This is a genomic window from Pseudomonas sp. UBA5706, from assembly GCF_002419965.1.
In the GTDB taxonomy this organism is placed as follows: Bacteria; Pseudomonadota; Gammaproteobacteria; order Pseudomonadales; family Pseudomonadaceae; genus Aquipseudomonas.
This window is the reverse complement of the sequence record NZ_DIHC01000045.1, coordinates 1-57,671: the sequence shown is the minus strand read 5'-3', so window position 1 is coordinate 57,671 and position 57,671 is coordinate 1. Positions and strand designations below refer to the sequence as shown.

The 57,671-nt window shown below is 60.0% G+C and carries 45 protein-coding genes and 3 pseudogenes (1 of these 48 running past the window's edge); 17 read left to right on the top strand and 31 right to left on the bottom strand.

The genetic code is table 11. The features are described from left to right. The 4 genes from B3I26_RS23070 to B3I26_RS23055 all read left to right on the top strand — a co-directional run. Positions 1–1,198, top strand: the 3' portion of a protein-coding gene (locus tag B3I26_RS23070; protein ID WP_296261108.1) for a response regulator. Its footprint begins 743 nt before the window's first position; only the last 1,198 of its 1,941 coding nucleotides appear in the window; the start codon falls outside the window, past its left edge; the stop codon is at positions 1,196–1,198. A gap of 156 nt (positions 1,199–1,354) precedes the next feature. Further along, entirely contained in the window at positions 1,355–3,610 is a 2,256-nt protein-coding gene (locus tag B3I26_RS23065; protein ID WP_296261107.1) for an ATP-binding protein, read from the top strand. 19 nt (positions 3,611–3,629) lie between these two features. Next, positions 3,630–4,091 (top strand): response regulator, encoded by a 462-nt coding sequence (locus tag B3I26_RS23060; protein ID WP_296261106.1) that lies wholly within the window; start codon positions 3,630–3,632, stop codon positions 4,089–4,091. Positions 4,092–4,170: 79 nt separating this feature from the next. Continuing rightward, complete coding sequence (locus tag B3I26_RS23055; protein WP_296261104.1) at positions 4,171–6,564, top strand: response regulator; 2,394 nt, start codon at positions 4,171–4,173, stop codon at positions 6,562–6,564. Positions 6,565–6,703: 139 nt separating this feature from the next. On the opposite strand, the gene B3I26_RS23050 is transcribed toward B3I26_RS23055, so the two are convergent. The 3 genes from B3I26_RS23050 to B3I26_RS23040 all read right to left on the bottom strand — a co-directional run bounded on the left by B3I26_RS23050 (position 6,704) and on the right by B3I26_RS23040 (position 10,275). Then, positions 6,704–7,045, bottom strand: coding sequence for an FKBP-type peptidyl-prolyl cis-trans isomerase (locus B3I26_RS23050; RefSeq protein ID WP_296261103.1), 342 nt, complete (start codon positions 7,043–7,045; stop codon positions 6,704–6,706). Positions 7,046–7,190: 145 nt separating this feature from the next. Further along, positions 7,191–8,774: an aldehyde dehydrogenase (NADP(+)) gene (locus B3I26_RS23045; RefSeq protein WP_296261102.1), complete on the bottom strand. Its 1,584-nt coding sequence runs from the start codon at positions 8,772–8,774 to the stop codon at positions 7,191–7,193. A gap of 394 nt (positions 8,775–9,168) precedes the next feature. Then, complete coding sequence (locus B3I26_RS23040) at positions 9,169–10,275, bottom strand: Gfo/Idh/MocA family protein (protein ID WP_296261101.1); 1,107 nt, start codon at positions 10,273–10,275, stop codon at positions 9,169–9,171. A 207-nt stretch (positions 10,276–10,482) separates the two neighbouring features. Between B3I26_RS23040 and B3I26_RS23035 the strand changes: the two genes are divergently transcribed. The 5 genes from B3I26_RS23035 (at position 10,483) to mnmH (ending at position 17,060) form a co-directional block, all read left to right on the top strand. Further along, positions 10,483–11,130, top strand: a complete 648-nt coding sequence (locus B3I26_RS23035; protein WP_296261099.1) for a LysE family translocator — start codon at positions 10,483–10,485, stop codon at positions 11,128–11,130. A 144-nt stretch (positions 11,131–11,274) separates the two neighbouring features. Beyond that, entirely contained in the window at positions 11,275–13,344 is a 2,070-nt protein-coding gene (gene treS / locus B3I26_RS23030; RefSeq protein ID WP_296261141.1) for a maltose alpha-D-glucosyltransferase, read from the top strand. 313 nt (positions 13,345–13,657) lie between these two features. After that, positions 13,658–14,806, top strand: a complete 1,149-nt coding sequence (locus B3I26_RS23025; RefSeq protein ID WP_296261097.1) for an MFS transporter — start codon at positions 13,658–13,660, stop codon at positions 14,804–14,806. A 119-nt stretch (positions 14,807–14,925) separates the two neighbouring features. Then, on the top strand, positions 14,926–15,960 hold the full coding sequence (gene selD, locus B3I26_RS23020; protein WP_296261096.1) for a selenide, water dikinase SelD: 1,035 nt from the start codon (positions 14,926–14,928) through the stop codon (positions 15,958–15,960). Continuing rightward, complete coding sequence (mnmH, locus tag B3I26_RS23015; RefSeq protein WP_296261094.1) at positions 15,960–17,060, top strand: tRNA 2-selenouridine(34) synthase MnmH; 1,101 nt, start codon at positions 15,960–15,962, stop codon at positions 17,058–17,060. Before selD ends, mnmH begins: the two co-directional genes overlap by 1 nt. A 93-nt stretch (positions 17,061–17,153) precedes the next feature. On the opposite strand, the gene B3I26_RS23010 is transcribed toward mnmH, so the two are convergent. The 12 genes from B3I26_RS23010 to B3I26_RS22955 all read right to left on the bottom strand — a co-directional run bounded on the left by B3I26_RS23010 (position 17,154) and on the right by B3I26_RS22955 (position 32,784). After that, positions 17,154–18,209 carry a permease gene (locus B3I26_RS23010; protein WP_296261093.1) on the bottom strand — a complete coding sequence of 352 codons (1,056 nt, stop codon included), beginning with the start codon at positions 18,207–18,209 and terminating at the stop codon, positions 17,154–17,156. A gap of 121 nt (positions 18,210–18,330) precedes the next feature. Further along, positions 18,331–19,956, bottom strand: a complete 1,626-nt coding sequence (locus B3I26_RS23005; RefSeq protein WP_296261092.1) for an ABC transporter ATP-binding protein — start codon at positions 19,954–19,956, stop codon at positions 18,331–18,333. 9 nt (positions 19,957–19,965) lie between these two features. After that, complete coding sequence (locus B3I26_RS23000; protein ID WP_296261091.1) at positions 19,966–20,988, bottom strand: ABC transporter permease; 1,023 nt, start codon at positions 20,986–20,988, stop codon at positions 19,966–19,968. Continuing rightward, positions 20,988–22,058: a microcin C ABC transporter permease YejB gene (locus B3I26_RS22995; protein WP_296261089.1), complete on the bottom strand. Its 1,071-nt coding sequence runs from the start codon at positions 22,056–22,058 to the stop codon at positions 20,988–20,990. The genes B3I26_RS23000 and B3I26_RS22995 overlap by 1 nt, the downstream gene beginning before the upstream one ends. Position 22,059: 1 nt before the next feature. Next, entirely contained in the window at positions 22,060–24,003 is a 1,944-nt protein-coding gene (locus B3I26_RS22990) for an extracellular solute-binding protein (RefSeq protein WP_296261088.1), read from the bottom strand. A 149-nt stretch (positions 24,004–24,152) separates the two neighbouring features. After that, positions 24,153–26,888, bottom strand: coding sequence for a TonB-dependent receptor (locus tag B3I26_RS22985; RefSeq protein ID WP_296261086.1), 2,736 nt, complete (start codon positions 26,886–26,888; stop codon positions 24,153–24,155). Positions 26,889–27,082: 194 nt separating this feature from the next. Then, positions 27,083–27,484, bottom strand: coding sequence for an ExbD/TolR family protein (locus tag B3I26_RS22980; protein WP_296261084.1), 402 nt, complete (start codon positions 27,482–27,484; stop codon positions 27,083–27,085). After that, positions 27,484–28,191: a MotA/TolQ/ExbB proton channel family protein gene (locus tag B3I26_RS22975; protein WP_296261082.1), complete on the bottom strand. Its 708-nt coding sequence runs from the start codon at positions 28,189–28,191 to the stop codon at positions 27,484–27,486. The genes B3I26_RS22980 and B3I26_RS22975 overlap by 1 nt, the downstream gene beginning before the upstream one ends. A 48-nt stretch (positions 28,192–28,239) precedes the next feature. Then, positions 28,240–29,061, bottom strand: a complete 822-nt coding sequence (locus B3I26_RS22970) for an energy transducer TonB (protein ID WP_296261081.1) — start codon at positions 29,059–29,061, stop codon at positions 28,240–28,242. A gap of 1,277 nt (positions 29,062–30,338) precedes the next feature. Then, entirely contained in the window at positions 30,339–31,184 is an 846-nt protein-coding gene (locus tag B3I26_RS22965) for an NAD-dependent protein deacetylase (protein WP_296261140.1), read from the bottom strand. A 181-nt stretch (positions 31,185–31,365) separates the two neighbouring features. After that, positions 31,366–32,190 (bottom strand): HDOD domain-containing protein, encoded by an 825-nt coding sequence (locus B3I26_RS22960; protein WP_296261080.1) that lies wholly within the window; start codon positions 32,188–32,190, stop codon positions 31,366–31,368. A gap of 192 nt (positions 32,191–32,382) precedes the next feature. After that, entirely contained in the window at positions 32,383–32,784 is a 402-nt protein-coding gene (locus B3I26_RS22955; protein WP_296261079.1) for a VOC family protein, read from the bottom strand. Between the two features lie 349 nt (positions 32,785–33,133). On the opposite strand from B3I26_RS22955, the gene B3I26_RS22950 reads away from it, so the two are divergent. Both B3I26_RS22950 and B3I26_RS22945 read left to right on the top strand, forming a co-directional pair. Beyond that, positions 33,134–34,153 (top strand): branched-chain amino acid aminotransferase, encoded by a 1,020-nt coding sequence (locus B3I26_RS22950; RefSeq protein ID WP_296261078.1) that lies wholly within the window; start codon positions 33,134–33,136, stop codon positions 34,151–34,153. 432 nt (positions 34,154–34,585) lie between these two features. Further along, positions 34,586–35,839: a serine hydrolase domain-containing protein gene (locus B3I26_RS22945; RefSeq protein WP_296261076.1), complete on the top strand. Its 1,254-nt coding sequence runs from the start codon at positions 34,586–34,588 to the stop codon at positions 35,837–35,839. A 95-nt stretch (positions 35,840–35,934) separates the two neighbouring features. On the opposite strand, the gene B3I26_RS22940 is transcribed toward B3I26_RS22945, so the two are convergent. The 5 genes from B3I26_RS22940 to B3I26_RS22920 form a co-directional block, all read right to left on the bottom strand. Continuing rightward, a complete protein-coding gene (locus B3I26_RS22940) occupies positions 35,935–36,405 on the bottom strand; it encodes a DoxX family protein (RefSeq protein WP_296261075.1) in 471 nt (156 codons plus the stop codon). Positions 36,406–36,424: 19 nt separating this feature from the next. Then, positions 36,425–37,171 carry a DNA-binding domain-containing protein gene (locus B3I26_RS22935; RefSeq protein ID WP_296261074.1) on the bottom strand — a complete coding sequence of 249 codons (747 nt, stop codon included), beginning with the start codon at positions 37,169–37,171 and terminating at the stop codon, positions 36,425–36,427. After that, positions 37,168–37,998 (bottom strand): DUF692 domain-containing protein, encoded by an 831-nt coding sequence (locus B3I26_RS22930; protein ID WP_296261072.1) that lies wholly within the window; start codon positions 37,996–37,998, stop codon positions 37,168–37,170. The genes B3I26_RS22935 and B3I26_RS22930 overlap by 4 nt, the downstream gene beginning before the upstream one ends. Positions 37,999–38,050: 52 nt before the next feature. Continuing rightward, entirely contained in the window at positions 38,051–38,320 is a 270-nt protein-coding gene (locus B3I26_RS22925; RefSeq protein ID WP_296261070.1) for a DUF2282 domain-containing protein, read from the bottom strand. 251 nt (positions 38,321–38,571) lie between these two features. Beyond that, positions 38,572–39,477: a LysR family transcriptional regulator gene (locus B3I26_RS22920; RefSeq protein ID WP_296261069.1), complete on the bottom strand. Its 906-nt coding sequence runs from the start codon at positions 39,475–39,477 to the stop codon at positions 38,572–38,574. Between the two features lie 124 nt (positions 39,478–39,601). Here B3I26_RS22920 and B3I26_RS22915 point away from each other — a divergent pair, with 124 nt between their 5' ends. Next, positions 39,602–40,360 (top strand): SDR family NAD(P)-dependent oxidoreductase, encoded by a 759-nt coding sequence (locus tag B3I26_RS22915; RefSeq protein ID WP_296261068.1) that lies wholly within the window; start codon positions 39,602–39,604, stop codon positions 40,358–40,360. A gap of 93 nt (positions 40,361–40,453) precedes the next feature. On the opposite strand, the gene B3I26_RS22910 is transcribed toward B3I26_RS22915, so the two are convergent. The 4 genes from B3I26_RS22910 to B3I26_RS22895 all read right to left on the bottom strand — a co-directional run bounded on the left by B3I26_RS22910 (position 40,454) and on the right by B3I26_RS22895 (position 43,359). Continuing rightward, positions 40,454–41,383 (bottom strand): AEC family transporter, encoded by a 930-nt coding sequence (locus B3I26_RS22910; protein ID WP_296261067.1) that lies wholly within the window; start codon positions 41,381–41,383, stop codon positions 40,454–40,456. 243 nt (positions 41,384–41,626) lie between these two features. After that, the gene (locus B3I26_RS22905) at positions 41,627–41,938 is read right to left on the bottom strand and encodes an RcnB family protein (protein WP_296261065.1); all 312 of its coding nucleotides are present in this window, start codon (positions 41,936–41,938) and stop codon (positions 41,627–41,629) included. Positions 41,939–42,004: 66 nt separating this feature from the next. Next, a complete protein-coding gene (locus B3I26_RS22900) occupies positions 42,005–42,328 on the bottom strand; it encodes an RcnB family protein (RefSeq protein ID WP_296261063.1) in 324 nt (107 codons plus the stop codon). A gap of 173 nt (positions 42,329–42,501) precedes the next feature. After that, on the bottom strand, positions 42,502–43,359 hold the full coding sequence (locus B3I26_RS22895) for an SDR family oxidoreductase (protein ID WP_296261061.1): 858 nt from the start codon (positions 43,357–43,359) through the stop codon (positions 42,502–42,504). A gap of 86 nt (positions 43,360–43,445) precedes the next feature. Between B3I26_RS22895 and B3I26_RS22890 the strand changes: the two genes are divergently transcribed. Beyond that, positions 43,446–43,868, top strand: coding sequence for a winged helix-turn-helix transcriptional regulator (locus B3I26_RS22890; protein WP_296261059.1), 423 nt, complete (start codon positions 43,446–43,448; stop codon positions 43,866–43,868). Between the two features lie 173 nt (positions 43,869–44,041). On the opposite strand, the pseudogene B3I26_RS22885 reads toward B3I26_RS22890, so the two are convergent. After that, positions 44,042–44,739 (bottom strand): annotated as a pseudogene (locus B3I26_RS22885) (recombinase family protein); the annotation flags it as partial. Positions 44,740–44,944: 205 nt separating this feature from the next. On the opposite strand from B3I26_RS22885, the gene B3I26_RS22880 reads away from it, so the two are divergent. The 3 genes and pseudogenes from B3I26_RS22880 (at position 44,945) to B3I26_RS22870 (ending at position 47,820) form a co-directional block, all read left to right on the top strand. Next, entirely contained in the window at positions 44,945–45,169 is a 225-nt protein-coding gene (locus tag B3I26_RS22880) for a ribbon-helix-helix domain-containing protein (protein ID WP_296261057.1), read from the top strand. Positions 45,170–45,183: 14 nt separating this feature from the next. Further along, a complete protein-coding gene (locus B3I26_RS22875; protein ID WP_296261055.1) occupies positions 45,184–45,594 on the top strand; it encodes a putative toxin-antitoxin system toxin component, PIN family in 411 nt (136 codons plus the stop codon). Positions 45,595–45,597: 3 nt separating this feature from the next. Further along, positions 45,598–47,820, top strand: a pseudogene (locus tag B3I26_RS22870) (Tn3 family transposase). 385 nt (positions 47,821–48,205) lie between these two features. Here B3I26_RS22870 and B3I26_RS28980 read toward each other — a convergent pair. The 6 genes and pseudogenes from B3I26_RS28980 to B3I26_RS22840 all read right to left on the bottom strand — a co-directional run bounded on the left by B3I26_RS28980 (position 48,206) and on the right by B3I26_RS22840 (position 54,742). Next, positions 48,206–48,927, bottom strand: a pseudogene (locus B3I26_RS28980) (DUF4225 domain-containing protein). Beyond that, complete coding sequence (locus B3I26_RS22860) at positions 48,924–49,409, bottom strand: Hcp family type VI secretion system effector (protein ID WP_296261054.1); 486 nt, start codon at positions 49,407–49,409, stop codon at positions 48,924–48,926. The pseudogene B3I26_RS28980 and the gene B3I26_RS22860 overlap by 4 nt, the downstream one beginning before the upstream one ends. Positions 49,410–49,709: 300 nt before the next feature. Then, positions 49,710–50,828: an SMP-30/gluconolactonase/LRE family protein gene (locus tag B3I26_RS22855; protein ID WP_296261053.1), complete on the bottom strand. Its 1,119-nt coding sequence runs from the start codon at positions 50,826–50,828 to the stop codon at positions 49,710–49,712. A gap of 174 nt (positions 50,829–51,002) precedes the next feature. Beyond that, a complete protein-coding gene (locus tag B3I26_RS22850; RefSeq protein WP_296261051.1) occupies positions 51,003–52,229 on the bottom strand; it encodes a c-type cytochrome in 1,227 nt (408 codons plus the stop codon). After that, positions 52,226–53,989, bottom strand: coding sequence for a GMC family oxidoreductase (locus B3I26_RS22845; RefSeq protein WP_296261049.1), 1,764 nt, complete (start codon positions 53,987–53,989; stop codon positions 52,226–52,228). Before B3I26_RS22845 ends, B3I26_RS22850 begins: the two co-directional genes overlap by 4 nt. 6 nt (positions 53,990–53,995) lie before the next feature. Continuing rightward, the gene (locus tag B3I26_RS22840) at positions 53,996–54,742 is read right to left on the bottom strand and encodes a gluconate 2-dehydrogenase subunit 3 family protein (RefSeq protein ID WP_296261047.1); all 747 of its coding nucleotides are present in this window, start codon (positions 54,740–54,742) and stop codon (positions 53,996–53,998) included. Positions 54,743–55,430: 688 nt separating this feature from the next. Here B3I26_RS22840 and mrdA point away from each other — a divergent pair. Continuing rightward, positions 55,431–57,365 (top strand): penicillin-binding protein 2, encoded by a 1,935-nt coding sequence (gene mrdA, locus B3I26_RS22835; protein WP_296261046.1) that lies wholly within the window; start codon positions 55,431–55,433, stop codon positions 57,363–57,365. The last annotated feature ends 306 nt before the right edge of the window (positions 57,366–57,671 follow it).

Here is a 57,671-nt window from a genome sequence, read left to right as displayed (position 1 = left end):
GCATTTACAGCAACTGGACAGCGTCAACACGCAATTGGCCCACGAAGTCGCCGAGCGCGCGCGGACCGAGGCTCAACTGCTGCAGGCGCAGAAAATGGACGCTATCGGCAAGCTCACCGGCGGCATCGCGCATGACTTCAACAATCTGCTGACCGGCATCGTCACCGGGCTTGAACTGATCAAGAAGCGCACCGAGGACGGACGTACGGAGAAAGTCCTGACCTACGCCGATGCGGCGCTAGCCTCGGCCAAAAGCGCAGCAAGCCTGACCCATCGCTTGCTGGCTTTCGCGCGTCAGCAACCGCTGGATACCCGGCCTGCGGACGTCAGCCAATACGTGCGCTCGCTGGAGGATCTGCTGAGCCGGACCATCGGCAAGCGCATCGGTCTCACGCTTGAACTGCCTGCCCGCAGCGCCGTGGCGATGGTCGATGCCGGGCAACTGGAAAGCGCCGTCCTCAACCTGGTGATCAACGCCCGGGACGCGCTGCCTCAGGGCGGCCATATCTGGATCAGTACCTACGAGGCTTACTCGCAGGGCAATCCACGTTTGGCCGACGGCTTGTATATTGCGTTGACCGTGCGCGACGACGGGGTGGGCATCGAGCATCACCTGATCGACAAGGTGTTCGATCCATTTTTCACCACCAAACCCATCGGTGAGGGTACCGGGCTGGGGTTGTCAACCATCTACGGGTTCGCGCGGCAATCCGGCGGCGATGTACACATCCGTAGCGTCGTCGGCCACGGCACCGAGGTGACCTTAATGCTGCCTGCAGCAACGGATCAAACCGTCGCGCCGCCCCCGGTGCCGGAAACCGCCGAGCTGGGCGCCGGTGAGCATGTCCTGATCGTCGAGGATACGGCGTCGGTGCGCATGTTCGTCAATGAGATCCTGACCGACGCGGGGTATCGCTGCACCCAGGCCGCGGACGTCAATACCGCACTGTCACTGCTGGAGCACGATTTGTCGATCGATCTGCTGCTGACCGATGTGGGCATGCCACAGATGAACGGTCGCGAGCTGGCGCAGCGCATGCGCGATTGGCGTCCGAACGCGCCGGTGCTGTTCATGACCGGCTACGCGGAAAACGCGCTAAACCGGCAGCTGTTTCTGGGGGAGGGCATGGACATGATTACCAAGCCGTTTCAACTGACCGAGTTTTTGAATAAGGTCAGAACCATGCTGGATACCTGATCCCGGGGATTTTTCCAGCGATATCAGTGGGCAACGCGCCACGGCGGTACAAATTTTGTTAATGTTTACGCCAATTCAAATCAGTGCCAACCCTAGGGGCACGCACCGCTAACGAGCATTCGCGTTGAATGCGTTGGAGGTGAAGGAGATCCAGTTTTGACCCTCAGCCCGGAACTTCTCCAAAGCGCGATCGATAACTGCGCCCGCGAGCCGATCCAGATTCCCGGCAGTATCCAGCCGCAGGGATTCTTGCTGGTCTTCGACGAAACGACGATGACCATCGTCCAGGTCAGCGCCAACGTCCTCAGTTGGCTGGGCATGGAGCCGCAGACCCTTATCGGCGCCGAGCTGCCGCGTGTGTTCGACGATTGTCAGCGTTTGCTGGAACGTCTGGCGGCGCTGCCCGACGACGACCAGAACCCTTTCCACGTGGGCGATGTACGTTTCCTTGAGGGGACGCGCGCAGGCATGCCGATGGCGATGATGGTGCACCGCCATGATCAGGTCCTGATCGCCGAATTCGAGCCGGCCAGCGACATGAGTTCGGCATACGGCAACGTTTATCCGCTGATGCGTACGTTCATCAGCCAGATGGAAGAAACCGAGACCATCGAAGCGTTGAGCCAGCGGTCGGTGGCGGAGGTCAAGCGCATCACCGGGTTTGCACGGGTCAAGGCGTACCGTTTCGATGCCGACGGCAGCGGGCAGGTGTATGCCGAAGTGGCCGATGAGGGCTATCAGCGCTATGAGGGACTCAGCTTCCCTGCTGCCGATATTCCCGCACAGGCCAGGGCATTGTACCTGGCCAACCGCGTTCGTGTGATCGAGGATGCCAACTATCGCCCATCACCGCTGGTGCCGGCCAATAACCCGCTGACCGGTGCGCCCCTGGACCTGAGTTTCGCCACGCTGCGCAGCGTATCGCCGGTGCATCTGCAGTACATGCGCAACATGCAGACCTTGGCCTCGATGTCGATTTCCATCGTGGTGGGTGGTCAATTGTGGGGTCTCATATCCTGTCACCATGCTACGCCCCGCCCGGTGAGTTTCCAGACCCGCACGGCCTGCGAACTGTTGGGCAGCGTATTGTCCCTGCAGATCGAAACCAAGCAGGCCCAGATCAAGAGCCAGCGCATGCTCAGCCTGCGCCGCCAGATCGTGCAGATGCTCGCCTCGATGGCCGACCTGGACAGTGTCACCCGTGGCCTGCAGGCGATGCCGGAGGTACTGCTGGACTTCGTCCAGGCAAGCGGCGCCGCCGTGATCTCCGAAGCGACGCTGGATGTCTATGGCCAGACGCCGGAGCGCCAGCATATATACGACCTGACTCAGTGGCTGAGCGCGCGCGGCTCCCACGAGGTGTTTGCCTGTGACAACGTCGGTCGCGATATTCCCGAGCTGCCGCAGCTGAGCCAATCGGTCAGCGGCGTGTTGGCCATGGCGATCTCCGAGCTGCATTCCAATTACATTATCTGGTTCCGGCCCGAGTACGTCAGGGTGGTCAACTGGGCCGGCAAGCCGGAAAAAACCCTCAGCGAGAGCGGTTCGCTCAGCCCGCGCCACAGCTTTGCCCTCTGGCAGCAAACCATGCGCGGCTACTCGCGGCCGTGGGACGAACTGGACATCGAGGGCGTGGTGGAGCTGCGCGCGGCGGTGTTGGGCATTGTGCTGCGCAAGGCCGAGGAAATGGCCGCGCTGGCCGAAGAACTGAAAAAATCCAACAAGGAACTCGAAGCGTTTTCCTATAGCGTGTCCCACGACTTGCGTGCGCCTTTGCGTCACATCGCCGGCTACGCCGAACTGTTGAACGACATCGAAGGCGGCAAGCTGTCCGAGCGCGGGGTGCGTTTTTTGGACAACATCAGTGAATCGGCGCGTTTCGCTGGCACGCTGGTCGACAATCTACTGAGCTTCTCGCAGATGGGTCGTTCGGCCATGCGTTACTCGGAAGTGGACCTGAACGCGATGGTCGAATCCATCCGTCGGGAAATGCTCCCCGATTATGAAGGTCGCGACCTGCAGTGGCGTATCTCCGAACCCTTGCCGGTACTGATCGCCGATGCTGCGTTCCTGCATTTGGCCATGCGCAACTTGCTGTCCAATGCCATCAAGTACAGCCGCAATCAAAGCGCTGCGGTGATCGAGATCGGCAGTTACGAAGAAGACCGCAATGTGGTGGTGTACATCCGCGACAACGGTGTGGGTTTCGACATGCAATATGCCGGCAAGCTGTTCGGGGTGTTTCAGCGCTTGCACCGGATGGAAGAGTTTGAAGGCACCGGAATTGGCCTGGCCAGTGTGCGTCGGATCATCGAGCGCCATGATGGTTCGGTATGGGCCCAGAGCGAGTTGGGGCAAGGAGCCACCTTTTATTTTGCGCTACCCAAGCGCAGCCTCACTGTAACCCTTTGAGTGTCCGAGGAGACGCCCAGTGCTCAAACCCATTCTTCTGGTGGAAGATAATCCCAACGATCTGGAGCTGACCCTCGTCGCTTTGGAACGCAGCCAGCTGGCCAATGAAGTCATTGTGCTGAGGGACGGCGCCGAAGCGCTGGACTATCTGTTCCGCCGGGGCCAGCATCATGATCGTGTGGCGGGCAATCCGGCGGTGATGTTGCTGGATCTGAAGTTGCCCAAGCTTGATGGCCTGGAGGTTTTGAAAGCCATCCGCGAGGCCGAGGAATTGCGCAGTATTCCGGTGGTTATGCTGACGTCCTCTCGCGAGGAACCTGATTTGCAACGTGCGTATGCATTGGGGGTGAACGCTTACGTGGTCAAGCCGGTCGAATTCAAGGAATTCGTCTCGGCCATTTCTGATCTCGGGGTGTTCTGGGCCGTTCTCAACGAGCCGCCGCCTGGCTCGTTGCGGCTGGCACGCCGCCCTGGCTCCTGATTGGCCGGACTCCATGGCCTGAACCGTCCCGCGAACCGCGGCCGGCGAGGGCCTTTGCGCAATAAACGAACGACTAATCATGCCGCTAACGCTACTTAAACTGCTTCTGGTTGAAGACAGTCCGCATGACGCTGAACTGACCCTGCTCACGCTGGAGACCAGCGGGCTCAACATCGACGCCACCCTGGTCTACAACCATCAAGACGTGGAGCGAGAGTTATCGGCCGGACGTTTTCATCTGATTCTCAGCGATTACCTGCTGCCCGGTTCATCCGGGCCCGAGGTGCTTAACACCGCCCAGCGCCTAGCGCCGCAAACCCCGTTCATCTTCCTGTCAGGGATCTTTGGCGAGCAGCACGCGGTAGAGATGATGCGCATGGGCGCTATCGACTATGTGCTCAAGCAGAACCTGAAGATGCTGCCCAAGGCAGTGTTCCGTGCCGTTTCCGAAGTGCGTGAGCGGGAAAAGCGGCAGCACGCCGAAGCCACCCTGCAAGATGCCGAGGTGCGTGCGCATCTGGCGATCGAAGCGGCCGAAATGGGCGTATGGACGTATGATCCGCGCACTGAAACCCTGCTCTGGGACGAGCGCTGCAAGGCGCTGTACGGCGTGCCCGCGGACGCAGTAGTGAGCATGGCGTTTATGTTTGCCCGATGCCACCCGGACGACCGTGACCTGCTGCAAGACAAGGTCATCGCGGCGCTGGCGGCTGACACCGGGTTTCAGATCGAACATCGCCTGCTGACGGAAGGTGAAGGCGAGCGCTGGGTATTCTCCAATGGTCGTTCGTTATTCGAGGATGGCAAGTGCGTACGCTTTACCGGCGTCATGCAGGATATCAGCGAGCGCAAGCAGGCGACCCAGGCGCTGCATCAGCTCAACGAGATTCTCGGTGAGCGCGTGGTGCAGCGGACCCGCGAACGGGACCGTACCTGGGAGCTGTCGCGCGAACTGCTCGGCGTGCTGCGTTTCGACATGACCCCAATAGCCCTGAATCCGGCGTGGGAAAGCACACTGGGTTGGGCTCGTGCCGATTTTCATACACAGTCACTGGGGGAGCTGATCCACCTGGACGATCTGGAAGCGACGCTGCGCGAGACCGCCAGTGTGGCTCAGGGCAACGTGACCACGCGTTTCGTCAACCGGATGCGACATGCCGACGGCGGCTTCCGCTGGCTGTCCTGGACCATAGTGCCCGATGAAGGGCTGATGTACGCCGCTGTGCGCGACATCAGCAGCGAGCGCGCGGTGGTCGACGAACTGGCAGCGACCAATAAACGTTTGCGCGACCAGATTAAGGAGCGCGAGCGGGTGGAGGCAGCGCTGCAGCAGATGCAGCGCCTAGAAGTGGTCGGGCAGCTCACTGCGGGGGTGGCGCACGATTTCAATAACCTGCTGACGGTGATCCTCACCAGCGCCAACTTCCTCGCTCGGGACCTGGAGAAGGGCGTGTTCACCAAATCACCGCAGCGCTTGCAGAACATCCGCTCGGCCGGCGAACGCGGCGCCAAGCTGACCAGCCAGTTGCTGTCTTTCTCCCGACGGCAACGCCTGGAGCCGGTGGCCCTCAACCTCAACGACACCATCGGTGGTATGCGTGAGCTGCTCGGCCGGGCGTTGGGCGGCAGTGTCTGGGTGGAAACCGAGCTGGCCGATGATCTATGGAGTGCGCTGGTCGACCCGACGCAGACCGAGATGATCATTCTCAACCTGGCCATCAACGCGCGGGACGCCATGGCCCAGGGCGGTCAGCTGCGCCTGAGCACCTGGAACGAGATCGTCTATCGCTTGCCGCAACGCCCCGAAGACCCTGACCCAGGGGCCTATGTGGTGCTCTCGGTCAGCGACTCCGGTTGTGGCATGAGCGAGCAAGTGCTGGCCAAGGCGTTCGAGCCATTTTTTACCACCAAGGCCGTAGGCAAGGGCTCGGGGCTGGGTCTGGCGCAGGTTTTCGGCTTTGCCAAACAATCCAGCGGCGGGGTCAGTATCGACACTGCCGAAAACGCCGGGACGACGATCAAGGTGTTCCTGCCCAGTATCGCCCGCATTGCCAGCCCGGTGGTCAGCCTGTCGGACATGCCCGGACACGCTAACCCCGATGACTTGCAGCGCACCATTTTGCTGGTCGATGACGATGCTCAGGTGCGCTCGGTGACGTCAATGATGCTCAGCTCGCTGGGCTATTCAGTGGTCGAAGCCGAGAATGGAGACGATGCGCTGAAGAAGATCGATTCAGCGATCGAACTGGTATTGACCGACTTCGCCATGCCGAACATGACCGGCGCCGAACTGGCCGACATCGTCAAGCGCGAATACCCCGGGCTACCGATCATGTTCATCACAGGCTTCGCCGATATCGACATTCTCGACGTGGACCAGCAACTGATCGTGCAGAAGCCGTATAAGGAAGAAGAACTGGCGCGCAAGCTGGCGAATGTATTGATGAAAGCGGGGGCAGGGGTGGCTTCGTAGGCTCATCGTACTGCCTGTGCACGCCGTCGGGCCTGCAGCCGATCCTTGAATCGGCACCGCTGGGCAGCCGCCGTTGTTCGTGTGCCGTGCTAGCCGAAATGAAGAGACCTGCCCCGCGCGCCGTTGCAATCCGTTCTGTTCAGCCCTCCCGCGTCAGCACTTCCAGCAGTTCAATCTCGAATACCAGGTTCGAATCCGGCTTGATGTGGGCGCCCATGCTGCGCTCGCCATAGGCCAGGTGCGAGGGCACCAGCAGCTTGCGTTTGCCGCCGACCTGCATGCCCATCAGGCCTTGATCCCAGCCCTTGATCACCCGCCCCGTGCCGATCACGCACTGGAACGGCTTGCCGCGCTCCCAGGATGAGTCGAACACCGTGCCGTCTTCCAGGGTGCCGGTATATTGCGTGGTGATCAGCGCGCCCTTGACCGCCGCTTTGCCGGTACCTTGCAGCAGGTCGATGATCTGGAGTTCGTCGTGCATATCGGTGTCCGCTGTTGCATGTATGGATCGATTGATGAGCGGCGATGCTAGTCGCGCAGGCTGTTGCTGGCAATGCCCGCAGCAGGCAAAAAAAACGGCGCGTCCTGTGCGGGGCGCGCCGTTCGTTCAGCGGATCAAACACCCATCATGCGATGACGTCGCTGCTCCACTCGCCGTTGACCAGGCGCTTGAGCCCCAGCGGGTTGGCGTTTTGCAGCGCAGCCGGGAGCAAGCTGTCTGGATAGTTCTGGTAGCAGACCGGGCGCAGGAAGCGATCGATCGCCAGGGTGCCGACCGACGTGCCGCGGGCGTCGGAAGTCGCCGGATACGGCCCGCCATGGACCATCGCATCCGACACTTCCACGCCGGTCGGGTAGCCGTTGACCAGAATACGACCGACTTTCTCTTCCAGTACCGGCACCAGCCATTGGTACTTTTGCAAGTCGGCGGTTTCACCAATCAATGTCGCCGTCAGTTGACCGCGCAAGGCCAGCAGGGCGGCTTTGAGTTCGGCATCGTCAGCGACTTCAATCAGCAGCGTCGTCGGACCGAATACCTCTTCTTGCAGCAGTTCATCGCCATTGAGCAACATGCTGACGTCTGCCTTGAACAACTGCGCCTGAGCCTGGCGGCCCGACTGCGGGTTGCCAGCCAGATGCGTGACACTCGGGTGCTCCAGCAATTTCTGCACGCCTTTGCCGTAGCTGCGCAAGCCGCCTTCGTTGAGCATGGTTTGTGGCGCCTGGCCGGCCATGTGCTCTTTGAGCTGCTCGGTGAACGCGCTCAGGGCAGGGGAGCGAATCCCGATCACCACGCCCGGATTGGTGCAGAACTGACCGGCGCCCATGACCACCGAACCGGCCAGTTCGGAAGCGATGGTTGCACCACGAGCGGCCAGGGCGCCCGGCAATAGAACCACCGGGTTGATGCTCGACATTTCGGCGAAGACCGGGATCGGTTGCTCACGTTCTGCCGCCAGTTTGCACAACGCATTACCACCGTGCAGCGAACCGGTGAAGCCGACGCCTTGAATGGCCGGGTGCTTGACCAGACCTTCGCCCACGCCGCTGCCGAAGATCATGTTGAATACGCCTTTGGGCATGCCGGTTTTTTCGGCGGCGCGAATGATTGCGTTGCCCACCAGATCAGCCGTAGCCACGTGTCCGCTGTGTGCCTTGACCACCACAGGGCAGCCAGCTGCCAGCGCCGAGGCCGTATCGCCGCCGGCGGTAGAGAACGCCAGCGGGAAGTTGCTCGCGCCGAATACAGCGATTGGGCCTACACCGATGCGGTACTGCCGCAAGTCAACCCGTGGCAGCGGCTTGCGATCCGGCAATGCCTGATCGATGCGCGCGCCCAGGAAATCGCCGCGACGCAGGACTTTGGCGAACAGGCGCATCTGGCCGCTGGTACGCCCGCGTTCGCCCTGGATGCGACCGGCAGGCAGGGCGGTTTCCTGACAGACCAGCGCGACGAAGTCATCACCCAGGGCATCCAGTTCGTCGGCGATGGCGTCGAGGAATTCCGCGCGACGTGCCGGGCTCAATTGGCGGTATTCGAGAAACGCGCCTTTGGCCGCCAGCGCTGCGGCGTCGATTTCGCCGTCCGTGGCTTGATGGAAGGTGTAAGGCAGGGCTTCGCCGGTCGTTGCATCCAGACTCTTGTGGCGCGCTTCGCCGAGGCCACTGCGGGCGCCGCCGATGAAGTTCTCGCCGAGTACATTAGGCATCTGCTTCTCCTGTTATTGTTGGGTCAAGACGGTCAGGCTGTGCGCCTGACAGGAATCGGTGAGGTTACATGCTGGTCGAGGGCGAGAACCCCCGAGGGTATCGAAAGTTAACGGACATCATACAACCGCATTTTTATAGCCGCAAGCGGGGTGCCTATGGCTTCGTGGTGAGCCTATACAACGCCTCGCCACCGGTACGACGCCTCCATAAACAGCCTTTCAGAAATAGCGCACGTGCCAACGGTGGCGTTGGTTAAAGTCCTGCGCCGGCAAGCCGTGCTGCCCTCGCATCCTGTCTTCTAAAGGTCCGCTTGGCCTGCGGCAGCCCGGCCTGCCAGTGATGACATGCGTCATGTCGCCACCGGCAAGCAGTGTGAGTCAAGTCGAGACGAACTCAGGCGTTCGGCTCATCCGTATTGATATACGGCGGCACCTTGGCCAAGGGCAGCCTGCGGGCCTGCTCCACGCTGATGCCCGGACGTTCTGGTAGCGGGTCGAGTTTTTGCGGCTGACCGGTGCTCAGCGCGCGCTCCACGGCTGCCACGATTCGCACGTCACGCCAGCCTTCATCGCCATCGGGTTCCGGCTCGCGATCCTGAAGGATGCAGTCAGAGAAATACTGGGTCTCACCGCCGAACTGATCGACCACGGGATGGCGATGTTCGGTGGTCTTGCCGTCGATGGTTGCACGGTAAGCGATGCCTACGCCTTCGCCAAAGCCGAAACACGGCGAAGCCTCGAATTCTCCTTTGCTGCCGATCAACTGGAATCGTTCCGTGGAAGGCAGACTGTAGCTGACAGTAAACGTCGCCAGCCGCTCCTCGGCGAAACGCAGGGTGATGCTGACGGTATCGAACGTGTTGATCTCTCGCCCCGGCGTCTTGATCCCGACCGCGTGCACTTCCAGCGGCTCTGCGGCGAACAGGCTACGCACTGCATTGATCGGATACGGTCCCATATCAGCCACGGGTCCTGCACCGAAGCCGCTCTGCATCCGATGATTGGCCGGGTCGGTGGTTTGGGCGAATGTCGCGGTAAACAGCCGCGGCTCGCCAATGTCACCAGAGCGTACGCGGTTGACCATCTCCACCGTGCCGGGCTCGAAATGCAGGCGATAGGCGACCATTAACTTGGCACCGGAACGCTTCGCGGCGTCGGCGATCGCCAGGCAGTCTTCTTCACTGGCAGCCATGGGCTTTTCCAGCAGGACGTGGATGCCGGCCTCCAGCGCAGGCACGGCGAATTCACGGTGACGGAAGTTAGGGGTTGCCAGATAAATCGCGTCGATTTCGCCCGAATGCAGCAGGGCATCGAACTCGTCGTAGCGATAGCTCTTAAGGTCATACAGCGCGGCGAGTTCGTCGGCCTTGACCGGGTCACCCGTGACCAGCGCTGTCATCACCGAGTTGTCGGTCTGTTCCAGCCCGGGCATGAACGCGCCCTGGGAAATCCAGCCTCCTGCGACAACTGCATAACGTACCTTGCCGTTTGAATCAGGCATGAGAGGGCCTCCATTGTCAGCGGACGGTGTGTCCTGCACCTGTGTAGTCGGCAGGCCGAAGCGCTGGAAGTTCCATCAAATCCAGTGGCGTCACGAACACGATGACGTCGTGCGACGAACCGGGTGATCGGCAAATGCCGGGATTGTCGCTATCCTGCGCGCTGATACTTGCCCCTATCCTTTAATGCAGCCGGACGACGATCAAACATGGAGTTCACCAGCGGTTTTCTATTGAGCCTGTCCTTGTGCCTGGACATCGGCGTGGCCAACATCGCGATGATTACGCTGGCGATGCAACGCGGCTATCTGCAGGGTTTCTGGCTTGGTCTCGGCACGTGTTTCGGCGATCTGTTCTACGCCATTCTCGCGCTGGCCGGCATGGCGGTACTGCTGCAGTACGAATGGGTGCGCTGGACGTTGTGGATCGGCGGCTCCCTTCTATTAATAGGCTTCGCGGTCAAGATGGTGCTTTCGGCCCGGGGGCGTCACGGTGAGCTGGCCCTGGCCAGCGACGTGGACAACCGTTCGGGTTTGCGTGAGTTTTCCCGCGGCGTGTTTCTGGCGGTGTCTTCGCCGACCGCCATTCTCTGGTTCGCTGCGGTAGGTGGGACGTTGATCTCGCGGGCGGGCGGGCACGGCAGTCTCAGCAGTGCTTTTTTCCTTTCAGGTTTCTTCAGCGCCGGGGTCGCCTGGTGTGCGTTCATCTGTCTGGCCGCAAGCCACGGTGGACGTTTGCTGGGCGACAGGCTGCTGCGGTATTCCTACTGGGTGTCGGCGGCCATTTTTTGCTACTTCGCCGTTTACGTGATCGTGTCCGGGTATCAGGAGTTCATCGTCAACGCCGCCCAGGTCTGATGCATTTGGGTTTTTCTCGATGCAACGTTTGCGTCCATGCACGCTCATAGACATAAGCAACGGCGTAGACAGGATCGCCCCGGACCGCGCATGAGCGCCTTGGGCGAGTTCTGCAATCCATTAGAAGACGGAACCCTGGACCCTATGACCACACCGGACAAGCAGTACGTGGAATGGCTGGTTGAGCAATCGATGCTCCACGCCGCACAGCAACGCGCCAAACTTTATGGTGGCCAGGGCCGACTCTGGCAGCGCCCTTACGCTCAGGCCAGGCCAAGGGATGCGTCGGCGATCGCGTCCGTGTGGTTCACTGCTTACCCGGCTTCTATCATTACCCGCGAAGGCGGTTCGGTGCTCGAAGCGCTGGGCGATGAAAAGCTCTGGCAAGCCTTGTCCGAAATCGGCATTCAAGGCATTCACAACGGCCCGCTCAAGTCCTCTGGTGGCCTTAAGGGCAGGCAGAAGACCCCCAGCATCGACGGCAATTTCGATCGAATCAGCTTCGAAGTCGATGCCGAACTGGGCACCGACGCGCAATTTCTCAATCTCAGCCGCATCGCCGCCGCGCACAACGCGGTGATCGTCGATGACGTGATTCCCTCACACACCGGCAAAGGTGCTGACTTTCGTCTCGCCGAACTGGCCTACGAGGAATATCCGGGCCTGTATCACATGGTCGAGATCAAGGAGGAAGACTGGTCACTGTTGCCGGAAGTGCCTGTCGGGCGCGACGCGGTGAACCTGCCGCCCGCCATCGTCGATGCCCTGCGGGACAAGCATTACATCGTTGGCCAGTTGCAGCGGGTGATCTTCTTCGAGCCGGGTGTCAAGGAAACCGACTGGAGCGCTACCCCGGTCATCACCGGCGTCGACGGCAAAGCCCGACGCTGGGTGTACCTGCATTACTTCAAGGAAGGCCAGCCCTCCCTGAACTGGCTGGACCCCAGCTTTGCCGCGCAGCAGATGATCATTGGCGATGCGCTGCACGCCATCGACGTGATGGGCGCGCGGGTGCTGCGTCTGGACGCCAACGGTTTCCTCGGTGTCGAGCGCAAGGCCGAAGGTACCGCGTGGTCCGAGAGCCATCCATTGTCGATTACCGGCAACCAACTGCTGGCCGGTGCGATTCGCAAGGCCGGTGGTTTCAGTTTCCAGGAGCTGAACCTGACCATCGACGACATCGCGGCGATGTCCCACGGTGGCGCCGACCTGTCTTACGACTTCATTACCCGGCCTGCGTACCAACATGCACTGCTGACCGGCAGGACCGAGTTCCTGCGCCTGATGCTGCGTCAGGTGCACGAGTTCGGCATCGATCCTGCCTCGCTGATTCACGCGTTGCAGAACCATGATGAGCTGACACTGGAACTGGTGCACTTCTGGACGCTGCACGCCCACGATCAGTACCTGTATCAGGGCCAGACATTCCCCGGCAATATCCTGCGCGAACATATTCGCGAAGAGATGTACGAGCGCCTGGCCGGTGAGCATGCCCCGTACAACCTCAAGTTCGTCACCAATGGCGTTTCGTGCACCACAGCCAGCATCATCACTGCTGCGTTGGGTATTCGCGACCTGGACAGCATCACCGATGCCGATGTCGAGAAGATCAAGCACATCCACTTGCTATTGGTGATGTTTAACGCCATGCAACCGGGCGTGTTTGCGCTGTCGGGCTGGGATCTGGTCGGCGCCTTGCCGCTGCCGGCCGAGCAGGTCGCGCACCTGATGGGCGATGGCGATACGCGCTGGATTCATCGCGGCGCCTACGACCTGGTAGACCTGGACCCGGACGCGGAAATCTCCGCCGGTGGCATGCCTCGACCCAAATCGCTCTACGGTAGCCTGCCCGAGCAACTGCAACGGTCCGACTCCTTCGCCTCGCAGTTAAAGAAAATCCTCGCCGTGCGCCGTGCCTATGACATTGCTGCCAGTCGCCAGATACTGATCCCCGATGTTGAACATCCGGGGCTGTTGATCATGGTCCACGAGCTGCCTGCCGGGAAGGGCACCCAGATCACCGCGCTTAATTTCAGCGCCGACGCTATTGTTGAAACCCTGCACCTGCCAGGCATTGCACCGGGGCCGGTCGTGGACATCATCAACGAGCGGGTTGAGGGCGACCTGACCGAAGCAGGCGATTTCACCATTACCCTGGACGCCTATGAAGGACTGGCGCTACGCGTGGTGAGCATGGCCGCGCCGATGGTCTAATCCGCCCCACGACGCCTTAACGCCGCAGTACTTGTAGCAGGTGTGGCAATTTGTGGGGGACGCCGGAGGCTACGACAGCAGCGAATGCGATCTTTCAGCCAGCGCAACGTTGCCTGATACACCGCGTTCGCCACTGTCGTACAGCTCCAGCAGCTTGTGTCTTTAGCTGCTACAGGTTCAACGAGGTTGGCGTACCTGGGCTTGGCGCAGTCGCTTGAGGTTTAACCTGCGACTTCTTTCACAGGCTGTGCGTTGAACCGAAGCTGCACGGCGTAGCCATATCCTTATAAACCTCAGACGCCGGATTGATCCTTTGACCATCGCCGAACCTCTTAAAACCCCCACGCTTATCCACCTCCTGAGTTACCGTCTGACGTTCCTGCTCTCTGGCATGGCACTCGGCGCGTGGGCGCCATTGGTGCCGTTTGCCCGGCAGCGGGCGGGACTGGAGGAAGCGCAGTTGGGCCTGCTGCTGTTGTGCTTCGGGCTGGGTTCGATGCTGACCATGCCCCTGGCAGGCGCGATGACCACGCGCAAGGGCTGTCGTTTTGTCGCAGTGACCGGCGGGCTGCTGATCTGCTGCATGTTGCCGCTGCTGGCCACGCTTTCGTCCTTCGGCGCGTTGGCGATTGCCTTGGCGTTGTTCGGTGCAGGCCTGGGCAGCATTGACGTGGCGATGAACGTGCAGGGATTGATGGTCGAACGCGACCACGGCCGTCCGCTGATGTCGGGGTTTCACGGGTTGTTCAGCCTCGGTGGCATCACCAGTGCGCTGCTCATGAGCCTGTTGCTGTGGGCCGGTGCTGCGCCATTGCTGGCAGTCTCGCTGGTGGTGATGATCATTGCCACGATCCTGCTCTGGCACGCCCGGCGTCTGGTGCCCCACGGGGCTGATGACCCGGCAGCGCCATTCAGCCGGCCTTCGATCAAGGTGCTGATCATTGGCGTACTGTGTTTTATCGCGCTGCTGGTTGAAGGCGCGATTCTTGACTGGAGCGCCGTGTTTCTCAACCGCGCCCATCAAATCGACCTGTCTATTGCTGGTGGTGCGTACGCGGTGTTCTCCCTGGCGATGGCCGCTGGCCGATTTTCCGGTGACGCCCTGAGAAAGCGCTTCGGCTCCGTGAACCTGCTGATCGGCGGCGGCCTGTTGGTGATGCTAGGGTTCGCCATGGCGGTACTGCTGCAACCCTGGCCACTGTTCCTGCTTGGGTTTGCGTTGATCGGGCTTGGCCTGTCAAACACCTTTCCGGTCTATTGCTCCGTTGTCGGAATGCAGAAGGCAATGCCGGCGGGCTTGGCGATTGCGGTCATCACCGGCATTGGCTATTGCGGCATACTGCTTGGCCCTGCGCTGATCGGCTTCGCTGCCCATGCCATCGGCTTGCGCGACGCACTGCTGTGCGTCGGTGCATTGCTGCTGGCGCAGGTGTTGACTGCGCGAACCATGGCCAGAAACTAAACTGCCGCTTCTTGTTCCCGGATGCATGGGGGCGGCTGGAGGCTGCCCGAATGTCTGCCCGAACAGCCGACCGCCCCCGCCTCTGGTAGACTTCAGCGCCTTGAAACCAGGGGCTTCCCATGACCGACACAGTTCGCCTGACCCAGTACAGCCACGGTGCTGGCTGCGGCTGCAAAATATCGCCCAACGTCCTTGAAACCATCCTCGCCGGATCGGGCGCGCAAAACCTCGATCCGCGCTTATGGGTGGGCAATGCCTCCCGCGATGATGCGGCGGTCTACGCCATCGATGACGAGAAGGGCGTGGTATCGACCACCGATTTCTTCATGCCCATCGTCGACGATCCCTTTGATTTCGGACGGATCGCTGCCACCAATGCCATCAGCGACATCTACGCCATGGGCGGCGACCCCTTGATGGCCATCGCCATTCTCGGCTGGCCGGTCAATGTGTTGGCCCCGGAAATTGCCCGCGAAGTGATTCGTGGCGGCCGGGCGGTGTGTGATGCAGCCGGTATTCCCTTGGCGGGCGGTCACTCCATCGACGCGCCCGAGCCGATTTTCGGCCTGGCGGTCACCGGGCTGGTGGAAAAGCGCTTCATGAAGCGTAACGACACCGCAACCGCAGGCAGCAAGCTGTTTCTGACCAAACCCCTGGGCATCGGTATTCTGACCACCGCCGAAAAGAAGGGCTTGCTGCGCGATGAGGACGTGGGGCTGGCGCGTGACGTCATGTGCACGCTGAACACGCCAGGCAGCCGCTTTTCGAGACTGGCAGGCGTCAGCGCCATGACCGACGTCACCGGTTTCGGTCTGCTGGGACATCTGGTGGAGATGGCCGATGGCAGCAAGCTCAGCGCACGCTTGGATGCCGCCGCCGTGCCGCGTTTGGGCAGTGTCGATTTCTACATCGAACAGCAGTGCATCCCCGGCGGTACCCATCGCAATTTCGACAGCTACGGCGAGCGCATCGGCCCGTTGAGCGACGTGCAAAAGCTGCTGCTGTGCGACCCGCAAACCAGTGGCGGGCTGCTAATTGCCGTCGAGCCTGCCGAAGAAGCGGCGTTCCTGGCCCTGGCCACGGAACTTGGGCTGTCTCTGTCGCCGATCGGCGAGTGGGTGGAGCGACAGCGATTCGCCGTCGAGGTGTTTTGATGCGCGACAACAGCGCCGATTTTCGCGAGATATTTCTTCACGACCTGCCAATGATGGACGTACGCGCTCCGGTCGAGTTCGTCAAAGGCGCGTTCCCCGGCGTGATCAACCTGCCCCTGATGGACGACGTCGAGCGGCAGAAGGTCGGTACCCGCTATAAGCAGCAAGGCCAGCAGGCGGCCGTTGAACTGGGCCACAAGCTGGTTAGCGGTGATCTGAAACAGGCGCGCATCGAGGCATGGGCGGCATTCGCCAGGCAGCATCCAGAAGGTTATCTCTATTGCTTCCGGGGCGGGCTGCGCTCGCAGATCACCCAGCAGTGGCTCAAGGGCGAGGCGGGCATCCAATACCCGCGGATCATCGGCGGCTACAAGGCCATGCGCACCTACCTGCTCGGCATCATCGAGCAAGCCGTGGCCGAATGCGACTTCGTGCTGATCGGTGGCCTGACCGGCAGCGGCAAGACCGAGGTGTTGCAGCAACTGGACAATGCACTGGATCTGGAAGGCCACGCCAACCATCGCGGTTCGAGCTTCGGCAAACACGCCACGCCTCAACCGGGGCAGATCGATTTCGAGAATCGGCTGGCTGTCGACCTTCTCAAAAAACGCGCCCGCGATGTGCGTCAGTTCGTGGTCGAGGACGAAGGCCGCATCGTGGGCAGCCGAGCCGTGCCGCTGGAGCTGTTTCGAACCATGCAAGCCGCGCCACTGGTTTGGCTGGAGGACAGCTTCGAGGGCCGCGTTGAGCGGATCCTCAAGGATTACGTGATTGATTTGTGTGCCGAGTTCATCGCGGCGCAGGGCATAGAGGCAGGGTTCTTGGCCTATGCCGAGCGCTTGAGGCAAAGCCTGTCGAGCATCGTTCGGCGGCTGGGCGGCGAGCGCTATCAGCGTCTGGCGACGATCATGGACGGTGCTCTATTGGAGCAACAGCGCAGCGGCGATGTCGGCCAGCACCGGGCCTGGATCAGCGCCATGCTCGGCGAATATTACGACCCGATGTACGCCTATCAGCGTGACAGCAAGGACGCGCGGATCGAATTTTCCGGAGATCAGCAGGCAGTCGTCGAGTATCTGAAGCACAGAAGCGCCAAGTAAGTGCTTCGAATAGGTGGTAGATAGCGGCTACGGCTTGCCAACGGCGACGTCTTTGCCATCGTCACCACCGGCAAGCCGGACTGCGATCCGCACCTAAAGAATCGCAGCGCCCACCAGCCCGCTGACCACGCCCACCAGCATCGTCAGCACACCGACGGTCATCAGCACCCTGCGGTCGAAGGATTTACGCAGCATCAGCAGCGACGGCAGGCTCACGCTGGGCAGTGTCATCAGCAACGCCACGCTGGACGCGGTGCCGAGACCCAACGCCATCAACGTCTGCACGATAGGGATTTCAGCGGCGGTCGGGATGACGAACAGCGTGCCGACGATGGCCAGCGGCACCAGCCACAGCAGGTTGTTGCCCATGGCGCCGTCCACATGCGGGAACAACCAGACCCGGGCCGCCCCCAGCACCAGCACCGCAATCACATAGATCGGGATGGTGGTCCAGAACAGCTGCCAGATCGTCTTGCCCCAACGGGTTAGCAGGCTGCCTTGATCAGGGCGTTCGGCGTTGACTACCGCTTCGATCGCCTGTTCCGGCAGTGCCTCAGGTCGCGCGATACGTTGCGCCACCAACGATACGCCGATGACCAGCACGATACCGGCCACCAAACGCAGCGCGGTAAAGCCCCAACCCAGCACAAAGCCCATGAACACCAGTGTGGCCGGGTTGAGCACCGGATTGGCGATCCAGAATGCCAACGCTGCACCCACCGACACGTTCTGCTTGCGCAAGCCCGCCGTCACCGGCGCCGCACAGCAGCTGCACATCATGCCCGGCAGGGCGAACAGGCCGCCTCGCACGGTCGAGCCCAGACCTGCGCGGCCGAACAGGCGCAGCAGCCAGTCACGCGGAATCAGCACCTGCACCAACGAGCCGAGAATCACGGCCAGCACGGCGGCCTTCCAGATCGCCAGGAAGTAGACCTGAGCGTAAGCCAGTGCGGCGGCCCACGGGTTGGCCGGATTGTCGTTGATGATCGATCCGCCGATGGTGTGGGTGTCGGCAGCGACGAAGGATTTCAAGTAATACGGTGACCATTTGACGTAGTACAGACCAATGGCCGCCACGAGGAGAAACACCAGGGGTTTCCACCAGAATGACCAGCCACGGCGGTCAGAGGCGAGCGGAAGAGTGGACATGACAGGTACCGAATAAGGAAAACAGGGGCGCGATGATACGCTTTTCGACTCCGAGTGTAGTAGGTGAACCCAGACGAAAACGGGCCGCCAGCCGCACATGCCGACCTATGGCCCGAAACAATTAAGGTCGCGGCTGATACTCATTCGGTTCGCCACCTGCATCACCCCCGAACGCCAACCCCGACGCCTTCAACAGTTCCTGGGTATACGCCTGCTGAGGATCGGCAAAAATCTTGCGCGATTCACCTTGCTCGACCACCTTGCCATCCTTGATCACGATCAGGTCGTGGGCCAGGGCATGGACTACCGCCAGATCATGGCTGATGAACAGGTAGGTCAGGCCGTGGCGGACCTGCAGGTCACGCAGCAGGGCGACGATCTGTTTCTGCACCGTACGATCCAGTGCCGAGGTCGGCTCATCCAGCAGGATCAGCTCAGGTTCCAGCACCAGAGCGCGGGCAATCGAAATGCGTTGTCGCTGCCCGCCGGAAAACTCGTGGGGGTAGCGATGGCGGCTCTGCGGGTCCAGGCCGACTTCACGCAGTACCTGAATCACCGTCTGCTCGCGCTCCTGCGGGGTGCCGATACCGTGGGTCAGCAATCCCTCGCCGATAATCTGCTGCACGGTCATGCGCGGACTGAGGCTGCCGAACGGGTCCTGAAACACCACCTGCATGCGCTTGCGCAACGGGCGCATCAGCTGCTGGCTGCGCAGGCTCAGTTCCTTGTTACCAAAGCGGATGCTGCCCTCGGAATCGATCAGACGCAGGATCGCCTGGCCCAAGGTGGATTTACCTGACCCCGACTCGCCGACGATCCCCAGCGTCTTGCCCTTGAGCAACTCGAAGCTCACCCCGTCTACGGCTTTGATGTAATGCCGCTGACGACTGAACAGTGGCTTGGGCAAAGGGAACCAGACCTTCAATGCGTCCACCGAGAGCAAGGTCTGCGGGTGCACACTGGGCACCGGCTCACCGTCGGGTTCGGCATTGATCAGTAGGCGACTGTAAGCGTGCTGCGGGTTGGCGAACAGTGTCTGGCAGTCAGCCTGCTCGACGATCTCGCCGCCACGCATCACGCAGACCCGTTGTGCGATGCGCCGCACCAGGTTCAGGTCATGACTGATCAATAGCAACGACATGCCCAGGCGCGCCTGCAGGGATTTCAACAGTTCGAGGATCTTCACCTGCACCGTGACGTCCAGCGCCGTGGTCGGTTCGTCGGCGATCAGCAGGTCGGGCTCGTTGGCCAGGGCCATGGCAATCATCACCCGTTGCCGCTGGCCACCCGACAATTGATGGGGATAGGCCTTGAGCCGCTGCAGTGGCTGGTGGATGCCCACCAGCTCCAGCAATTCCAGCGTGCGTGCGCGAGCAGCCGTACCCTTGAGGCCCTTGTGCATCGCGAGGATTTCACCGATCTGCTTGTCCACGGTGTGCAGCGGATTGAGCGAGGTCATTGGCTCCTGAAAAATCATGGCAATGCGATTGCCGCGCAGCTCGCGCAATTGGGCATCGCTGGCTTGCAGCAGATCGACGCCGTTGTAATGGATCTGGCCCTGGGTGCTGACGCTCTTGGCGGGCAGCAGGCGCAGGATCGAATGCGCGGTGACCGATTTTCCGGAGCCGGATTCGCCCACCAGCGCCAGGCATTCGCCACGCCGGAGGGTCAGGTCGATGCCATGAACCACCTCGCTGCCGTTGAAGGCAACCCGCAACCCGCGGATGTCGATCAATGTTTCATTCATGTCGCGTCCTCAGGTTCGCGGATCGAAAGCGTCGCGGCAGGCTTCGCCGATGAACACCAGCAGGGAAAGAATCAGCGCCAGCGCGCAAAAGGCGGTCAGGCCCAGCCAGGGCGCTTGCAGGTTGCGCTTGGCCTCGCCGATGAGTTCGCCCAGCGATGCGCTGCCCGCCGGCATGCCGAAGCCAAGGAAATCCAGCGCGGTCAACGTGGCGATGGCGCCGGTCACGATAAAAGGCAGGTAGGTGAGGGTGCTGGTCATCGCGTTGGGCAGGATGTGGCGCCGCATCAGCGCGCTGTCGCTCAGGCCCAGGGCGCGGGCGGCCTTGACGTACTCCAGATTGCGCCCGCGCAAAAACTCGGCCCGCACCACGTCCACCAGCGCCAGCCACGAGAACAGCGCCATGATCCCCAGCAGCCACCAGAAGTTCGGCTCGACGAAGCCCGAAAGGATGATCAGCAGATACAACACCGGCAGCCCAGACCAGATCTCCTGCAGACGCTGACCGATAAGGTCGGCCAGGCCGCCGTAATAGCCCTGAATGGCTCCGGCGAATACACCGATCACAGTACTTATAGCGGTCAGCAGCAAGGCGAACAGGATCGACACCCGCGTGCCGAACAAGACTCGCGCCAGCACGTCCCGCGCCTGTTCGTCGGTCCCCAGCCAGTTACGTGTGCTGGGTGGGCTGGGCGACGGCGCTTTGAGGTCGTAATTGACGGTGTCGTAGCTGAAGGGGATCGGCGCGAACACCATCCAGCCGCCCTTGGACTCGATCAGCCGGTGCACGTAGTCGCTGGCGTAGTCCGGCTCGAACGGTAACTCGCCGCCAAAATCGGTTTCCAGGTACGGGTGCAGGGTCGGGTAATACAGCTGGCCCTGATAATTGACCAGCAGCGGCCGGTCGTTGGCAATCAGTTCGCCGCACAGGCAGATCAACAGCAGCGCGACAAAAATCCACAGTGACCACCAACCCCGTCGATTGGCTTTGAAATTGGCCATGCGCCGTTTGCTTTGTGGAGAAAACTCGAACATCAGGCGCTCCTCGCGGAAAAGTCGATGCGCGGATCGACCAGGGTGTAGCAGAGGTCGCCCATCAGTTTGATCAGCAGGCCGGACAGGGTGAACAAAAACAGCGTGCCGAACACCACCGGGTAGTCGCGAGACACCGCCGCCTCGTAGCTCATGCGGCCGATGCCATCCAGGCCAAAGATGGTTTCGATCAACAAGGAACCAGCGAAGAACACCTCGATCAGTGCGCCGGGAATCCCCGCGACCACCAGCAACATCGCATTGCGAAACACATGGCCATACAGCACGCGATGCTCGCTCAGGCCCTTGGCCCGCGCGGTGACCACGTATTGGCGGCTGATCTCATTGAGGAAGCTGTTCTTGGTGAGGATGGTCAGGGTGGCGAAGCCGCCGATCACCATCGCACTGACCGGCAGCACCAGGTGCCACAGGTAATCGCGCACTTTGCCCAGCGTCGAGAGGCTGTCGAAGTCATCGGAAAACAGCCCTTGCGCCGGAAACCAGCTCAGGTAGCTGCCGCCGGCGAAGACCACGATCAGCGCAACGGCGAAGAGAAACGCCGGCACTGCGTAGCCGACGATGATCAGCGTGCTGCTCCAGATATCGAAGCGGCTGCCGTGATGCACCGCTTTGCGAATGCCCAGCGGGATCGAGATCAGGTAGGTGATCAGCGTGGCCCAAAGCCCCAGCGAAAGGGTGACCGGCAGTTTCTGCGCGATCAGGCCGGTCACTGTCGCACCGCGAAAGAAGCTGCTACCAAAATCCAGTTGCGCGTAGTGGGTAAGCATCAGCCACAGACGTTCGTGCATCGGCTTGTCGAAACCGTACTGGTGCTTGATCGCTTCGACCAGTTCCGGGTCCAGCCCCTGTGAACTGCGGCTCACGGCCCCGGACGCCGCTACTTCTGCGCCACCGCCGCCGATGCCCGCTGCGGGACTCAGGCCCTGAACCCGGGCAATCGCCTGTTCGACCGGGCCGCCTGGCGCGGCCTGCACGATGAGAAAGTTGACCACCAGAATGCACAGCAGGGTGGGAATGATCAGCAGCAGACGCCGCATTGCATAAGCCAGCATGTCAACGTTCCTCCCCGGTCGCAGGTGGTGGCACATTCGGCTGCGCGCTGTTCTGTGGCGCCAGGCGCGCAACCATTTGTTCATTGGTCAAAGGCGTGGCGCTGATCTGCCACCAGCTTTCCAGCCCCACGTCGTAAATCGGCTCGACCTTAGGTTTGCCAAAACGGTTGGCGTATACCACCGGAGTGCCTTGCGAGTAGTAATTGGGAATCATGTAGAAGCCCCACAACAACACCCGGTCCAGCGCCCGGGCGTAATGCAGCATGTCATTGCGACTGTTGGCCGCGACCAGCCCGTCGATGAGCGAATCCACGGCCGGATCGCGCAGTACCATCGCGTTGGAGCTGCCAACCTGGCGGGCGCTCTGGGAGCCGAACAGGTTGTACAGCTCCCGACCCGGCGACAGGATCGGGTTGCCGTTGTTGGGCAGGGTGACCACGATCATGTCGTAGTCACGATTGTTGAGCCGGTTGATGTACTGCGCCGAATCGACCCGACGGAAATTCAATGTGATGCCGATCTGCGCCAGCACCCTTTTATAGGGCAGCACCAGGCGCTCGAAACCGCCCTGACCGTCGAGAAAAGAGAATTCAAGAGGTTGCCCGGCGGCGTTGACCAGCCGATTGTTTTTCGCGTGCCACCCGGCGTCGGCCAGCAGCTTCAAGGCCTTGAGCTGTTTATCGCGTATATAACCGCTGCCATCGGTTTTCGGCGCATGCCAGACCTGGGTAAACGCTTCATCGGGGATCTTGCCTCGCAAGGGCGCGAGGATCTGCATTTCCTGGGCATCCGGCAGTTCGCTGGCGGCCATTTCGCTTTTGGGGAAGTAGCTCTCTTCGCGCACATAGAAGTTGCGCATGATCTGGCCGTTGACCCATTCGAAATCCCAGAGCATGGCCAGCGCTTCGCGCACGCGACGGTCCTGAAACATCGGCCTGTCGAGGTTGAACACGAAACCCTGTCCGGCCACCGGGCGTTTTTTGGCCAGGATGGTCTTTTGCAAGCGACCGTCCTGCACGCTCGGCGCGGTATAGCCGACTACGTAGCCGGCGGAAGAAAACTCGCGGTTGTAATCGAAGCTGCCGGCTTGCACCAGTTGTCGGGCGACGTCGACATCGCCATAGAAATTCACCGTCAGCGTGTCGAAGTTGTACAGCCCGCGACTGACCGGCAGGTCCTTGGCCCACCAGTCTTTCACCCGTTCGAAGCTCACGCTGCGCCCGGCATCCACCCGCGACACGCGGTAGGGCCCGCTGCCCAGCGGTGGTTCGAAACCGCCGCCCTTGGTGAAGTCACGGGTCTTCCACCAATGTTCCGGTAGCACACGCATGCTCGCCAGATCCAGCGCCAGCGTGCGATTGAGGTTGCTCTTGAAGTCGAAGCGAATCTGCCCCGGCGCTTCGATGACCACATCCTTGACGTCCGCATACAGCGGCCGGTAGCTGAAGCTGCCCTGGGTAATCAGGGTCTGGTAGGTGTACTTCACATCTTCGGCAGTGATCGGGCTACCGTCGTCGAACCGCGCTTTGGGATTAAGGTAAAAGCGCACCCAGAGGTTGTCCGGGTCACGCTCCAGCCTTTGCGCCACCAGGCCATACACCGTGTAGGGTTCATCCAGCGAGCGATAGGCCAGTGGCGAATAGACCCAGGTATCGATCTGGCTCACGGAAATGCCCTGATCGACATAGGGCGTGAGGTAGTTGTACTGGCCGATTTCTTCGGACGCACGGCTCAGCGAGCCGCCTTTGGGCGCGTTTGGATCGACGTAATCAAAATGTTTGAAATCAGCCGGGTATTTGGGCGGTTCGCCGTACACGGTCAGAGCGTGCAGGGGCGCGGCGATGGCCAGCGGCACGCCGGACAGAAACGAGATAAAGAACGCCACGGCGTACAGCAGCGCAATGCCGGGAAGCAGCCTTCGCAACGAAAGAGGGGAGGTGCACATGTTCGGGCAATCCTTGGTTTGCAGGGTGACGCATGCAAAGCGCTGGGAAAAATCCCCCGGCCGGGGAAGGTGGACGCGACCTGGCCGGGAGCGCGATTTCGCAGAGAGACCCCCGACGCGCCGGAGCGAAGCGCGTCAGGGGTCGAGGCTCAGAAGTGGTAGGTCGCCCGGGCAAACAACGTGCGGCCCAGCGGGTCGGCATAACGCGGGTCATAGCCGGACTGGAAGTTGTAGGCCTGGTTGGTGAACGGTGGATCGCGGTCGAACAGGTTTCTAACCCCTGCGTCAACGTCCAGCACCTTTTCGAATGTATGTCCGACCGACAGGTCCCACAGCGAGTACGAGGGCACCGTGCTGTTGGCGGTGCGGTCGTAGTCGTTGTAGCCACTGGTGAAGCGGTTGGTCAACGATGCACGGCTATCGCCCAGGGTCCAGCTGCCGATCAGCACGTGTTTCCAGCGCGCGATCACGCCGTCGCCCTGGAAGTCGCCGACCTTGTCGGTGTACGGACCGTTGATGGTGTTCTGGAAGTCATAGCGGTCGACATAGGTGCCGGTCAGGCCGACACCAAATTGGCCGTACGGAGTATTCGGGAAGCGGTAATCCAGCGTCACGTCAACGCCGCTGGTCTTGACGATGCCCAGGTTGGAGTTGCCGGTCACGATGTTGGCGATGGAGCCATCGGCGTTGCGGATGATGCGATCACCGTAGATGTCCGCTTCGTTAAATACCGTGGATTCCGGGAAGGACTGGATTTGGTTGGAGATGTGAATCCACCAGAAATCCAGACCCATCGACAGGTTGTTGATCGGCTGATAGACGAAGCCCAGGGTCACGTTGCGGGCTTTTTCCGGTGACAGGTTAGCGTTGCCGCCGCTGCGGTTAAGGAACTGTTGGTTACAGTCGCGTCCGGCCTGGCCGCCGGGCTGTACCGTGCCGCCGGCGCAGAGGGTCGGGTCATCGTAGTAGCCCTGGCTGTAGCTCAGGCTTTGCGGTGCGTACAGCTCGTACAGCGACGGTGCGCGGAACCCTTCACTGTAGGCACCGCGCATAACCAGTTCCTTGAATGGCTGGAAGCGGAACGAGTATTTGGGGTTGGTGGTGCTGCCGAAGTCGCTGTATTTGTCGTGACGCACGGCGGCAGTCAGCTCCAGGCTATCGAGTACCGGTACGTTCAGTTCGGCAAACTCGGCCTTGACGCTGCGGTCCCCGGAGACGCTGCCGGCCGAATCCAGCCCCAGGCTGCTGATGTCGTCGACGAAGGTTTCGTAGTTCTGGTGCAGTTTTTCCTTGCGGTACTCACCACCCAGTGCCAGGCCCGATTCACCGGCGCCGAACCAGTCGCCTATCTCGCGGCTGATCTTGCCATCAAATCCATACACACGGCCGACAGCGGTGGAATATTCACCGTGGTAGGCCGCGCTGTCGATGTATTGCTGACCGGCTGCCGACTGGGGTCCGAACGGATTGAGCAGGCCGCTGGCCAGGCCGGCCCTGAGCGCCGCGTCGCTGACATAGCCCGAGCTGACGGACGAAATCACCTTGTTCTGGTTGTAGGAAGCACCCACGTTGTAGTCCCAGCCGCCGACCGTGCCATCGAAGGTCAGCAACAGCCTCTGGCTAGTGTTCTCGTCCTTGTTTCCACGGGCACCGGCTGCGGTTTCACGCCAGGCGGTGTCCACCGGCTGGGTCGGGTCCAGCGCAAAGCTGGTCGGACCGGGCGTGATGCCATTGCCCGGGTAGTAGGGGGAGGAGGGGTCGATGCTCAGCCCGGTGAGCGGCGCGGGCCCGATGCTGGTGGCGTTATTATTGCGAGCCCAGAAGTATTCGAGGCTGACGTTGTGGTCCTCGGCCAGCTTGCCGGTGGCTCGGCCAAAGAACGAGGTCTTCTCGGTTTGCGGCACCAGATCAATGTATTCGCGGGTGCTGAACCGACAGACCCCATTGACCCCGACCAGGCTTGGACCTGCGCAGTTAGGGCCTAGAGGATTGGCACTGTTGTTGCCTTGATAGTAGTTGCCCGGGTAAGCGGTCCCGGAGGTCTGGTTGAGGCCGCGGCCCGGTACGTAATCCTTGGCGAACGACCGGTCATTGGCGTCCAGGTTTTGCTGTTTGTTGTAGTTGAACACGCCCATCACGTTGAAGCGGTCTTCGTTCAGGTCACCGAAACCCCAACTGGCGCTCATGTCCTTGGTCGCGCCGCCACCGCTGGAGGTTGGCGTGTCGCCGCCCAGGCTCAAGGTGCCATCGGTCAATGATTTTTTGGTAATGAAGTTGATGACGCCGCCAATGGCGTCAGTGCCGTACAGCGCCGAGGCACCATCGCGCAATACTTCGATGCGATCGATGGCGGCGAACGGGATCATGTTTAAGTCGATAGCGCTGCCGTTGGGCGTGCCCACGCCGGACAAGGCGTTGTTGGACAGACGCCGACCATTGAGCAGGACCAGGGTCTTGTTGGCGCCAATGCCCCGCATGTCGGCGTAGGACGCGCCGCCTGTGGAGGCGCCCACAGAGCCTGCGCTGTTGTACATCGCCTGGCTGCCCGTGATGCGCTGCACCATTTGTTCGGTGGTGGTCACGCCCTGCTTTTTCAACTCGTCGGCGCGCAGGATCGTCACCGGCACTGCGGTTTCGGCGTCGGCCCGACGCACCGCCGAGCCGGTCACTTCAACTCGCTGCAACTGCGTGGTGGCCGGCACTGCCGCAGCGGCAGCCGGAACCGCGGCTTCGCTGGCCGGTGCGGCCTCGGCGGTGTTATCGCTGTTTTCTGCCGCATAGGCCGGGCTCATGCCCACGGCCAGGGCGCAGAACAGTGCGCGGGGATGCCGTCCTACGGCAAGAACAAGAGGCTTGAGGGTAGAACCAGGAAAACTCATCAGCATGGTAATTTCCGACTTATTCCAGACGTTAATGAAATGGCCTTGTGAGCCCTCGTTGCTCCGACGCGGTTGTGGCGGTCGGAAAATCCTTTTTTCAAGCAAGCCGCTCCCCTCCATGGCAAATCCACGGACGGCTGTTACATCGGGAGTTAGGTATGCAGGGCCACGCCGGACGCAGCCCTCAGTTCACGGGCGCGTCATTTGGACGTCATCACCGATATCTTGGTGATCCCGGCGCGCTCGATGGACGCCATCGCCTTGGCCACCTGGCCGTAGTTGACGCTGGTGTCGGCCTGTAACTGGACGCGCACTTCGGGGTCTTTGCTCTTGACGTCCTTGAGGCTGACTTCCAGCGACTCGGGGGCGATCTCGGATTTGGCCAGGTAGAACTTGCCGTCCTGATCGACGCTGACCACCACCGGGTCTTTTTTCTCGGCGGGGGCGACGGCATCGGTTTTCGGCAGGTTGACCTTGATCGCGTTGGTCATCAGCGGTGCGGTGACGATGAACACCACCAGCAGCACGAGCATCACGTCCACCAGCGGCGTGACGTTCATTTCGCTGAGCACTTCATCGCTGTCTTGAGTAGAAAACGACATCAGCTCGCCTCCCGAACGGCATGGCCGTTCTTGTGTGCGATAGGCTGGCGATCGACTGCAAAGGCACTGCGCTGCGCGAGCGCGTCGAAGTCATGGGCAAAATCGTCCATGTCGGCCACGGCCAGTTTCAGACGGCGCAGAAAGAAGTTGTAAATCAGCACCGCCGGTACCGCGACCGCGATCCCGACGCCGGTGGCGATCAGCGCATGGCCGATGGGACCGGCGACGGTTTCCAGACTGGCCGAGCCGCTGGCGCCGATGCTCTGCAGCGCTTCCATGATCCCCCAGACGGTGCCGAACAGGCCGATGAAAGGCGCGGTGCTGCCGATACTGGCGAGGATCGCTTGCCCGGCTTCCAGCGAGCGGCGTTCTTTCTGGATCTGCTGGCGCAGGTTGCGTTCCAGGCGGTCCGAGCGGTTGATGGTGTGGGCCAGTTGCTGGGTGGTGCGTGGTGTTTCTTCGACCGACATGGCTTCGAAACCGCTGTTGGCGATGCGCGCCAGCGAACCGGGGTACTGGGTGGCGTGTTCGGCGGCGGTGAGCAGATCAGGTGCGGTCCAGAAAGCCTTGGTGAACTGCCTGTTCTGGGTCTTGAGCTTCAGGTATTGCGCGGATTTGATCAGCAGCAGACCCCAGCTCAACACCGAGAAAAACACCAATGCCCACAGCACCCCGGGGACAATCATGGAAGAGAGCGATTCGTTCATGGTTACACCTCACCAGCTATATAAGAGTTGTCTGTGGTTTGCCTGCCGTCATTCCGGCAATTTGAAATCAATGGTCTGGGTGGCGAAGCCTTCGATCGGCGTGTCGCCACGCTTGGCCGGAATGAACTTCCAGTTGCGTACCGTTGCCACCGCCGCATCGTCCAGTACCTGTTTGCCGCTGGATTTGGTCACCTCGACCGTGCCTGCACGGCCATTGGGCAAGACCTTGATGCGCAGAATCACCCGACCTTCCATGCCTTTGCGCAGCGCCGCGCCCGGGTATTCCGGCGGCGGATTGCCAAGGCTCGCCAGCCCGGAAATAGCCGCCGACTCCTTGACCGTCGCCGGGGCTGCCGGAGCACTGGGCGCGGGCGTCGGTGTTGCCGGCGCCGGCATACTCGGTGCGGCGGCTACAGGCGGCGCAGGGGGCATCGGTTTTTTCACCGGCTCGGGTTTCTTGACCGGCTTGGGTTTCTCGACCTTCGGTTTTTCCATTGGCTTGGGCGGCGGTTTGGCAGCGTCAGGGTCCTCCACCGGTTGTTCGGGTTCGGGGGGCGGAGGAGGAGGTGGTGGGGGTGGTGGCGGTTCGGGAGGAGGAGGCTCTGGCGACGGCGGCGTCGGGCTGGTCAGTTCGACGGTCATTTCGGGTACTTGCGGGGCAACTTCCGGCACGTCGGATTTTGCTGTTTGCATGTACCACCAAATGACACCATGAATAAGGACCGACGCGGCAATCAATAGCAACACCTGCGGCCTGTTCAACCCGCCAGGACGTGAAGTATTTTCCTTGAAAGGAATACTCGGCCAGACCACGGAAAGTTTATCCGGTGACGGGTCGGGTAATGCGTTCATCTTTACCGCATCGTTCATTAAAGCTCCCTCGGAGAGTTGAAGGGCAATAAGCGTCCGTTCAAACATTGGCTGAATGTTCGAATGAGTGATGCTTGCACTTTTGCGCGGCGCAAAACACCTGTAAGCGGACAGGAAAGTGTCAGCTTGTTATCAGAAAAATGTCGCTATGAAAGGCTATGGAGACGACATCGCTAATCCTTGAGTTCTTGTTATGTACATTCATGTACAGCTGTGTAGTTTTGCGGCTACATGATCATTCTTAGCAACCGCTATGCCAGCTGGACCCTCTGGTTCGAGGTTTTGCGCTGTATGACCCTTCATGTCGCATTCCTGTAACTTTTTATCGAATTCGCTCTAAAACGCTCTTTGAACATAGTGAAACCATTGAAACCAATGACGATTACTGTGGCGAGCGAGGTCGTGGCCATCAGCGCATTTAATTAGCGAAGGCCCGAATAGTTGTCGCTTATTAGCATTGCACCAAAGGTGTTAACAGAGCTTCGAATTGGTGCGTTAGAGGTTTAGCTTTGCATGATCTCTTCCTGTGCAAGTTATGACTGGTTAGTCATAACGTTTCGGTTGGTTTATTAAGGGCGAATAAGCCTGCCCAACTATGCATGGCTGCGATTCATCAGGCGTGCGCGTTCCCATACGGGGGTGGCCCGTCTGTAGAAGTTGCCTGTCTTACGCGGGATGTCTCCCGTTAACATCAGAAATAAAGGAAAGTGATAACGTGCCGGGCATAAAAAAATGGGCGACGACGCCGGTCAACCGAATCAGTGTCTGCGATACCCGCAAAAATGCATCGCAGCCGGGCGTCAGATGTGGGCGCTTTGCCGATCAGTAGTCTGACGAAGGGGACACGCAGGGGGGCGCCAGGTGGACGAGGCATGGATGTTGACAGGTGAGCGGTGCGGGAGGTGATGCAGGCGTGGAGTGGGCAAGCGGGGCACGCGATTCACGTATCGAATTCCTTATCGACGGACGCCAGACTTTTGGTTTGCGTCCTGCACTGTTGTTGGACGGGGTATTGTCCGTTTCCTGCACCTTGGTGCGTGTGACGCACCGGTGGGCAGCGTCGAATCACAATCTTCAGCCTGAATAGGGCGTGGTTTTGTGGTACGCCCGTTCTACTTGAAAGAAATGTGCCAAAAGCTTCCGGTTTGTAGCTTTTTTGATGCGCGGCGGTTTTGGCCGCGCCTGGACGCCTTGATGAGCCCGTTTTTGTCCGGCAAGCCCAGTGTGAGCGCGCCAGGCTGCACGAGGGGGCTGTGCTCGTTGGTGCTCTTTGATGCCTACGAGATGACCCATCGCTGCGCCAATTCCGGTAGCAACGTCTCGCACGGCGCCGCGATCTTCAGATTCAGCATGTCGTCAGCCCGGGTTTTGCCCAGATTAATGGCGATCAGCGGTTTGTCCTGCTCGACGACCCTGCGACACAGGCGAAACGCTGAAAAGGCCATCAACGACGACCCCACCACCAGCAACCCGTCAGCCCCTTCTACCCGCGCCATGGCCTTGGCGGCAGTCGGTGGCGCGACGTTTTCGCCAAAGAACACCACGTCCGGCTTCATGCGTTCACGGCCGCAATAGGGGCAGTGGGGCACCTGGAAGCGCTCCTCGAAAGCAGGGTCGAGCAAGGTGTCACCATCGGGGGCCTGTACGGCATCGACTCCGGTCAGGTAAGGGTTTTGCTCAATGAGCGTGAGTTGGATCGCATCGCGTTCGGTACGTCGATGGCAGTCCAGGCACAGCACCCAATGCAGGCTGCCATGCAATTCGATCACATCGGGGCTACCGGCCTGATCGTGCAGGGTGTTGACGTTTTGCGTGATCACCCCGCCGATGACCCCATGCCGTTGCAGCGTGGCCAACGCTTGGTGGGCAGCGTTCGGTTGCGCCGCGCGCACCCTCGGCCAGCCCAGCATCGCCCGCGCCCAATAGCGGCGCCTTGCCTGCGGGTCACTGAGGAACTCCTGAAACATCATCGGCTGCCTTCCTCGGCGCACACCCTCGCTGTCGCGGTAATCGGGAATGCCCGAAGACGTGCTGATGCCAGCGCCCGTCAGCGCCACGAAGGAACGCCCGCTCATCCAGTGCAACAGGGCTTCAATAGGGGAAGGGGCAGTCGTTTCGAACATCCACAGGTACTCGTAATAGGAGCGGGTGAACTGAGACTCAATGAGTGCAGGCATCGCGGGGCGCAGTTGCGGGCACGGAAGTCAGGGATTGGGGCATGGTCTCAGGCCCGCCCCGGATTCGGTGGAAGTGAGCACGCTCACTCCCCCAGAGGGTGTGCGGGACGCACTATCGCGGAGTCGGTTAACTCAACAACTCCGCGAACGCCTTGTCGTCTTCAAGCACTTTCGTCAACGAGGCAAACAGGACGCTCAGATCGATCCCCTCGAACAATGGCCCCTCGACCGCCTGCTGCGCCTGCGCAGTCGCGCCGCCGTGGCTGTCCAGGGCATCGGACACGGTCAGCGCCTGAGCCACGATCCGTGCCTGGGTGGCGTCGCCGGGAGCGTTCATGGGCCTCGCCTGATAGGCAATAGCCTGCACGATCACCGGCGGCAGGTGCCAACGCCGCGCCAGTTCGGCCCCCACTTCGGGATAACCAAAGCCCAGCTGCAAGGTTTCGGTGGCCGCGCGGCCAGTGGTGCCGGTTTTGGTTGCGTTGTTAATGCGCTCGGCCACTTCCGGTGCGCCGGTCTGGATCAACAGCTCGCCGATGTCATGCATCACCCCGCAGGTAAAGGCAATCTCAGGGTCGGCCCCTGTTTGCTTGGCCAGCAGACGACAGATGCCGGCCACCTGAAAGCTTTTCAGCCAGAAGCCCTTGAGGTCGAAACTGGGCCCGGCTTTGAACGCTCCGGTCACCGCCGACGCCAACACGAGGGTACGCAAGGTGTTGAAGCCCAGGCGCATGGCTGCATCCTCGATACTCGACGACTCCCGCGAGCCGCGGAAACGCGCGGAGTTGGCCAGGCGCAGGATCTTTGCCGAGATCACCGGATCCTTCTGGATGTTGGCTGCGATGCTTTCCAGGTTCGACGACGGGTTGTCGAACTGTTGAATCAGGTCCTGAGCCACTTTGGGAATGCTCGGAAGACTGCCTAAATCCGCGAAGAGTTGCTCGATACCCATGGGCTTGCTCCTGTCTCGTGTGAATAACCAACGATAGGCAAGATTGGCGAATCTGCACGCAGAGTGGTCAGTATTTGATACGAGCGGCACAAACCGGGGCGACCGGTGGTTGCAATGCAGGCCATGGCGACACGGCGTGCCGCGGTGCTACACAGTTGACGCCGTCGGTGAGCCGAAACGATGGCTGCTCGATCAGCGCGCCGCTTCACGAAACTGCACCACGTTGCCTTCCGGATCGTAGCCATCGCACGCGGTAAATCCCCGGGAGGTGAATTGCGCCGATGCGGCATCGACCTGACCTCCCAGCGCCACTGCCCTGGCGCGGGCATCGGCAAGGCTCTGCACAGGGAATACCAGCTTGATCGACTGGTCTACCCTACGCTCGGGCGGGACGGTGATGTTCACTCGATTGGCTACCTGCGTCGGGATGCCATGGATCACCAGTTGATAAGTGTCGGACTCCAATACGATCAGCCGCTTTTCGGTGACGGTCTGGGTCATCCCCAGCAATTGCCCATAAAAGGCGGCGATCCCGGGCAGGTCCTTGGCAAACAGCACGGCACCGTGCTTGGGCAGATGGGCGCTGGCGGTCATGGCTCTTCCTTGAAGTTGATTGAGTCGAATGTATTGCGCTTCGCCTGCGGTCGTTCACCGAGCGGTAGCGGTCGTGGAATATAGGAAGGCCGCTGTGCATTACGCAAGGGCAAACGGCTGCCGAAATCGCAGATCGACGTCGTTTTTGGAACGCATGTGAGGGCCTCGTCAGATACGCCAGGAGTTCTTTTTCGAGTCGTGAACGTCGGGGGCGGTTTGTCCGGCAAAAAATCAGTAATATGGCGCAACATCGGTGCAGGCCCGTTCCTGCGCCGAGCCTTCACGACCATATCGATGAAACGCCAGCCCCGCAAACGCCGGGCGCACTGGCCAGGAAATAGAGGGTGTCATGGGTAACGAAAGCATTAATTGGGACAAGCTGGGTTTCGACTACATCAAGACCGACAAGCGCTACCTGGCTCACTGGCGCGACGGTGAGTGGGACAAAGGCACCCTGACCGAAGACAACGTGCTGCACATCAGCGAAGGCTCGACCGCGCTGCACTATGGTCAGCAATGCTTCGAAGGCCTGAAGGCCTATCGCGCCAAGGACGGCTCGATCAACCTGTTCCGCCCGGACCAGAACGCCGCACGCATGCAGCGCAGTTGCACGCGCTTGCTGATGCCGCATGTTCCGACCGAACAGTTCATCGAGGCGTGCAAGGAAGTGGTGCGTGCCAACGAGCGTTTCATCCCGCCATACGGCACCGGTGGGGCGCTGTACCTGCGTCCTTTCGTGATCGGTGTCGGCGACAACATCGGTGTGCGTGCAGCGCCGGAGTTTATCTTTTCGGTGTTCTGTATCCCGGTCGGGCCCTATTTCAAGGGCGGGATGAAGCCACATAATTTCGTGATCTCCAGCTATGACCGCGCTGCACCTCAAGGTACCGGCGCGGCGAAGGTCGGCGGTAACTACGCGGCGAGCATGATGCCGGGCAGCGAGGCCAAGAAGCACGGTTTTGCCGATGCAATTTATCTGGATCCGCTGACGCATTCGAAGATCGAGGAAGTGGGGTCGGCCAACTTTTTCGGGATTACCCATGATGATCAGTTCATTACGCCGAAGTCGCCGTCGGTCCTGCCGGGCATTACCCGTCAGTCGCTGATCGAGCTGGCCGGGAGTCGTCTGGGGCTGAAAGTCACCGAGGGTGAGGTGTTTATCGATAAGCTGGATCAGTTCAAAGAAGCGGGTGCCTGTGGTACTGCGGCTGTGATTACGCCGATTGGCGGGATCAGCTATAAGGACAAATTGCATGTGTTCCATAGCGAGACCGATGTCGGGCCGGTGACTCAACGGTTGTACCAGGAGCTGACCGGGATTCAGTTCGGCGAGATCGAAGGCCCTGCTGGGTGGGTTGTGAAGGTTTAGTCGGGATTGATCGCTTGTTAGAAGAACCACCGCCTTTGTGCGGTGGTTTTTTTTGCGTGTGCGTCGGCGCTTGGGTTCGGGTGAGTATCCGTTATTCCGGGTGGCGCGCAGATCGGTTCCACTTTTACAGCGGGTCACTTTTTTCAGAAAAAGTAACCACAACCCTTTGCTCCCGGTTTGGCCCGGGCAACTGAGGTTCTCACACATTCTGTGGGAGACGTCGGAGGTTACGACGACAGCGAACGCGAAGGACATTCACAGACTATTGGCCTGAGCCACTGCACTGTTCCAATCACGACCCTATCCGTCGCACAGCGACAGCAGCTCCAGGTTCAGCGTCAGTTGGAATACCCCTGCCAATCGTGTTACACCCCAATCATCAATCTCCAGGCGGGCGGCCGTCCGGTTTCATTGGCAAAGCAAGGATGTTCGATGCTCGCCCAAGTCTTGTTCCGTCCTCGCCAGCGCATCCCGCCGCTGACCCTGTCCCTGAGCGTGCTGACCCTCGCCACCGCCTGTGAGGCGAGGGCGGCAGATGGCTATGAATACCCTCATGCACATGAGCCCATCGGCACCGTCGAGCAGATGTACGAAGGCACGATGCTACCGGACCTGGCCGTCAGCACCTACCGCAACATCGACCGGCTATTCCCGACCCGCACTATTCGATCAGGCCGCCATCCGTACGCCTTGCCCAAGGCACGCCGGCAGCTGGAAAACGTGCACTTCACCTACCAGGACAAGCAATACGACCTGTTCGATTACCTCGCACTGGACGGCGTCACTGCCATGCTGGTGATCAAGGATGGCAAAGTCGCCTACGAAACCTACCAGCGCGGCAACACTGAGAAAACCCGCTGGATGTCGATGTCAATGGCTAAATCCATCACTTCGACCCTGGCGGCCGCCGCGATCCTTGATGGATCAATCAGCAGTCTGGACGCGCAGGTGGTGGATTACGTGCCGCGCCTCAAAGGCAGCGCTTATGACGGCGTAACCGTGCGCAACGTGCTGATGATGTCATCAGGTGTGAAGTGGAAGGAGGCCTACACCGATCCTGACTCCGACCGCCGGGCGTTGCTCAAGGCGCAGATAGCCCAGCGACCGGGCTCGACCCTGGCGCTGATGGCCAGCCTGCCGAGGGCTGCGGAGCCGGGTACGGTCAACACCTACAGCACTGGGGAGGCACAGGTGCTCGCCGAGGTGATCCGCAGCGCCGTGAAGATGCCATTGTCCGATTACCTGACGCAGAAGATATGGCGACCGTTCGGTATGGAGCACGACGCCAAATGGTGGCTGGATTCGCCCGACGGCATCGAAATCGGCGGCAGCGGCATCAGCGCTACATTGCGCGACTTTGGTCGGTTCGGACTGTTCTTCATGAAGGGAGGCAAGACCGACGGCAAATCGATCTTGCCTGAGGACTGGATCAAACAGGCGACTTCAGTGACTGTTCTCAAGAACGGTCAGGCGCTGAATTACGGTTACATGTGGTGGCCCGCACGCACTGAACCTTCGATCAGGGACGGCGCGTATTCGGCGGTTGGCATGCAGGGACAGAACATATACGTTAATCCGGCCGAAAATGTGGTGATCGTCACCTTCGGTGCCCAGCCCAAACCGCTGCGCAGAAACCTCATCGCGCCGCTGGCGTTCTTCGATGCGGTGGTCGCCGAGTTGAAGTGAGCACTTGGCAGTGCCGCAGCTGGTATCTGCCAAGCGCTTCACAGAGATTTACCAAAGGTCCATCCGCTCACAGTCAAAGCGGTGCCGAGCGGTGTTTATTTGATTCCCAAGCGACGGTCCAGTGAAAACCTGCCGCCGCCCTTGGCGATGATGAACAGCAATAATCCGGCCCAGCTCAGATGGGTGGCCCATGCATCCGGGTAGACGAATGTCTGGATCACCAGCGTCATGCCCAACAACGCCAAGGCCGACAGCCGTGAACACAGCCCCAGGATGAGCAGCATCGGGAACAGGTGTTCGGCATAGGTGGCCAGGTAGGCGGCGATAGTCGGGGCAATCAATGGCAGTGTGTATTCAGTGCTGAACAGGTAAAACGTGCTGTCGGTGAGGCTCAAAAGGCCCTCGACTTTGGTTCTTCCCGACATCAGAAAAATACCGGCGATGGCCACGCGGGCCACCAACGACAGCACTGAGTCGTTGATCAAATGACCGAGGCGATCGGCGAGACGGTTCCATCCTGCGCGTCGTTGAGGGTGACAAGGGGCTTGGTTAGGTAGGGTGTCCATGATGTTCTCCGGTGGGTCATTACGGATCGGGCGCGGCGAACACGTGCGCGCTGATCAGTCGGGTAAGCAGTCCGAAAATATCCAGCGACGCTTGAGCATCACTGGCGTGTACAGCGGCCTGCGCCAGCGGCTTGCCGGCCGCGCAGGCATCGAGAAATGCACAGTCGCCGATGTCCAGCGCATGCCATTGGACGACGCCGCCGCTGCGCACCAGCAAGGCGCCTTCGCCTTGCCAGCAGAGGTGTTCAGGCATTTGCATCCCTTCACGATTGTGGCGCCAGATGCTGAACACTGGCTGATGGGCAAACCACGCCCAGCGTGTTGACGCCTTGGGTGTCAGCCGCAGTGATGCCAACTGCGTGGGAACCAGGCTGGCAATTCGCGGCACGTCGATGCCGGTTTCTTCCATTGCGGTGTGGCACTGCGTCCACAGCAGATCCAGTCGGGCGACGTTGCCCAAATAAGGCAACGCTTGCGCGTGTTCGAACTGGTCCAAGAAGTCCGGGAACCCGGTGCCGTGATAGATAAGCCGTGCGTCCAGAGGCGTTGACTGTCGCGCATGGACAGCGGCGGCCGCAGCGAACCAGTCCTTGCCAACCAAGCGTTCCACGGTCGGGAAGTTGGCGTGAAGCGCATCCACCGCGCCCCTCATCACGGTATTGCGATACACCGTGAAGCCGGGTTGTTCGGTGAGTATCGGCAGACAGTTTGCCTGGGGGTCGTACAACGCCTCGACGAACGTGTCCTGAAACGCGCGCAGGTTCATGGCTGCGCCTCCAGCAGCGACTGTGCCCGATCGCGTTCCAGCAGCAGTTCGGCGAAGGGCGGGATATGGCCGTCACGCTCGATCAGTGTCGGCCGTCGGCCCACGCGCTGAATCAGCCGCTGATACAGCGCCCATACCTGTTCTGCGACCGGCGCATCATGGGAATCGATCAGCAGCGAAGCGCCGCCGGGGTCGACGCTGTGTCCGGCCAGGTGGATTTCCATGAGCGCAGCACCGGGAAACGCGTCGACGTAGGCGGTGGCGTCGTAGCCCATGTTGTGGGCACTGATGAACACGTTGTTGATGTCCAGCAGCAGGCCACAGCCGCTACGGGTGCTCAGCTCCGCAAGAAACTCGATTTCACCGAACCCATGGCCGGGCAGTGTCAGGTAGTGACTGGGGTTTTCGATGGCGATTCGGCGCCCGAGGAAAGTCTGGGTACGCTCAACGTTGTCGACGATGCGCTGCAGGGCTTGTTCCGTACGAGGGAAGGGCAGCAGGTCGGGGTGGTACTGACCCCGCCAGGTGGACCAGGCGAGGTGCTCGGAAATGAGGGCTGGCTGAACCCGATCGGCAAGGGCCTTGAGCCGCTTGAGGTGTTCGCTGTCGGGCGCACAATCGGCCGCCAGCGACAACGAAACACCATGCAGTGAAAGCGGATGGCGACTGCCGATCGTCTCCAGCCACGCCAGTCGGGGGCCGCCGTCGACCATGTAGTTTTCCGGGTGGACTTCGAACCACATCTCATCGGCTGCGCAATCATACGCCGCCTCGTAGTGCTCGGCCTTGAGGCCCATTCCGGCACCCAGGGTAAGGGGAATGTTCATGATCGACGCCTGCCCTTGCAAACGGGTTTACGGTTCGGCTAGCGCCGGCGCATTACTTCGGGGTCAGCGAGCCGTTGCCGTTCGGCGTTTTGATCGAGGTGCAAGTGCCCGCGGGAACATTTTTCCAGGCATTGCCCTGATAGTCGGTTTTGGAGGTGCCTGCGCAACTGGTGCCAGCGCCGGCTGCGCAGTCATTTTTGCCTGCCAGGGCCACGCCGTAGCATTTTTCCATGGTGGCGGCCGAGCCGGATTCAGCCGCGTTGACGCCGGTGGCGATGGAAGCGAACGCCAAGGCGACGGTAGCGAGTTTGAGGTGGTTCATGGGGTGTCTCCAATAACTTGATTAAGGACGTTTGCGGCACCTGCGTGGGGGCACGCTGTGCGACAGGTCCGAACGTTAGTTGGCGTCGCAAATCAGCGCGAGTGTGTTGTCGTGCCATTTTGTTTCCAAGGCGACTCACCCATCGGCAACCTGCCACCTGCACGTCAATCTTGCCGGGCCTCAGAGCCAGGACGCGTCTCACAGGAGAGAAAACGCGAGAAAATTCTGCACACATTTTCCGGACGGAAAAATCAGGCGATCACCCCGTATTCGAGCAACAGGCTTTCCAGCCAGTCCATGAACACCCTGCAGCGCTGCGGCAGATGACGGCGGTGGGCATACAGCAGCGAGACTGGCATCGGCGCGGGCAGGTAATCGGGGAGAATTTCGACCAGCTCGCCGCGGAGCAGGTGATAGGGTTGTGCCAGTCGCGGTATTTGCACGATGCCCAGCCCTCCCAGGCACGCGGCCTCGTACGCTTCGATGTTGTTGACCGTGATGCTGCTAGGCATTGGCACCTGGTGATCCTTGTCATCGCGGTGATATTCGAACGCTGGATTGCTGACGCCAAACGCCGAAACGTAGTTGATGATCCGGTGTTGCTGCAGGTCCTCCAGCGCCTGCGGAATCCCGAAGCGCTGCGCGTACTCCGCGCTGACACAGTTGATCATGCGTACGTGGCCGACCTTGCGCGCCACCAGCGAGGTATCGCGCAACTCGCCGACGCGCATCACACAATCGAAGCCTTCGCGCACCAGATCGACCCTGCGGTCACTGCTGCTGATTTCCAGCTCGATAAGCGGATGCCGGTCAATGAACTCGCTGACCCTGGGCAGTACCAGCCTGCGGGCCACGGCGGTCGGCATGTCGACGCGCAAGCGTCCGCTGAGTACGGCGTCGTCCTGACGAAACAGGCTTTCCAGTTCATCCATTTGCGCCAACAGATCCTTGCTCCGCTCGTACAGCGCTTGTCCATCCGGGGTGGTCTGAACCTTGCGCGTAGTGCGCTGCAGCAGGCGCGTGTCGAGCAGTTGTTCAAGTGCGCGAATCTGCTCCGATACGCTGGAGCGCGGCAAACCCAATGCGTCGCTGGCGAGGGTGAAACTGGAGAGCTCGGCCACCCGCACGAACGTTTTCAGCAAATCGAGCTTGTTCAAGATCGGTCATCCATTGTTCGGTTCTTTCGATCAGTCATGTCGAATGAGATGAGTTTATTTGGGTCGGTGGCGAACAATACAATGACGCTTACTGACTGAAAACAGCCAAATCGAGGGCGCCAGCATGAGCAACAAAATCGCGATCATTACCGGAGCCAGCCGGGGCCTGGGCAAGAGCACCGCACTGCACCTGGCACGTCAGGGCGTGGACATCATCGGAACGTATCACAGCCGTGAACGAGAAGCGCAGGGTGTCATCGACGACATTGAGGCGCTGGGTGGCAAGGTAAAAATGTTGCAACTGGACGTGGGTGACAGCCGTGGTTTCGACGTGTTCGCGACCCAGGTGTCGGCGCTGCTCAGTGCCTACTTTAAGGCCGAGAAATTCGATTTTTTGGTGAACAATGCCGGTATTGGGATGTACGCCAGCTGCGCCGAGACCACTGAGGCTCAGTTCGATCAAGTGATGAAGGTGCATTTCCGAGGGCCGTTTTTCCTGACGCAAAAACTGCTGTCGTTGATTGCCGATGGCGGGAGGATCGTCAACATTTCCTCGGGCCTGGCGCGCTTCTCGCCATTGGGGTATGCCGCCTATGCGTCGATGAAAGGCGCCATTGAAGTCTGGACCCGTTACCTGGCCAATGAGCTGGGGCCTCGCGGCATTACCGTGAACTCGCTGGCACCTGGGGCGATCGAGACGGATTTTGGCGGCGGGACGGTTCGGGACAACGCCGATGTGAACGCCTGGATTTCGTCGAATACCGCGCTGGGCCGTGCTGGCCTGCCGGATGATATCGGCGCGGCAGTGTCGATGCTATTGGGCGAGGGGGGCGGCTGGATCACCGCACAGCGCATCGAAGCGTCGGGCGGGATGTTTGTTTGAGACCGGGCCTGCGTACCGCTGATGGTGCGGCAAGTCCGACAAGCACTCAGCCACGGCAGCCCGCTGCGAGTGACGCAGACGGCCCTGGGTCTGTCAGCCGTTGATGTAATAAATGCACAGCGAAAGCGTCAGCAATGAACCGAGGGTCGAAATCAGGATGGTGCTCGACACTACCGAGGCCTCGCGCTGGTAGTACTCGGCGAGCATGAACGGCCCGGTGCCGGTCGGCAGGGCGCTCAGCAGCAGTGCCGAATTGGCCCACAACGGTGGCAGATGAAAGACCTTGAACGCCAGGAACCAGGTCAGCAGCGGATGCGCGATCAGTTTGATCAACACCAGAAGGCTCGTGCCGTGGCGCGGGCCTTGCTGTTTCTGTGCCAGAAACAATCCCAGGGAGATCAGCGCGCAGGGCGTGGTCGCGGCGCCCAACAGACCCAGAAACTTGTCCAGCGCACCCGGCAATGGCATCCCGGTCGAGCCCCAGCACGCGCCGAGAATCGGCGACACCACCAGCGGGTTCTTCGCCAGCGCCCCCAGCACCTTGATTACGATGCGGTGCACACGCGCTTCGCTCTGCAAGCCGATTTCGATACACACCAGCGCGATGCCGAACAGCACGCAAACCACCAGCAGCGAGGCGATCAGTGCAGGCTCCAGCCCGCTCTGACCCAGCACCATCACGCACAGCGGAATGCCGATGTACCCGGTATTGGCGTAGGAAGCACTCAGGGCATCGATGCTCGCATCGGCAAAATGCCCGGCTTTTTTGCGCCGCAACAGCAGGGTGACCACGAACATCACCATCGTCGACAGGGTGAACACCAGCACGAAGCCGGGGTGCCAGATCTGCTCCCAAGTGGCGGTAGCGGTGGCGGTAAACAACAGCGCGGGGAGGCAGAGCCAGACAACCATCCGGTTGATTTCAGAGGCCGCGCCAGCGCCCAGGCGGTTGGTACGACGACACAGGTAACCGACCAGGATCAAGGCAAAAATCGGCACCAGAACATTGAAAACGGGAGACATCGAATCTCGGCCTTGGCGTTGGAGGATAAAGCGAAGGAAAAGTAGCAGATGAGCGACACAACTTGTAACAAGCGGCAAAGAGTAAGGTCAGAAATCGTTAGCGTCCAATCTTTCTCGCCGACAGGCGTGAATGTTCATCTAGGCCAAGGTGTCTGGCAGGCCCCTCCAGAGCGGCGGGACGCAGACGGGAAAGCAGAAAATACGAGTGCCCGAACGAGGTCGGGCACTGCGGGGATAAGTCAGTTACTTCTTGGCGGGCGCGATGTCGAGAATCTTGCCGCTGTCGGTCTCTATCAGCGCGTATTTGTTACTGATCTGCACCCACTGGCTATTTTCCTGCGGCGCCTTGAGGCCTTTTTTCTGCCAGTCCTTGATGCCTACACGTTCCTGCTTGTAAAGGTCCGGCGCAATCTCCCCGACCTTGTATTCCTTATGGCTCGTCGTTTCCGACTGGACGGCTTTGCTGGAGGTCGACTCGGCAGCCTCAATTGTCAGGCTGGTGCCGGCCAGGCAGGTGATCGTGGCCGCACAGGCCATCAGCATTTTCAGGTTCATGATGCATTCCTTCAGCTTTTATTAGGTCAGCCCGCTTGGGGGCCAGTTCGCTGTCTACGGGCAGCGTTATTTTTTTTCCGAGGCTTTGTTTACAGGGACGATGTCAGTGATATAGCCGTTGGTGGTCTGCACCTGAACATATTTGTCGTTGATCCGTACCCACTGGCTTTCCTTGGCGGGTTCGTGAAGCCCTTTGGCTTTCCAGTTATGGATTACATCGCCTTTGCGCTGATACTTTTCAGGTACACGAGAGCCTAATTCGAGTTCATCCTTATTGTCCTTCGACGGTTGGATAGTCTGCGCGGGTGCATCTTCGGCGTGCACGGCGAAACTGCTGAGCGAAACACAGCCCAGAATTGCCAAGCCCGCGATGAGCGATTTGCTGTTCATTCGAAGCTCCTTATCCAGTGCGTGATGCGCTGTCATAGGTTCCGACCATGATTCGGGCCGATCATTCAGTCGACTTGCGACGAACAGAAGCGCAGGAAGGCCCAAATACAGGCAGCACCAACGCGCGGTGGCGGCAATCGCCAGCGCCACCGACCGGCGCCGCAGGTAACGGATTACGCCTTCAACGCGGCTGTAATGCTTGCTGCCAGAGGGGTAGTGGGCCGACCCATCAAAGCACTCAACTGGCGCGCATCATCAAACAATGCGCCCTTGGCAGCAGCGGCATCGGAGTTTGCCAGCAACTCGGCAACGAACGTCGGCAATCCTGCCTGCAGCAGCGCGGCTTTGTACTGCGCTTCGGGCAGATCAGTGTAAGTCACGGTCTTGCCAGACTGACGCGAAACTTCGGCGGCAAACTCGCTCAGGGTGTAAGCCGCGTCGCCTGCCAGTTCGTACACCTGGCCCGCCTGAGGTTCGCTGGCCATCAGCACGGCAACGGCGGCTGCCGCATAATCGGCGCGCGCCGCTGAACTGATCTTCCCGTCACCGGCGCTGCCGAGGTGCCCGCCATGGATCAGGGCCGCGGCGATGCCGGCGGTGTAGTTTTCGTGGTACCAGCCATTGCGCAGGATCACTGACGCAATGCCGGATGCCTTTATCGCTTCCTCGGTCTGGCGATGTTCTTCAGCAAGTCCCAGGCGCGAGGTGTCTGCATGCAGGACGCTGGTATAAGCCAGCAACTCGACGCCCTCGCGTGCGGCAGCATCGATCACCGCTTTATGTTGGGCCACCCGCGCGCCTACTTCGCTGGAGGAGATCAGAAGTACTTTCTGCGCGCCGGCGAAGGCACTCTTCAGCGTATCGGGCCGGGCGTAATCAGCCTTACGCACCTGCACGCCCAGGGCGGCCAGGGCCTGCGCCTTGTCAGGGTTGCGCACGGCAGCGATGAGTTGCGAAGCGGGCACCTGCTCCAGCAGCTGCTCGATGACCAGACGACCCAGTTGCCCCGATGCTCCAGTGATGACGATCATGATGGTGTCTCTCCGTGCTTTGAATGTGTGGCCAAGCATAGAGCTTGTGCTAACCTTTAGTAAGTACGCACAAAAAGGTAAGTGTCATGGGTGATATTTCCAAAGCTTCCGTAGAAAACGTCTCACTGCTCGAACGCATACGCATGGGCGAAGTGCTTGCACGAGATTGCCCCTCGCGGGAGATTCTCAATCACGTCTGCAGCCGTTGGGGGGTGCTGGTTCTGGTGGTGCTGCTGGACGGGATGCACCGCTTCAGCGAGTTACGCCGCAAGATCGGCGGGGTCAGCGAGAAAATGCTGTCGCAGACGTTACAGAGCCTGGAGCTGGACGGCTTCGTTGATCGCAGGGCGCTGCCCGTAGTGCCGCCGCATGTCGAATACAGCCTGACGCCGATGGGCGAGGAGATTGCCTTGCAGGTCGATGGCCTGACGACATGGATCGAACAGAACCTGACGCGCATCATCGACGCACGACAGGCTCGTATCGCCCACACTGGCGAATCCTCATAACGTGGCAGCCAGCTCGCGGGCACTCCGCGTCGCCGCCGTACGCGACTCGGCGTCGACCTCGGGACCCAACAGTGTCTTCTCGACGATTATGTTGAACTGCTCGTCGACACCGACCATTTCGCTCCAGGTGGTCAGGTAGGCGATCTGGTATTCGGCACGATCCAGCGGCGCACCCGCTTTTTGCCACGCACGAACTTGCTGTTGTTCTCTACGGCCAGGCGCAATATGACCGTCGCGACTCGTTCGGCATCGTCCACCACCGGTTTGACTGTGATGCCGAGCTGCTGGGAGATTTTTTCGGATGCGCCGATTTTATGCCTCGATGCCGGAGGTAGCGGTAAAGCGTGCTTTTGGATATGTGCAGTTTCTTGCCAATGGCGCTCACACTTAACCGACCCTCGCGGTACGGCGTTTCCGCAGCCATAGCCGTCGCTTCAGCTTGAGCGGGTAGCCCCTTCGGACGGCCACCGACTCGACCACGTGACCGTGCAGCAGACAAGCCTGCTTGTGTGCGCTCACGGGTCAATTCGCGCTCGAACTCTGCCAGCGAAGCGAACAGGTTGAACACAAAGCGGCCTTGCGCGTGAGTGGTGTCGATGGGGTCATTCAGACTTTGCAGTCCAGGGTTTCGAGCGGCTAATTCACCGACCAGTTCGACCAGGTGCTTGAGTGAGCGTCCCAGACGATCCAGCTTTCAAATTACCACAGCATCTCCGGCCCGAACATGAACCAATAATTTATCCAGTTCCGGACGTGCGCTTTTTGAGCCGCTGGCAACATCTTGATAGATCCGCTCGCACCCTGCCTTTTGCAGGGCATCGATTTGGAGGTCGGCGCTCTGAGCCCGAGTGCTCACCCGCGCATAGCCAATTTCATCAAAAGTACCGTTTACTCAATAGAGAAATTGAAAATGGAACGTTGATTAACGATATCAGTATTTACAACCATAATGAGCTCTCACTCAGAGCTGAGCAGGTCTTTCGTTAAAGTTTATAAAACGAGGGTTTTATCGAACTATTGCGGCGCAGTGAGAATCGAGTGTCTAAACACACAAACACCTATTGTTGGAAAAAGCCATGAGCACCACTCGCTGGAACGTCGCCGTCTCGACCGACACCGACCAATCGCTTCGCATGTTTCTGGCCAGCCAAGGGGGTGGCTGTAAGGGCGACCTGTCGCGCTTCATCGAAGAAGCGGTGCGGGCACACATCCTGGAACTGAGCGCCGAACAGGCCAAGGCTTCCAATGCCCATCTGAGTGAGGCAGAACTGACCGAAGCGGTTGAAGAAGCACTCGACTAGGCACGTAAGCGCTGATGCGGGTTGTATTGGATACCAACATCCTGTTCAGTGCGCTGATCTCACCACATGGTGCTCCTGATGCAATCTATCGGGCCTGGCGTGCGGCCCGTTTCGAGGTTGTGACCTCACGAGCACAGCTCGATGAAATTCGTCGTGCCAGTCGTTACCCCCAGCTTCAGGCCATTCTTCAGCGTGCCAAAGTGGGGGCCATGATCAATAACCTGCAAGGGGCGATGGTGCTGGAGCGCTTGACCATCGAGATTGAAGCCGATGATCCAGATGATTCCTTTCTGCTGGCCATGGCCTTGGCGGGTAATGCGGACTACCTGGTAACCGGTGATCGGCCTGCTGGCCTTTTGCAGCGCGGACATATCGAACGCACGCGGATTGTTACCCCCGCCGTGTTCTGCGCCGAGGCACTGTGATCGATGCCGGTTGGTTTTCTGACTCAGGAGCAACGCGCCGGCTTTGGTCGGTATGTCGATCTGCCCAGCCGTGAAGAGCTGGAGCGTTACTTCCACCTGAGCGACGAAGACCGTGAAGCCATCCAGGTGCTGCGGGGTAACCATAACCGCTTGGGCTATGACGTTCTGCTGACCACCGTCCGCTTCGTCGGTGTTCTGCCGGACAAGCCCGCGGCTGTGCCGGTGGAAGTCCTGCATGTACTTTGTCGGCAGCTGGCGATCACTGCCCTGACTGTCTTACACGTTATAGCGATCATCGTCGCTCAAGAGCGCTATGGCTATCGTCATTTTACTGACCCTGCTAGCGGCTTTCGTTTGAGCCGATGGCTGTATGCCCTGTGCTGGACGGGCACTGATCGTCCTGGCGTGCTGTTTGAACGAGCTACCTCATGGCTGCTCACACAGAAAGTTCTATTGCCCCGAGTTTCCCAGTTAGAGCGTTTCATTGCCCACCTGCGCAGCCGGGTTGAAGAGCGTCTCTGGTACACCTTGGTTACTGAAACATATTCGCTTCGGTTTCAGCCCCGCTGGCAGGGGAATGGCGGCCAGTCTGGACTGGTTGCAACTGAACCTGCCTCGTACAAAACCGGAGGATGACGCGCCGCAGGAGATCGTGGTTAAGGCTTGGCAGAAACATATCACCCGCGAAGATAGCTTCCTCGACATGGGCGCCTATGTATTCTGCACGCTCGATGCACTGCGCACCGCCCTACGCCGCCGCCATGTGTTTGTTTCACTCAGTTGGCGTTATGCCGACCCGCGTATCGGCTTGCTCGATGGTGCTGAATGGCTGTCGGCGCGACCGATCATCTGTCGGTCACTGGGCTTGACCATCGACGCCAAAACCACCTTGGACGCCTTGTCTGCCGAGCTGGATGCGACTTGGCACGCAGTCGCCGCTCGCCTGCCCGACAAACCTGCGATCCAGTTGAGCGAGAATACAGAGGGCAAAACCGAGCTGTCCCTTGGAGCGTTGGAGAAGCTGGAAGAACCCAACTCGCTGCTGCAACTGCGTGCAGCCTTGGCCGACTTGATGCCGCGTGTCGATATGCCGGAAATCCTATTGGAAATCGCCGCGCGTACCGGCTTCGCTGAAGCGTTCACTCATGTGTCCGAACGCAATGCGCGGGCCGACAATCTGGTGACGAGCCTGTGTGCGGTGCTCCTGGGGGGGGAGCCTGCAACACCGGCTTTGAACCATTGATCCGCAACGACAACCAAGCACTACGCCGTGACCGATTGCCCTGGGTCAGCCAGAACTACCTCCGTGACGACAGTCTGTCAGCGGACAACGCCATACTGGCGGCTGCGCAAAGCCAACTGGAACTGGCGGCGTCACTTGGTACAACCTGGTTTCCGACCAGTTCTCCGTCTAAACGCCATCACGGTGCCCGGTACCCTGCGCGATAGCCTGGTATTGCTCGCGGTCGTGCTGGAACAAGAGACCGAATTGCAGCCCACACAAATCATGACCGATACAGGGGTCTACAGCGACGTGGTGTTCGGGTTGTTCCGTCTGCTCGGTTATCACATCTACCCGCGCCTGGCCGATGTTGGTGGTACCCGATTCTGGCGCACGCACCCAGAAGCGGATTACGGCAAGCTCAACGGACTTGCCCGCCAGTCGGTCAAACTCGACCTGATCGCCGACCACTGGGATGGTTTGCTGCGCCTGGCCGGATCGCTCAAGTTCGGTCGGGTACCGGCGACCGGCATCATGCGCACGCTGCAAACGGGTGAGCGTCCGACCCGCCTGGCCCAAGCGCTGGCAGAGTTTGGGCGGATAGAAAAAACTCTGCACACGCTGACCTACATCGATGATGAGTCCAAGCGCCGCGCCACCCTGGCCCAGCTGAATCGCGGCGAGGGCCGGCACAGCCTGGCGCGTGCCGTGTTCCGTGGCAAACGCGGCGAGCTTCGTCAGCGCACCGCGAAGGTCAGGAGGATCAACTCGGTGCCTTGGACCTGGTGGTGAACATCATCGTGGTGTGGAACACCCTCTACATGACAGCGGCCGTGGAACGGCTAAAGCAGCACGGCTACCCGGTGCTGGACGAAGATCTGGCTCGGCTGTCGCCGCTGATCTTCGAGCACATCAATATGCTGGGACGGTACTCCTTCGCGGTACCGGAAGAGGTCGCCCGAGGTGAGCTGCGGCCACTGCGTAATCCGGACGACGATATTTAGGTGCGCAGGTAGGGGCAGTCATGCCCTTTATTGATCAGGGTGGGGCATTCTGGGCGGGACTGATTAGATGTGAGTTTACTTTCGTGAAAACCAGCGTCTCGGCTCATATTGGGTGGGAACACAGCATGTGTGGAGGAAAATACTTACAAATGCGATCCATCCAACTGCATCGTTACCTTGAAGGACCGGTTTTAGTGCAGGGAAAATAATATCATATCCGTATTTTACGGTACTCATATGAAATGATCCAAAAAAAATAGTTAGAGATAAACATATAAAAAACCATCTCCACTTGAATTTTGCACCAGAAAAAAATCTCGACAAGAAATATAAAGAAGACAGCACTATCAAAGATAACGCTAGATATGCAATTGAAACTATAATATTATTTGTCATTACCTTTGTACTCCAGGTACATCGATCTACCTGTCACGCTATCGCTGACTCCTTCAAATATAAGTGCACTGCTGCCCATTGCCTTGTATGATTTTATATAATCAGTGTTTATATATTTATACAGGCGCCAAGCATCTGGCTTTAATACCATTCTTCCGACGCCATATGCAGAAAGTCCTAAGTCAACAGTACCATAAGCCATATTCCCTTCAAGTGCGCCGCCGCCGAGTAGTTTAGCGCCCTCCTGATAAACCTTCCTGACGGGGCCTTGGGTGTCAGAACGATTCTCTAAGAGGTTACGTCCGTTCTCATAGAGATTATTAGCGCCATGGACCATCATCGGGGCACCTGCGAATAGGCACAGCGTACCGGCTGAGCCGTAGCAGATTCCGGCCCCTGTTGCAATTTGAAATGCCCCGGCGATTGCTCCCACGCCTTTTGAGCAATCTCAAATGACTGGCTCAGCAGGCTGCTCTGTTCGTTTTTGAGGTCCTGCAGGCCCTGCTCAGGGCTTTTTTTGCCCTGGGAGACATCATTAACAATGCTTTTGGCATAATAAGCGACTTCGCGGTTGAATTGTAAACGCAGCGTGCCGTCTTTGATGTATCTAATACCCAGTGTGCTGGCTTGGCTTCCAAGTTTTTCAGCCGCGGCACTGACCATCCAGTAGTCACAGCTACCCGGCATGCAACTTCCGTTTGTTGGTTTCATTCACTATTTCCCCACGTACTATATCCGCTGGTGCCAGCAGAGTGGTGGGCCCACGTGATGTCTCGGTAACGGATGGCGACATGTTCTTGCGGTTCGGCGTCGTTCTGCAAAATAGCGTGGGGCATTTCAAGTGTCAGGTCAGCAATAATTCCACCATTGATAGAGATAGAATAGAATTTTTCCTGCAGGCCAAAAGAGGACACGCGATAAAAACTGAGGGTGCAGTTTATTTCTTCTCTAGATGAGAGTGCTTGAGCCAGAAGCGGCGAGGACTTATCAACGTTTTTGGTTATGATAATTGGATGATGTGTTGGTTTATTAATATTTCCAACATTTGCCATATTATGGCTGTAAGACAGCACCATGATTTCGTCCGAATGCCCTGTCTGACACTTGTTGCCAATAGAATCTTGGGTTGAACAACCCGCCGAAATCAGTCCTTGAGCCTTGCCGGTGATGGTCATGTAACCGTGGTTAGCCATACGTGACACTCCTTTTTAGTCAGCCGGACATCCTATAGCAAGGGTTTCAGTCGCACTGTAGGTAGTTGTCGAAAATCTTTACGGAATATTTCTAACTTAGGTCTGCCAGCTATAGGCGGTTCGGTGAAAGGCCCGGTCAGGTAAGTCTGTGGTCAGGTCGTGAAAGCAGGTTGTCCGAGCTCAAGTGCATTGTCTGCTCCGTTGGTCCCCCTTGACCGAGATCAGCCAAGAGGCCGAGATGCGCAATGGTTTTTCAAGGCGGATGCCTGGGAAGAGGGCTCTGAGCGGAGGTGGTAGGGCTTACGTTGGTTTTTGGTTCCACTGCTCCCCAAACCCCAATGTGGCGCCGCGGGTATTAACGAACAATGAATAGATCGAGTGACTGCCGGCCATGAACAGGCGATTGCCTTCACGTCCGCCGAAGCACAGGTTCGGGCAACGCTCAGGCAATGAGATATGACCGATGGCCTTGCCCTGCGTGTTGAAGATCCGTACGCCATCGAGCTTCTCAAGATCGGCCTTGGGGTCGCCGTTACCACCCCAGCCACACCACAGATTGCCCGCCTCATCGCATTTCATGCCATCGATGGCGGCGTACTCCAGCCCCTCGATATGTTTGCGTCGTGCGCCCAGCGACCCGTCATCGTTGACAGTGATGGCCCATATCAGGCGGTTGGGCGTGGCGCGCCCCTCGACGACATACAGGATTTTTTCGTCGGGCGAGAAACACAGGCCATTGGGACCGTTGAGGTCATCGATAACCCGGGTAACCGCGCCGTTGGCACCATCGATGCGGTAGACCGCGTGTGGCTGCGAGGGCGTTATTTTGTGGCCTTCGTAGTCATTGGCGGTCTGGAAGGGCGGGTCACTGAACCAGATCGAGCCGTCACGCTTGCAGATGATGTCGTTCGGGGAGTTGAAGGGTTTGCCGTCGAAGCCGTCGGCCAGCACGGTGATCGTGCCGTTGGGTTCGGTACGCGTGATGCGTCGCCCTTCACGGGTGGTCGTCGAACCTTCGCAAACGATCAGCCGACCCTGGCGATCACGGCACATGCCATTGGAGAAGTTGGCGTTTTCGCGGTACACCGAGAACGTGTCGGTGATTTCATCCCAACGCATGATGCGATTGTTGGGAATATCGCTGACCAGCAGGTAGCGACCGTCGCCTACCCAGACCGGGCCTTCAGCCCAGCGCATGCCGGTGGCCAGTTTTTCGACGCTGGCGTTAAAGACGCGTAGCTGAAGAAAACTGTCGTCGAGAATGTGAATCAGCGGATCCGGGTAGCGTTGGCTCAGGGTTTCGACCGCAGAGGCCGCGCGGGGCAGGGCAGTGCTGCTCAGGGTGGCGAGCGTGGCCGAGACAGCCAGTGATTGCTTGAGAAAGCTCCTGCGCGTGTTGCCGCAAGGTGATGAATTCATAGTGATCTCCGTTGAATTGTTTTTTTACGGGTCGCTAGTAATACCTTCTGATAGGACATCGTACAAGTTAGTTTTCAACAGCTCGCAGGGTTAACCGCTCCTACACTTCTGAACGCCGTCCATAAAAATGCCCGACCCCATCACGGGGCCGGGCATTTTTCCTGTCGAGGCCGATTACTTGGGTGTCAACGCCTCGCGAACGTCTTTGACATCGGCGCTGGACACCGCCGGTGCGGCGTTGCCCCAGGTGTTGCGCACGTAGGTCAGCACGTCTGCAACGTTCTCGTCGGACAGGTTCCAGCCGAACGAAGGCATGGCCGGTGCGGTAGGCGCAGCGTCCGTGGCGCCGGCACGACTGCCTGCCAACACCACGCGGATCAGCGACGACGGGTCGTTACTGTTGATCAGCGGTGCCTTGGCCAGTTTCGGGAACAGGTTGGGGGCGCCTTCACCGTTTGGCGTGTGGCACGCCGAGCAGCGGTCGGCATAGATCGCCTTGCCTGCCACCATTGACGCATCGCTGGCCGCAATCGGCTTGGCGTCTTCCACAGGCTTGGCGCCGTCCTTCAGATAGACCGCAACGGCCATCAGGTCCTGGTCGTTCCAATGTTGCGAGGAGTGCTCGACCTCTTCGGCCATCGGCCCTGAGGCGATGTCGAAGCGGTTGGCGCCGGTCTTCAGGTACTTGACGATGTCGTCCTCGTTCCACGCGCCAAGACCATCGTGGCCCTGAGAAGTGATGTTCGGTGCCACCCAGTTCTGCAGATTTGCACCCGTCAGGAACTGATCGCTTTTATCACCCCCGGTCAGGCTTTTCGGCGTATGGCAGGTGCCGCAGTGGCCCAGGCCTTCGACCAGATATGCGCCGCGATTCCACTGCTCGGACTTCTGAGGGTCGGCCTTGAATTCGCCTTCCTTGAAGTTGAGCAAGTTCCAGCCGATCAGGCTGGTGCGCACGTTGAACGGGAAGGGCAACTGGTTAGTTTCGACCTTGGTGTCCACTGGATCGACCGTTTTCAGGTAGGCGAAAATGGCCAGGTTGTCCTCACGCAGCACCTTGGTGTAGGCGGTAAACGGCATCGCGCCATACAGGCGTTTGCCGTCCAGGCCGTGGCCCTTGGACATGGCGTTCTGGAAGTCTTCGAAGGTCCAGCGACCGATGCCATTGGCCGGGTCAGGGGTGATGTTAGCGCCGAGCAGCTTGCCGAACGGCGTGTCGAGAACGACGCCGCCGGAAAACAGCGGTTTGCCGGGCAAGGTGTGGCACGCGGTACAGTCGCCGACCGTTGCCAGGTAGCGGCCTTTTTCCACCAGATTGTAGGAATCGGCGCCAGTCGCGGCGTGAGCCATCGACACGGACAATCCGATTACGCCAGCACAAACAGTCAGAAGAGTCTTCATACGCTGATCATCTCCCCTGGACGCTTGAGGTAGCGGGTGCGGATGGCATCCGCCGCTTTGAAGGCCAGCGCCGCCACGGTGCCGGTCGGGTTGTAGCCAGGATTCTGCGGAAACGCCGACGAACCCACCACGAACAGGTTCGGCACGCCCCAGACCTGCAGGTATTTGTTCACCGAGCTGTTCTTCGGATCGGCGCCCATGATGAAACCGCCAACGATGTGCGAAGACTGGTACGGCGCGCTGTTCCAGTGTCCGGTTTGCGAGCTGGGTACCATTTGCCGTGGGTTCATGCTTTTGGCGATTTCCGTCACTTTGCCGGTGACGTACGCGGCCATCTTGCGATCGTTCTCCGGGAAGTCGAAGGTAATGCGCAGCAGCGGACGACCGTGTGGGTCCTTGTAAGTGGGGTCCAGCGACAGGTAGTTGGTGCGGGTGGCATAACTGCTCGCCTCACAGCCAATGGACATGGTGCTGGCGTAGTTCTTGACCGTGGCCTTTTTCCACTCCGAACCCCAGGCTGGCGTGCCGGGCGGCAGAGGGCGCGAGTCGATGGGCGCAGCGCCGATGGGCGTTACGCGGGTACTGCCGCCGCCAACGAAACCCAGACCCGAATGGTCAAAGTTATCGTTGTTGAACTCGTCGATGCCCATGCCGATGGCGCCGCCGCCGATGAACGGGTTGAAGTTCTTGTCATCGAAGAACATGCGCACGCTGTTGGCGGTCTGGTAGGCATAGTTGCGCCCGGTGGTGCCGGTGTTGGTGACCGGATCATAAGGCTGGCCGACGCCGGACAGCAGCATCAAGCGCACATTTTCGAAGATGAAGGCGCTGATGACCACCAGTTCCGCAGGCTGTTCCCACTCTTGGCCGTTGGCGTCCATGTAGACAATGCCGGTGGCGCGTTTGCCGCTGGGGTCCATGGTCACGCGCAGCACTTCACAGTTTGTCATGGCAGTGAAGTTCGGCTTGCGGATCAGCACCGGCAGGACGGTGGTGATGGCGCTGGCCTTGGAATAGTTGGCACAACCGTAGTTGGTGCAGAACCCGCAGTAGGTGCAAGGGCCCATGGCCACGCCCAGCGAGTTGACATACGGCCGCGAGACCAGCGCCGACGGTACCGGGAACGGCTTGTAGCCCAGGTTTTTCGCCGCTTCGGCAAACAGCACCGGGGCGTAAGTCTGTTCGGTCGGCGGGTTCGGATATTCTTCCGAGCGCGCGCCTTCGAACGTGTTGCCGCCTTCCTGAATCACGCCCTTGATGTTGCCGGCCTTGCCAGAAACGCCAGCCAGACGGTCGAACTTGGTGTAGAACGGCTCCATTTCCTCCCAGTCGGTGCCCCAGTCCTGCAGGGTCAGTTCGGGCGACAGCTCCTTGCCGTAGCGCTCGGTCAGGTAGCTGTGCAACCGGAATTCGTGGGGCTGGAAGCGAAACGTGATCCCCGCCCAGTGGTTACCCGCACCGCCCGTGCCGTTGCCGGGGTGGAACGATCCCCAGGTGCGCATGGGCAACGCGGTTTCGTTGACGCTGTTACGCATGGTCGTGGTGTTTTGCCGGGTGCGCAGCATCAGGTCCTGGCGACGGTTATAGCGCAACTCGTCAGCCGCCGATGCGATATTGAAATCAGCCGCGGTGTCACGCCAGGGGCCGCGTTCAAAACCGATGATTTTGAGGTTCTCATCGGCCAGTTCGTTGGCGATGATGGATCCGGCCCAGCCGAGTCCGACAACCACGACATCCGTGGAAGGTAGTTTTTTGGCCATGTCGAATTAACCCTTCTTGGTCCAGGCGGAGCTGCCGGAAATGGATAGCGGCACCAGGTTCAATTTCTGGTTGTGCAGACCGATGTACTCGCGATAGTCGTAGCGGGCACCGGGGAATCCGATCATCTTCCACGACACCATGTCGCGGTTGCCACCGTAGACCGGGTCGGCGAAGAAGCCTTCCATGGTGTTACCCAGCACTTGCTGGAAGAACAGCCTGGCGTCGATACCGTCCAGCGCTATCTCGCCTTTATCCAGACCGGTCAGCACTTTGTCCTGCTCCTCCGGCGCCAGGGCGCTGAAGCTCTTTTGGTATTGCTTCTGGCAATAGCCCTCAAGACCGGCCAGGCCCAGGCGATAGCGCTGGCGTGGCACCAGCTGCGACTGGTCGCCCTGCATTGGCGTGCCCTGGGTGAAGGGGCCTTGCATATAAAGGCGGCTGAAGGTGCCGTATTCCCCGGCCAGTTGGCGATCAATGAACACCGCGCACCCAGCGTCCTTGCCGCTGACGCTCAAGTCATCGGCAGGAATCAGTCGCGCGACGATGGCCTCCACGGCGCTGGCCTCGGCGTCGGTGAAGAACTGCCAGCCTGGGGTGTCATAGTGCATGGGACCGTTATGGTCGAACGGCACCCACGCGGGAACGCCGACTACGGTAGCAGCCTGGGCCGTGGCGGCCGCACCAACGGCCAGTGTGGTGGCTGAGGATTTCAGCAACTGGCGGCGGGTCAGGCCTTTGGATCTGTCTGTCATTCAAGGCTCCTGCGAACGCGACTGTTCAAAGGGCCAGGGCGAGCTTGGTCTGGGAACAGGCGGGTTCGTAAGTGTGTTTCACGGTTTGGCTCGACAGCCATATGTCGAACAGGCGTCTGCGGGGCATGGGGTGTGACATCGGGTCTCTGGCAGGCCAGCCAGCGAAAGGCGCACGCTAGGCGGGGAGCAACCATGACCGCTTGTCATCTTTTTCACGCCACTGGCAATCATAGATGTGTTACCGGCTGTTGCATCCAGTAGATTCGGTAAATAACTGTTGTCGATACCGTAACAATCCTATGTTTGCGCGTTGGTTCGCAAGTATGGACTGCTGGCGTTTAAAAAAGTGCTGCGAGGCTGAGAAGGCGGCGCCATGGGGTTTTTGGCGTGGTGAGAAAGCTGTGTCAGAACCCGGAACAGATCTGTAATGGTTTTTCCTTCGGGCGGGTGCACTGCTGGCCATCTGACGATTGCGAGCATTTCTGCAACAAATTGCCTGACCGATCTACCAACTGGCCAGCAATCGTGGCGCGCTCCCAATCGGGTTGATATGTGAAGATGACAGGATTTTCATGAAGAACGGCCCATGAACCCGGGCGCTTCTTGGTATGGTGCACGCCATTTGCGTCCGGATAACCCTAGGGGACGCGCCGCATGTCGTTCACATCTTCACCGAGTAGCTGTAGAAATGCCTGATCCCATACCGTTAAAAGACCATGAGAAGGAGACCCGGCTGGTCAACAAACGGTTGATCGCCTGTGCGCTCTTTGTCGTTGTCCTTAGTATTGCCCTGGTCTGCCGGATGTATTTCCTGCAGGTCACCGAGTTCGCCTACCACTCCACCATTTCTGAAAACAACCGCGTGCACGTGCTGCCCATTCCGCCGGAACGCGGCCTGATCTATGACCGCAATGGTGTGATCCTTGCCGACAACCGCCCCAGCTTCAACCTGACCATGACGCGCGAGCGGGCAGGGGATTGGCACGCGGTGATCGATACCCTTATGCAGCTTCTGAACCTGCCCGACGAGGACCGCATCGTCTTCGATAAGGCGATGAAGAATTCGCCGCACCGCTTCGTGCCGGTCACCCTGCTTTATGAACTGACCGAGGAGCAGATCGCCTTGCTGGCGGTCAATCAGTTTCGCCTGCCGGGGCTGGATGTCGAAGCGCAATTCGTGCGGCACTACCCACTGGCCGAGCACTTCGCGCATTCAGTCGGTTATGTCGGGCGGATCAACGAAAAAGAAGCGACCCAGCTGGATCAGGTGGAGTATCGCGGCACCCAGTCGATCGGTAAGACCGGGGTCGAGCGTTTCTATGAAAACGAACTGCACGGCCATGTCGGGTATGAAGAAGTCGAGACCAACGCGCAAGGCCGTGTGTTGCGCGTGCTCAACCATCACGACCCGGTGGCGGGGAAAAGCATCACCCTGAGCCTGGACATCAAGTTGCAGGAAGCCGCCGAGCAGGCGCTGGGCGACCGCCGTGGCTCGGTGGTGGCAATCGATCCGGCCACTGGTGAAGTGCTGGCGATGGTCAGCAAGCCCAGCTTCGATCCGAACCTGTTCGTCACCGGCATCAGCTTCAAGGAATACTCCGCCCTGCGTGATTCGGTGGACCGACCGCTGTTCAACCGTGTGCTGCGCGGCCTCTACGCGCCGGGTTCGACCATCAAGCCCGAGGTGGCGATTGCCGGGCTGGACAGCGGGGTCATCACGCCCTCGACCCGGGTATTCGACCCGGGCTATTTTCAGTTGCCTGACTTCGACCACAAATACCGTAACTGGAACCACAGCGGCGACGGCTGGGTCGATCTTTACGCGGCGATCATGCGCTCTAACGACACCTACTTCTATGACCTGGCGCACAAGCTGGGCATCGACCGCCTGCACGATTACCTGACCATGTTCGGCATCGGCCAAAAGGTCTCTCTGGACATGTTCGAGGAGTCCGCAGGGCTTATGCCGTCCAAGGAGTGGAAACGCATCACCCGGCGTCAAGCGTGGTTCCCCGGCGAAACGGTGATCCTCGGGATTGGCCAGGGCTACATGCAGGTCACGCCGTTGCAACTGGCGCAAGCCACCACCTTGATCGCCAGCAAGGGCGTATGGAACCGGCCGCACCTGGCCAAGGAAATCGGCGGCGTGGCGCCGGTGGACGAGCACCCGATGCCCAATATCGTGCTGCGCGATTCCCGCGAGTGGGATCAGGTCAACACGGGGATGCAGGCGGTGATGCATGATCCCCGTGGTATCGCTCGCGCGGCGGCCCAGGGCGCGCAGTACCGTATCGCCGGTAAAAGTGGTACGGCACAGGTGGTGGCGATCAAGCAGGGCGAGCGTTACAACCGTGACAAGACCCTGGAACGGCATCGCGACAACGCCCTGTTCGTCGGCTTCGCCCCGGCGGCCAACCCTAGGATCGCGGTGGCCGTGATGATCGAGAATGGCGAGGCGGGTGGTCGGGTGGCGGGGCCTGTGGTGCGGCAGATTCTGGACGCCTGGTTGCTGGATCAGGACGGCCACCTCAAGCAGCAGTTCGCAACCCCGAACGCTGCGCCGGTCAACCCCAAGGTGCAGATCGCCGCGCCGAGCAGAGCGCTGGTACAACCGCCGGTGTGAATGCGGCAGTGCCAGGCAGTCGTCAAATTGGTCGTTCCCACGTCCGGGTGGTAACGCCGTCTCAAATGGTGTGCGTCAGCCGTCGACGTGGCATGACGCTGAGCGTCAGAGGATGCGTTCCCACGCAGAGCGTGGGAGCGATCGTCCCGGTACAACCGCCGGTGTGAGTGCGGCAGTGCCAGGCAGTCGTCAAATTGGTCGTTCCCACGTCCGCGTGGTAACGCCGTCTCAAATGGTGTGCGTCAGCCATCGACCGGGGCATGACGCTGAGCGTCAGAGGATGCGTTCCCACGCAGAGCGTCACTA

Excerpts from the sequence above, each read along its gene's own strand:
- B3I26_RS22940 (WP_296261075.1), bottom strand. The coding sequence starts at position 36,405 with ATGGACACCCTACCTAACCAAGCCCCTTGTCACCCTCAACGACGCGCA.
- B3I26_RS22990 (WP_296261088.1), bottom strand. The coding sequence starts at position 24,003 with ATGTGCACCTCCCCTCTTTCGTTGCGAAGGCTGCTTCCCGGCATTGCG.
- B3I26_RS22975 (WP_296261082.1), bottom strand. The coding sequence starts at position 28,191 with ATGAACGAATCGCTCTCTTCCATGATTGTCCCCGGGGTGCTGTGGGCA.
- B3I26_RS22900 (WP_296261063.1), bottom strand. The coding sequence starts at position 42,328 with ATGAACAGCAAATCGCTCATCGCGGGCTTGGCAATTCTGGGCTGTGTT.
- B3I26_RS22945 (WP_296261076.1), top strand. The coding sequence starts at position 34,586 with ATGCTCGCCCAAGTCTTGTTCCGTCCTCGCCAGCGCATCCCGCCGCTG.
- B3I26_RS22935 (WP_296261074.1), bottom strand. The coding sequence starts at position 37,171 with ATGAACCTGCGCGCGTTTCAGGACACGTTCGTCGAGGCGTTGTACGAC.
- B3I26_RS22925 (WP_296261070.1), bottom strand. The coding sequence starts at position 38,320 with ATGAACCACCTCAAACTCGCTACCGTCGCCTTGGCGTTCGCTTCCATC.
- B3I26_RS22880 (WP_296261057.1), top strand. The coding sequence starts at position 44,945 with ATGAGCACCACTCGCTGGAACGTCGCCGTCTCGACCGACACCGACCAA.
- B3I26_RS23045 (WP_296261102.1), bottom strand. The coding sequence starts at position 8,774 with ATGCCTAATGTACTCGGCGAGAACTTCATCGGCGGCGCCCGCAGTGGC.
- B3I26_RS22910 (WP_296261067.1), bottom strand. The coding sequence starts at position 41,383 with ATGTCTCCCGTTTTCAATGTTCTGGTGCCGATTTTTGCCTTGATCCTG.
- B3I26_RS22875 (WP_296261055.1), top strand. The coding sequence starts at position 45,184 with ATGCGGGTTGTATTGGATACCAACATCCTGTTCAGTGCGCTGATCTCA.
- B3I26_RS22955 (WP_296261079.1), bottom strand. The coding sequence starts at position 32,784 with ATGACCGCCAGCGCCCATCTGCCCAAGCACGGTGCCGTGCTGTTTGCC.
- B3I26_RS22950 (WP_296261078.1), top strand. The coding sequence starts at position 33,134 with ATGGGTAACGAAAGCATTAATTGGGACAAGCTGGGTTTCGACTACATC.
- B3I26_RS22905 (WP_296261065.1), bottom strand. The coding sequence starts at position 41,938 with ATGAACCTGAAAATGCTGATGGCCTGTGCGGCCACGATCACCTGCCTG.
- B3I26_RS23055 (WP_296261104.1), top strand. The coding sequence starts at position 4,171 with ATGCCGCTAACGCTACTTAAACTGCTTCTGGTTGAAGACAGTCCGCAT.
- B3I26_RS22855 (WP_296261053.1), bottom strand. The coding sequence starts at position 50,828 with ATGAATTCATCACCTTGCGGCAACACGCGCAGGAGCTTTCTCAAGCAA.
- B3I26_RS23000 (WP_296261091.1), bottom strand. The coding sequence starts at position 20,988 with ATGTTCGAGTTTTCTCCACAAAGCAAACGGCGCATGGCCAATTTCAAA.
- B3I26_RS22845 (WP_296261049.1), bottom strand. The coding sequence starts at position 53,989 with ATGGCCAAAAAACTACCTTCCACGGATGTCGTGGTTGTCGGACTCGGC.
- B3I26_RS22985 (WP_296261086.1), bottom strand. The coding sequence starts at position 26,888 with ATGCTGATGAGTTTTCCTGGTTCTACCCTCAAGCCTCTTGTTCTTGCC.
- B3I26_RS23010 (WP_296261093.1), bottom strand. The coding sequence starts at position 18,209 with ATGTCCACTCTTCCGCTCGCCTCTGACCGCCGTGGCTGGTCATTCTGG.
- B3I26_RS22850 (WP_296261051.1), bottom strand. The coding sequence starts at position 52,229 with ATGAAGACTCTTCTGACTGTTTGTGCTGGCGTAATCGGATTGTCCGTG.
- B3I26_RS22995 (WP_296261089.1), bottom strand. The coding sequence starts at position 22,058 with ATGCTGGCTTATGCAATGCGGCGTCTGCTGCTGATCATTCCCACCCTG.
- B3I26_RS22930 (WP_296261072.1), bottom strand. The coding sequence starts at position 37,998 with ATGAACATTCCCCTTACCCTGGGTGCCGGAATGGGCCTCAAGGCCGAG.
- B3I26_RS22970 (WP_296261081.1), bottom strand. The coding sequence starts at position 29,061 with ATGAACGATGCGGTAAAGATGAACGCATTACCCGACCCGTCACCGGAT.
- B3I26_RS22895 (WP_296261061.1), bottom strand. The coding sequence starts at position 43,359 with ATGATCGTCATCACTGGAGCATCGGGGCAACTGGGTCGTCTGGTCATC.
- B3I26_RS23050 (WP_296261103.1), bottom strand. The coding sequence starts at position 7,045 with ATGCACGACGAACTCCAGATCATCGACCTGCTGCAAGGTACCGGCAAA.
- B3I26_RS22860 (WP_296261054.1), bottom strand. The coding sequence starts at position 49,409 with ATGGCTAACCACGGTTACATGACCATCACCGGCAAGGCTCAAGGACTG.
- B3I26_RS23040 (WP_296261101.1), bottom strand. The coding sequence starts at position 10,275 with ATGCCTGATTCAAACGGCAAGGTACGTTATGCAGTTGTCGCAGGAGGC.
- B3I26_RS23005 (WP_296261092.1), bottom strand. The coding sequence starts at position 19,956 with ATGAATGAAACATTGATCGACATCCGCGGGTTGCGGGTTGCCTTCAAC.
- treS (WP_296261141.1), top strand. The coding sequence starts at position 11,275 with ATGACCACACCGGACAAGCAGTACGTGGAATGGCTGGTTGAGCAATCG.
- mnmH (WP_296261094.1), top strand. The coding sequence starts at position 15,960 with ATGCGCGACAACAGCGCCGATTTTCGCGAGATATTTCTTCACGACCTG.
- B3I26_RS22960 (WP_296261080.1), bottom strand. The coding sequence starts at position 32,190 with ATGGGTATCGAGCAACTCTTCGCGGATTTAGGCAGTCTTCCGAGCATT.
- B3I26_RS23035 (WP_296261099.1), top strand. The coding sequence starts at position 10,483 with ATGGAGTTCACCAGCGGTTTTCTATTGAGCCTGTCCTTGTGCCTGGAC.
- B3I26_RS22890 (WP_296261059.1), top strand. The coding sequence starts at position 43,446 with ATGGGTGATATTTCCAAAGCTTCCGTAGAAAACGTCTCACTGCTCGAA.
- B3I26_RS22980 (WP_296261084.1), bottom strand. The coding sequence starts at position 27,484 with ATGTCGTTTTCTACTCAAGACAGCGATGAAGTGCTCAGCGAAATGAAC.
- B3I26_RS22840 (WP_296261047.1), bottom strand. The coding sequence starts at position 54,742 with ATGACAGACAGATCCAAAGGCCTGACCCGCCGCCAGTTGCTGAAATCC.
- selD (WP_296261096.1), top strand. The coding sequence starts at position 14,926 with ATGACCGACACAGTTCGCCTGACCCAGTACAGCCACGGTGCTGGCTGC.
- mrdA (WP_296261046.1), top strand. The coding sequence starts at position 55,431 with ATGCCTGATCCCATACCGTTAAAAGACCATGAGAAGGAGACCCGGCTG.
- B3I26_RS22915 (WP_296261068.1), top strand. The coding sequence starts at position 39,602 with ATGAGCAACAAAATCGCGATCATTACCGGAGCCAGCCGGGGCCTGGGC.
- B3I26_RS22965 (WP_296261140.1), bottom strand. The coding sequence starts at position 31,184 with ATGTTCGAAACGACTGCCCCTTCCCCTATTGAAGCCCTGTTGCACTGG.